Annotated in this window: 57 protein-coding genes, 4 tRNA genes and 1 other RNA gene (1 of these 62 cut by a window edge); 31 read left to right on the plus strand and 31 right to left on the minus strand. The window is 62.0% G+C overall.

Annotated features, from left to right (window positions below; all coding sequences use genetic code 11):
- Window positions 1-193 precede the first annotated feature (193 nt).
- Together Q6D67_RS16745 and Q6D67_RS16750 are read left to right on the plus strand one after the other, a co-directional pair.
- The gene (locus tag Q6D67_RS16745; RefSeq protein WP_304706821.1) at window positions 194-1,162 is read left to right on the plus strand and encodes a UDP-glucuronic acid decarboxylase family protein; all 969 of its coding nucleotides are present in this window, start codon (window positions 194-196) and stop codon (window positions 1,160-1,162) included.
- Complete coding sequence (locus Q6D67_RS16750) at window positions 1,155-2,126, plus strand: glycosyltransferase family 2 protein (RefSeq protein ID WP_304706822.1); 972 nt, start codon at window positions 1,155-1,157, stop codon at window positions 2,124-2,126. The genes Q6D67_RS16745 and Q6D67_RS16750 overlap by 8 nt, the downstream gene beginning before the upstream one ends.
- 193 nt (window positions 2,127-2,319) lie before the next feature.
- Here Q6D67_RS16750 and Q6D67_RS16755 read toward each other — a convergent pair whose 3' ends face one another.
- Together Q6D67_RS16755 and Q6D67_RS16760 are read right to left on the minus strand one after the other, a co-directional pair.
- Window positions 2,320-3,048, minus strand: a complete 729-nt coding sequence (locus Q6D67_RS16755; protein ID WP_304706823.1) for an FkbM family methyltransferase — start codon at window positions 3,046-3,048, stop codon at window positions 2,320-2,322.
- Window positions 3,049-3,112: 64 nt separating this feature from the next.
- Window positions 3,113-4,222, minus strand: coding sequence for a glycosyltransferase family 1 protein (locus tag Q6D67_RS16760; protein ID WP_304706824.1), 1,110 nt, complete (start codon window positions 4,220-4,222; stop codon window positions 3,113-3,115).
- 146 nt (window positions 4,223-4,368) lie between these two features.
- Between Q6D67_RS16760 and Q6D67_RS16765 the strand changes: the two genes are divergently transcribed.
- From Q6D67_RS16765 to Q6D67_RS16775, 3 genes are all read left to right on the plus strand, one after another.
- On the plus strand, window positions 4,369-5,205 hold the full coding sequence (locus Q6D67_RS16765) for a class I SAM-dependent methyltransferase (RefSeq protein WP_304706825.1): 837 nt from the start codon (window positions 4,369-4,371) through the stop codon (window positions 5,203-5,205).
- Between the two features lie 88 nt (window positions 5,206-5,293).
- Complete coding sequence (locus Q6D67_RS16770; RefSeq protein WP_304706826.1) at window positions 5,294-6,175, plus strand: glycosyltransferase family 2 protein; 882 nt, start codon at window positions 5,294-5,296, stop codon at window positions 6,173-6,175.
- Between the two features lie 40 nt (window positions 6,176-6,215).
- Window positions 6,216-6,617 carry an adenylyltransferase/cytidyltransferase family protein gene (locus Q6D67_RS16775; protein ID WP_304706827.1) on the plus strand — a complete coding sequence of 134 codons (402 nt, stop codon included), beginning with the start codon at window positions 6,216-6,218 and terminating at the stop codon, window positions 6,615-6,617.
- Between the two features lie 3 nt (window positions 6,618-6,620).
- Here Q6D67_RS16775 and Q6D67_RS16780 read toward each other — a convergent pair whose 3' ends face one another.
- Genes Q6D67_RS16780 through dxs form a run of 4 tightly spaced genes read right to left on the minus strand, consistent with a single transcriptional unit; the run spans window position 6,621 to window position 11,673 of the window.
- Window positions 6,621-7,793 carry a CDP-glycerol glycerophosphotransferase family protein gene (locus Q6D67_RS16780; RefSeq protein WP_304706828.1) on the minus strand — a complete coding sequence of 391 codons (1,173 nt, stop codon included), beginning with the start codon at window positions 7,791-7,793 and terminating at the stop codon, window positions 6,621-6,623.
- 2 nt (window positions 7,794-7,795) lie between these two features.
- Window positions 7,796-8,911, minus strand: coding sequence for a glycosyltransferase family 4 protein (locus tag Q6D67_RS16785; protein ID WP_304706829.1), 1,116 nt, complete (start codon window positions 8,909-8,911; stop codon window positions 7,796-7,798).
- Window positions 8,908-9,672 carry a class I SAM-dependent methyltransferase gene (locus Q6D67_RS16790; protein WP_304706830.1) on the minus strand — a complete coding sequence of 255 codons (765 nt, stop codon included), beginning with the start codon at window positions 9,670-9,672 and terminating at the stop codon, window positions 8,908-8,910. The genes Q6D67_RS16785 and Q6D67_RS16790 overlap by 4 nt, the downstream gene beginning before the upstream one ends.
- 54 nt (window positions 9,673-9,726) lie before the next feature.
- Entirely contained in the window at window positions 9,727-11,673 is a 1,947-nt protein-coding gene (gene dxs / locus Q6D67_RS16795; protein WP_304706831.1) for a 1-deoxy-D-xylulose-5-phosphate synthase, read from the minus strand.
- Between dxs and Q6D67_RS21845 the strand changes: the two genes are divergently transcribed.
- Window positions 11,649-11,972 (plus strand): DUF4351 domain-containing protein, encoded by a 324-nt coding sequence (locus Q6D67_RS21845; protein WP_370551981.1) that lies wholly within the window; start codon window positions 11,649-11,651, stop codon window positions 11,970-11,972. The genes dxs and Q6D67_RS21845 overlap by 25 nt on opposite strands.
- A 128-nt stretch (window positions 11,973-12,100) precedes the next feature.
- Here Q6D67_RS21845 and Q6D67_RS16800 read toward each other — a convergent pair whose 3' ends face one another.
- Entirely contained in the window at window positions 12,101-12,841 is a 741-nt protein-coding gene (locus Q6D67_RS16800; protein ID WP_304706832.1) for a hypothetical protein, read from the minus strand.
- Window positions 12,842-13,023: 182 nt separating this feature from the next.
- Here Q6D67_RS16800 and Q6D67_RS16805 point away from each other — a divergent pair, with 182 nt between their 5' ends.
- Complete coding sequence (locus Q6D67_RS16805) at window positions 13,024-14,223, plus strand: diguanylate cyclase (protein WP_304706833.1); 1,200 nt, start codon at window positions 13,024-13,026, stop codon at window positions 14,221-14,223.
- A 191-nt stretch (window positions 14,224-14,414) separates the two neighbouring features.
- Here the strand turns inward: Q6D67_RS16805 and Q6D67_RS16810 are convergent, their stop codons facing one another.
- Window positions 14,415-14,810: an RNA-binding S4 domain-containing protein gene (locus Q6D67_RS16810; RefSeq protein WP_304706834.1), complete on the minus strand. Its 396-nt coding sequence runs from the start codon at window positions 14,808-14,810 to the stop codon at window positions 14,415-14,417.
- Complete coding sequence (gene yrfG / locus Q6D67_RS16815; RefSeq protein ID WP_304706835.1) at window positions 14,807-15,496, minus strand: GMP/IMP nucleotidase; 690 nt, start codon at window positions 15,494-15,496, stop codon at window positions 14,807-14,809. The genes Q6D67_RS16810 and yrfG overlap by 4 nt, the downstream gene beginning before the upstream one ends.
- 272 nt (window positions 15,497-15,768) lie before the next feature.
- Between yrfG and cysQ the strand changes: the two genes are divergently transcribed.
- From cysQ to Q6D67_RS16830, 3 genes are all read left to right on the plus strand, one after another.
- Window positions 15,769-16,647: a 3'(2'),5'-bisphosphate nucleotidase CysQ gene (gene cysQ, locus Q6D67_RS16820; protein ID WP_304706836.1), complete on the plus strand. Its 879-nt coding sequence runs from the start codon at window positions 15,769-15,771 to the stop codon at window positions 16,645-16,647.
- Window positions 16,648-16,728: 81 nt separating this feature from the next.
- Window positions 16,729-16,977 (plus strand): YdcH family protein, encoded by a 249-nt coding sequence (locus Q6D67_RS16825; RefSeq protein ID WP_304706837.1) that lies wholly within the window; start codon window positions 16,729-16,731, stop codon window positions 16,975-16,977.
- Between the two features lie 207 nt (window positions 16,978-17,184).
- Complete coding sequence (locus Q6D67_RS16830) at window positions 17,185-18,102, plus strand: MBL fold metallo-hydrolase (protein WP_304706838.1); 918 nt, start codon at window positions 17,185-17,187, stop codon at window positions 18,100-18,102.
- A 27-nt stretch (window positions 18,103-18,129) separates the two neighbouring features.
- Here Q6D67_RS16830 and Q6D67_RS16835 read toward each other — a convergent pair whose 3' ends face one another.
- On the minus strand, window positions 18,130-18,600 hold the full coding sequence (locus tag Q6D67_RS16835; protein WP_304706839.1) for a methylated-DNA--[protein]-cysteine S-methyltransferase: 471 nt from the start codon (window positions 18,598-18,600) through the stop codon (window positions 18,130-18,132).
- A gap of 11 nt (window positions 18,601-18,611) precedes the next feature.
- Window positions 18,612-20,042 (minus strand): AlkA N-terminal domain-containing protein, encoded by a 1,431-nt coding sequence (locus Q6D67_RS16840; protein WP_304706840.1) that lies wholly within the window; start codon window positions 20,040-20,042, stop codon window positions 18,612-18,614.
- Window positions 20,043-20,237: 195 nt separating this feature from the next.
- Between Q6D67_RS16840 and Q6D67_RS16845 the strand changes: the two genes are divergently transcribed.
- The gene (locus Q6D67_RS16845; protein ID WP_304706841.1) at window positions 20,238-21,494 is read left to right on the plus strand and encodes a sterol desaturase family protein; all 1,257 of its coding nucleotides are present in this window, start codon (window positions 20,238-20,240) and stop codon (window positions 21,492-21,494) included.
- Here the strand turns inward: Q6D67_RS16845 and Q6D67_RS16850 are convergent.
- The 8 genes from Q6D67_RS16850 to Q6D67_RS16885 form a co-directional block, all read right to left on the minus strand.
- The gene (locus Q6D67_RS16850) at window positions 21,468-21,818 is read right to left on the minus strand and encodes a hypothetical protein (RefSeq protein WP_304706842.1); all 351 of its coding nucleotides are present in this window, start codon (window positions 21,816-21,818) and stop codon (window positions 21,468-21,470) included. The two genes, Q6D67_RS16845 and Q6D67_RS16850, sit on opposite strands and share 27 nt — an antisense overlap.
- 58 nt (window positions 21,819-21,876) lie before the next feature.
- On the minus strand, window positions 21,877-22,788 hold the full coding sequence (locus tag Q6D67_RS16855; RefSeq protein ID WP_304706843.1) for a hydroxymethylglutaryl-CoA lyase: 912 nt from the start codon (window positions 22,786-22,788) through the stop codon (window positions 21,877-21,879).
- On the minus strand, window positions 22,785-24,788 hold the full coding sequence (locus Q6D67_RS16860) for an acetyl/propionyl/methylcrotonyl-CoA carboxylase subunit alpha (protein WP_304706844.1): 2,004 nt from the start codon (window positions 24,786-24,788) through the stop codon (window positions 22,785-22,787). Before Q6D67_RS16860 ends, Q6D67_RS16855 begins: the two co-directional genes overlap by 4 nt.
- Window positions 24,789-24,791: 3 nt before the next feature.
- Window positions 24,792-25,586 carry an enoyl-CoA hydratase/isomerase family protein gene (locus Q6D67_RS16865; RefSeq protein WP_304706845.1) on the minus strand — a complete coding sequence of 265 codons (795 nt, stop codon included), beginning with the start codon at window positions 25,584-25,586 and terminating at the stop codon, window positions 24,792-24,794.
- Window positions 25,587-26,060: 474 nt separating this feature from the next.
- Complete coding sequence (locus tag Q6D67_RS16870; protein ID WP_304706846.1) at window positions 26,061-27,668, minus strand: carboxyl transferase domain-containing protein; 1,608 nt, start codon at window positions 27,666-27,668, stop codon at window positions 26,061-26,063.
- A gap of 13 nt (window positions 27,669-27,681) precedes the next feature.
- On the minus strand, window positions 27,682-28,851 hold the full coding sequence (locus Q6D67_RS16875; RefSeq protein ID WP_304706847.1) for an isovaleryl-CoA dehydrogenase: 1,170 nt from the start codon (window positions 28,849-28,851) through the stop codon (window positions 27,682-27,684).
- A 323-nt stretch (window positions 28,852-29,174) separates the two neighbouring features.
- Window positions 29,175-29,555, minus strand: coding sequence for a MerR family DNA-binding transcriptional regulator (locus Q6D67_RS16880; protein ID WP_304706848.1), 381 nt, complete (start codon window positions 29,553-29,555; stop codon window positions 29,175-29,177).
- 180 nt (window positions 29,556-29,735) lie between these two features.
- Window positions 29,736-30,260 (minus strand): nuclear transport factor 2 family protein, encoded by a 525-nt coding sequence (locus Q6D67_RS16885; protein ID WP_304706849.1) that lies wholly within the window; start codon window positions 30,258-30,260, stop codon window positions 29,736-29,738.
- A gap of 142 nt (window positions 30,261-30,402) precedes the next feature.
- Between Q6D67_RS16885 and birA the strand changes: the two genes are divergently transcribed.
- The 3 genes from birA (at window position 30,403) to Q6D67_RS16900 (ending at window position 32,354) form a co-directional block, all read left to right on the plus strand.
- The gene (gene birA, locus Q6D67_RS16890) at window positions 30,403-31,380 is read left to right on the plus strand and encodes a bifunctional biotin--[acetyl-CoA-carboxylase] ligase/biotin operon repressor BirA (RefSeq protein ID WP_304706850.1); all 978 of its coding nucleotides are present in this window, start codon (window positions 30,403-30,405) and stop codon (window positions 31,378-31,380) included.
- On the plus strand, window positions 31,377-32,135 hold the full coding sequence (locus Q6D67_RS16895) for a type III pantothenate kinase (protein WP_304706851.1): 759 nt from the start codon (window positions 31,377-31,379) through the stop codon (window positions 32,133-32,135). The genes birA and Q6D67_RS16895 overlap by 4 nt, the downstream gene beginning before the upstream one ends.
- A gap of 143 nt (window positions 32,136-32,278) precedes the next feature.
- A tRNA-Thr gene (locus Q6D67_RS16900) sits at window positions 32,279-32,354 on the plus strand.
- 16 nt (window positions 32,355-32,370) lie between these two features.
- Here the strand turns inward: Q6D67_RS16900 and Q6D67_RS16905 are convergent.
- Window positions 32,371-33,171, minus strand: coding sequence for a hypothetical protein (locus tag Q6D67_RS16905; RefSeq protein ID WP_304706852.1), 801 nt, complete (start codon window positions 33,169-33,171; stop codon window positions 32,371-32,373).
- 440 nt (window positions 33,172-33,611) lie between these two features.
- On the opposite strand from Q6D67_RS16905, the gene Q6D67_RS16910 reads away from it, so the two are divergent.
- The gene (locus Q6D67_RS16910; RefSeq protein ID WP_304706853.1) at window positions 33,612-34,424 is read left to right on the plus strand and encodes a universal stress protein; all 813 of its coding nucleotides are present in this window, start codon (window positions 33,612-33,614) and stop codon (window positions 34,422-34,424) included.
- A 175-nt stretch (window positions 34,425-34,599) separates the two neighbouring features.
- On the opposite strand, the gene Q6D67_RS16915 is transcribed toward Q6D67_RS16910, so the two are convergent.
- Together Q6D67_RS16915 and Q6D67_RS16920 are read right to left on the minus strand one after the other, a co-directional pair.
- On the minus strand, window positions 34,600-35,040 hold the full coding sequence (locus tag Q6D67_RS16915; protein WP_304706854.1) for a DUF2784 domain-containing protein: 441 nt from the start codon (window positions 35,038-35,040) through the stop codon (window positions 34,600-34,602).
- A 16-nt stretch (window positions 35,041-35,056) separates the two neighbouring features.
- Window positions 35,057-35,971, minus strand: a complete 915-nt coding sequence (locus tag Q6D67_RS16920; protein WP_304706855.1) for an NAD(P)-dependent oxidoreductase — start codon at window positions 35,969-35,971, stop codon at window positions 35,057-35,059.
- A gap of 58 nt (window positions 35,972-36,029) precedes the next feature.
- Here Q6D67_RS16920 and Q6D67_RS16925 point away from each other — a divergent pair, with 58 nt between their 5' ends.
- Window positions 36,030-37,205: a cytochrome P450 gene (locus tag Q6D67_RS16925; protein ID WP_304706856.1), complete on the plus strand. Its 1,176-nt coding sequence runs from the start codon at window positions 36,030-36,032 to the stop codon at window positions 37,203-37,205.
- 5 nt (window positions 37,206-37,210) lie between these two features.
- On the opposite strand, the gene Q6D67_RS16930 is transcribed toward Q6D67_RS16925, so the two are convergent.
- Together Q6D67_RS16930 and Q6D67_RS16935 are read right to left on the minus strand one after the other, a co-directional pair.
- The gene (locus tag Q6D67_RS16930; protein ID WP_304706857.1) at window positions 37,211-37,924 is read right to left on the minus strand and encodes an SIMPL domain-containing protein; all 714 of its coding nucleotides are present in this window, start codon (window positions 37,922-37,924) and stop codon (window positions 37,211-37,213) included.
- Window positions 37,921-38,478, minus strand: coding sequence for a RimK/LysX family protein (locus tag Q6D67_RS16935; RefSeq protein WP_304706858.1), 558 nt, complete (start codon window positions 38,476-38,478; stop codon window positions 37,921-37,923). The genes Q6D67_RS16930 and Q6D67_RS16935 overlap by 4 nt, the downstream gene beginning before the upstream one ends.
- A gap of 136 nt (window positions 38,479-38,614) precedes the next feature.
- Here Q6D67_RS16935 and Q6D67_RS16940 point away from each other — a divergent pair, with 136 nt between their 5' ends.
- Window positions 38,615-39,541, plus strand: a complete 927-nt coding sequence (locus Q6D67_RS16940) for an aminoglycoside phosphotransferase family protein (RefSeq protein WP_304706859.1) — start codon at window positions 38,615-38,617, stop codon at window positions 39,539-39,541.
- A gap of 20 nt (window positions 39,542-39,561) precedes the next feature.
- Here the strand turns inward: Q6D67_RS16940 and Q6D67_RS16945 are convergent, their stop codons facing one another.
- The 3 genes from Q6D67_RS16945 to Q6D67_RS16955 form a co-directional block, all read right to left on the minus strand.
- Window positions 39,562-40,782, minus strand: a complete 1,221-nt coding sequence (locus Q6D67_RS16945; RefSeq protein ID WP_304706860.1) for a glycosyltransferase — start codon at window positions 40,780-40,782, stop codon at window positions 39,562-39,564.
- A 108-nt stretch (window positions 40,783-40,890) separates the two neighbouring features.
- Window positions 40,891-41,979: a nucleotidyltransferase family protein gene (locus Q6D67_RS16950; RefSeq protein WP_304706861.1), complete on the minus strand. Its 1,089-nt coding sequence runs from the start codon at window positions 41,977-41,979 to the stop codon at window positions 40,891-40,893.
- A 20-nt stretch (window positions 41,980-41,999) separates the two neighbouring features.
- Complete coding sequence (locus Q6D67_RS16955) at window positions 42,000-43,136, minus strand: hypothetical protein (RefSeq protein ID WP_304706862.1); 1,137 nt, start codon at window positions 43,134-43,136, stop codon at window positions 42,000-42,002.
- Window positions 43,137-43,417: 281 nt separating this feature from the next.
- Between Q6D67_RS16955 and modA the strand changes: the two genes are divergently transcribed.
- The 3 genes from modA to Q6D67_RS16970 are packed head-to-tail and all read left to right on the plus strand — an operon-like array spanning window position 43,418 to window position 45,967.
- The gene (gene modA, locus Q6D67_RS16960) at window positions 43,418-44,197 is read left to right on the plus strand and encodes a molybdate ABC transporter substrate-binding protein (RefSeq protein ID WP_304706863.1); all 780 of its coding nucleotides are present in this window, start codon (window positions 43,418-43,420) and stop codon (window positions 44,195-44,197) included.
- Window positions 44,194-44,889: a molybdate ABC transporter permease subunit gene (gene modB, locus Q6D67_RS16965; protein ID WP_304706864.1), complete on the plus strand. Its 696-nt coding sequence runs from the start codon at window positions 44,194-44,196 to the stop codon at window positions 44,887-44,889. The genes modA and modB overlap by 4 nt, the downstream gene beginning before the upstream one ends.
- Window positions 44,870-45,967: an ABC transporter ATP-binding protein gene (locus Q6D67_RS16970; protein ID WP_304706865.1), complete on the plus strand. Its 1,098-nt coding sequence runs from the start codon at window positions 44,870-44,872 to the stop codon at window positions 45,965-45,967. Before modB ends, Q6D67_RS16970 begins: the two co-directional genes overlap by 20 nt.
- 11 nt (window positions 45,968-45,978) lie before the next feature.
- Here Q6D67_RS16970 and Q6D67_RS16975 read toward each other — a convergent pair whose 3' ends face one another.
- Window positions 45,979-46,575 (minus strand): uracil-DNA glycosylase family protein, encoded by a 597-nt coding sequence (locus Q6D67_RS16975; RefSeq protein WP_304706866.1) that lies wholly within the window; start codon window positions 46,573-46,575, stop codon window positions 45,979-45,981.
- A 75-nt stretch (window positions 46,576-46,650) separates the two neighbouring features.
- On the opposite strand from Q6D67_RS16975, the gene Q6D67_RS16980 reads away from it, so the two are divergent.
- From Q6D67_RS16980 to Q6D67_RS16995, 4 genes are read left to right on the plus strand one after another with little or no spacing between them, the layout of a single operon-like run.
- A complete protein-coding gene (locus Q6D67_RS16980; protein WP_304706867.1) occupies window positions 46,651-47,115 on the plus strand; it encodes a gamma-glutamylcyclotransferase family protein in 465 nt (154 codons plus the stop codon).
- Window positions 47,112-48,452 carry an MFS transporter gene (locus Q6D67_RS16985; protein WP_304706868.1) on the plus strand — a complete coding sequence of 447 codons (1,341 nt, stop codon included), beginning with the start codon at window positions 47,112-47,114 and terminating at the stop codon, window positions 48,450-48,452. The genes Q6D67_RS16980 and Q6D67_RS16985 overlap by 4 nt, the downstream gene beginning before the upstream one ends.
- On the plus strand, window positions 48,453-48,668 hold the full coding sequence (locus Q6D67_RS16990) for a hypothetical protein (protein ID WP_370551982.1): 216 nt from the start codon (window positions 48,453-48,455) through the stop codon (window positions 48,666-48,668).
- Complete coding sequence (locus Q6D67_RS16995; RefSeq protein ID WP_304706869.1) at window positions 48,652-49,023, plus strand: hypothetical protein; 372 nt, start codon at window positions 48,652-48,654, stop codon at window positions 49,021-49,023. Before Q6D67_RS16990 ends, Q6D67_RS16995 begins: the two co-directional genes overlap by 17 nt.
- Window positions 49,024-49,045: 22 nt before the next feature.
- Here Q6D67_RS16995 and Q6D67_RS17000 read toward each other — a convergent pair whose 3' ends face one another.
- Window positions 49,046-50,215 (minus strand): lipid-transfer protein, encoded by a 1,170-nt coding sequence (locus Q6D67_RS17000; RefSeq protein WP_304706870.1) that lies wholly within the window; start codon window positions 50,213-50,215, stop codon window positions 49,046-49,048.
- Entirely contained in the window at window positions 50,212-50,628 is a 417-nt protein-coding gene (locus Q6D67_RS17005; protein ID WP_304706871.1) for a Zn-ribbon domain-containing OB-fold protein, read from the minus strand. The genes Q6D67_RS17000 and Q6D67_RS17005 overlap by 4 nt, the downstream gene beginning before the upstream one ends.
- Before the next feature lie 114 nt (window positions 50,629-50,742).
- Between Q6D67_RS17005 and Q6D67_RS17010 the strand changes: the two genes are divergently transcribed.
- Window positions 50,743-51,282 carry a MaoC family dehydratase N-terminal domain-containing protein gene (locus Q6D67_RS17010; RefSeq protein ID WP_304706872.1) on the plus strand — a complete coding sequence of 180 codons (540 nt, stop codon included), beginning with the start codon at window positions 50,743-50,745 and terminating at the stop codon, window positions 51,280-51,282.
- A 15-nt stretch (window positions 51,283-51,297) separates the two neighbouring features.
- Window positions 51,298-51,711 carry a MaoC/PaaZ C-terminal domain-containing protein gene (locus Q6D67_RS17015; RefSeq protein WP_304706873.1) on the plus strand — a complete coding sequence of 138 codons (414 nt, stop codon included), beginning with the start codon at window positions 51,298-51,300 and terminating at the stop codon, window positions 51,709-51,711.
- Between the two features lie 48 nt (window positions 51,712-51,759).
- Here Q6D67_RS17015 and Q6D67_RS17020 read toward each other — a convergent pair whose 3' ends face one another.
- Window positions 51,760-52,533: an EAL domain-containing protein gene (locus tag Q6D67_RS17020; protein WP_304706874.1), complete on the minus strand. Its 774-nt coding sequence runs from the start codon at window positions 52,531-52,533 to the stop codon at window positions 51,760-51,762.
- Window positions 52,534-52,667: 134 nt separating this feature from the next.
- Here Q6D67_RS17020 and Q6D67_RS17025 point away from each other — a divergent pair.
- The 5 genes from Q6D67_RS17025 to tuf all read left to right on the plus strand — a co-directional run.
- Window positions 52,668-52,751 (plus strand) — tRNA-Tyr (locus Q6D67_RS17025).
- A gap of 48 nt (window positions 52,752-52,799) precedes the next feature.
- Window positions 52,800-52,931: non-coding RNA, RtT sRNA (locus Q6D67_RS17030), on the plus strand.
- Between the two features lie 72 nt (window positions 52,932-53,003).
- Window positions 53,004-53,077: transfer RNA gene (locus tag Q6D67_RS17035), tRNA-Gly, on the plus strand.
- Window positions 53,078-53,093: 16 nt separating this feature from the next.
- Window positions 53,094-53,169 (plus strand) — tRNA-Thr (locus Q6D67_RS17040).
- 103 nt (window positions 53,170-53,272) lie between these two features.
- A protein-coding gene (gene tuf / locus Q6D67_RS17045; RefSeq protein ID WP_304706875.1) for an elongation factor Tu crosses the window boundary here: on the plus strand, window positions 53,273-54,460 show its 5' portion. Its footprint extends 156 nt past the window's final position; only the first 1,188 of its 1,344 coding nucleotides appear in the window; its start codon is at window positions 53,273-53,275; its stop codon lies off the right edge, out of view.

Consider the following 54,460-nt stretch of genomic DNA (forward strand, 5'->3'; position numbering starts at 1 on the left):
CGCGCATTGTTTGGCCTCCAACCTGCGATTGCGCTATTTTCCCTCATTCGAGGGAGTTTTTCAGCAACCTGTTAGGAGGTGCGTGTTCGTGAATTTCACAAGTCAATTGATTTAGAGGCGCGAGTCTTTGAGTCTATTTATGCTGTAGCCATCAAGTAGGCCTTTATACTTTTATCTTTGGGGATACGTACCTGTGAAGAACTACAATAATCGCCCCCGTGTGCTCGTCACTGGCGGAGCTGGCTTCCTCGGATCTCATCTCTGCGAGAGGTTGCTGAACGATGGCCACGACGTTTTATGTCTAGACAATTTTTTCACTGGTACCAAGGACAACATAGCGCATTTGTTGAAGGACCCTAACTTTGAGGTGATGCGCCATGATGTGACCTTTCCGCTCTATGTAGAGGTTGATGAAATTTACAATTTTGCTTGTCCGGCCTCACCAATCCATTACCAGCACGACCCTGTCCAGACAACTAAAACTAGCGTTCACGGCGCGATCAATGTGCTGGGCTTAGCGAAGCGCACCAAAGCCAAAATATTTCAGGCTTCCACTAGCGAGGTATATGGCGATCCTCAGGTCCATCCGCAGCCGGAATCCTATGTCGGCTATGTGAATCCGATCGGCCCACGCTCTTGTTATGATGAGGGCAAGCGCTGTGCAGAAACGCTGTTTTTTGATTATCATCGACAACATCGATTGAACATAAAGGTCGCCCGCATCTTTAATACGTACGGCCCGCGCATGCATCCCAATGATGGAAGAGTGGTGTCCAACTTCATCATGCAAGCACTTCGCAATGAGCCAATTACTCTTTTTGGAGACGGTACTCAAACGAGGTCGTTCTGCTATGTGGACGATCTAGTCGAAGGCATTGTGCGGCTGATGAATGGCGACGATAATTTGACGGGCCCTATGAACCTGGGTAATCCCGGAGAGTTTACCATGATTGAACTGGCAGAAACGATTCACAGCCTGATTGGCTCACGTTCTGCGTTTATCTACATGCCTCTGCCCGCAGATGACCCCAAGCAGCGACAGCCAGACATCACAATGGCGAAAGAGACTTTAGAATGGGAGCCAGGGATAACTTTGGAAGAGGGATTGAAGAAAACCATTGGATACTTTGACGCATTGCTGAAAGGCAGAGCCAATGGCTGACCTTTCTACACCTTCAAACCCCTTGAGCACGGCAGTGCTTTTTCTGATATTTAATCGTCCAGACACGACAGCTAAAGTTTTTGAAGAAATTCGTCGAGCCAAACCACCACGTCTATATGTGGCCGCTGACGGCGCACGCGATGGAAGGGAAGGCGAGAATGATCGAGTGGAAAGTGCTCGTTCCATTGCGACAGCTATAGACTGGCCATGCGAGATTAAAACACTTTTCCGTGACAAGAATCTCGGATGTAAACGTGCGGTCGGTGAAGCAATTACGTGGTTCTTTGAGCATGAAGAACAAGGAATTATTCTGGAGGATGACTGTTTACCGCATGCGGACTTCTTTCGCTTCACGGAGGTAGTTCTTGATCGGTATAGAGATGACGAACGCGTTTCGGTCGTTACTGGAGATAATTTCCAGGATGGGAAATATCGTGGGAGTGCCTCCTACTACTTCTCTAAGTACAATCATTGCTGGGGTTGGGCGAGCTGGCGCCGTGCCTGGCGGCACTACCAAGGCGATATACCGTTTTGGCCGGAATGGTCACAGTCCGCTGATTGGTGCGAGAAGATGCCAGATCCTGTGGAGCGACGTTATTGGGCCAAAATATTTGAGCGCGTGCATGCCGGAGGAATAGACACATGGGACTATCCCTGGACAGCTAGTCTCTGGTTTCAAGGAGGTCTCACGGCTACACCAAATGTTAATCTGGTTAGCAATATTGGTTTTGGGCCTGACTCGACGCACACCCGTGCGCAGAAGAATCCCCTCGCGGCAATACCGATCGCGCCAATCGGGGAAATTATCCATCCAGCTGGCGTGGAGCGGTGTGCAGATGCTGATAAATATCTATTTGACTATTCTCACGGTGGCAGGTCACTCAGTTTTCCTTATACTATTCTGAGCTTTCCACGAAGAATTATTCGGTTTCTCCGCAGGCTTCTGGGTAAAAAGATCGCTTAGTCCTACCTGCTGCTGCCCCGAATTATATCATTGGCGGTGCTGAATATAAATTTACATGTTGGTAGCTCCGATCTTTGAGTTCCTATGCGCGGAGTGGCAAGATTGCTCAATATCTCCTTTTACAGGAGTGGAGTTTCCATCAGTGGTCCAAAACGTTCAGGTAAATATGTTGTTAGCTCTGTGAAGTGTAGAATTATATCTTTCCGTTGTTCAGGAAAATAAGATCCGTCTGCAAAGTTTGCCCCGTGCGCAAATCTATAAAATTTGGCTGGAGCGCCCACAAAGTGAATCCGGAGAGTTCAATTCTACTGAGTATTTCCATCCAATGGTGGGCGCCAGCATAGAGAGGTGCTAGGGATACCTCACAAATAATTCCGGCCGCATGACGGAGAGTTTCTGAGCCACCTTCCAGCACCTCCCACTCGAACCCCTGAGTGTCAATTTTAAGAAAATAGTCAACGCCGTACGCAAGGTATTGTGGAGCAACACTGTCAAGCCTCGTTATTGCAGTCACTTCACTGTCAGTGTAACTGGAGCCTTTCGACGCATCGCTGTGAAGCTTAAGCATTGGTAAGACTGAAGAACTTTCCGAATTGCCGGCAATATTGATACCAATATTACCCTCACTGTTGCCAATGGCTGTGCGGGGGTGAATAGTCCAGTTGGATACGCCTTGCGCATTCAGCAACAAAGTTCTGTGCGCGGTACTAAGGGGCTCGAAACTCACTACATCGCCTCTATATCCAGCAGAAAATAGTCCTTTCGCAAACTGTCCTGTATTTGCGCCAATATCGAGTACATTCTTAGCTCCAACGCGCTCGATGCTCTTGAGGATTTGGGTATTAGCGTCGGTTTTAGCGGAAATGCGGTTCACTTTCAAACCTAACGTACGTAAAAATCTCGCTATTGTGTTATCCAACAAATTTGTATCCTTTATGCACAAATTATCTCCAACCATGGCGCGGTCTCAATAAATTTCACAGTGTTTAAAGCAACTCTCGATATACCTCTAATGTTTCCTCGGCACATCTTTTCCACGAGTAATTCTTTAGACGTTCTTGACCCAAGCGAACCAGGTCATTGCGGCGACTCGCAGAGAATACTACGATTTCAATTGCTGTAGAGAGCTGATGATAATCGGTTGGATCAAAAAACTCTGCCGCCTCCCCAAGAACCTCCGGCATGGAGCCTGCGCGACTACTAACTACGGGGCAATCGTTGGCCATAGCCTCTAAGGGTGGAATTCCAAATCCTTCGTAAAGGGAAGGGTAAACAAAGGCCGAAGCATGTCGATAAAAGCTCCTGAGGCTTGCGTCGTCACCTGTATGGTGCTGTACTTGATCTAGCTTGAGTCCAAGCGTACCCATGAGTTTTATCTCTTGATGAGTAAACGGATGACTGCCAAACGCCACGATATCCAATTCCTTTCTCAAAATAGTTGATTGGGAAAATGACTCGATAAGGAACTTGAAGTTTTTGTAGCCTTCCCGCTTCCCAACATAAAGGATATATGGACGACTTGGATGTTTATATGGTGAACGCTCATGCGTTAGATGGCAGCTCTCTGGCGAATCGAAACCGAGGTGCACGACAGATGTCTTGCTATAAGGAACTGATGTGAGCTCCAAAAGATCCCTTCGTGAATTTTCCGAGACACAAATGATATGATCAGCTCGATCCAATGCCTTCATTTTAGTATGCGATGTGCGGTCGTTAGCCTTGAAGTGGTGGGGCATTTTCTCATGTATCATGTCATGAAGCGTTACAACACAGGGAACATTCGTAGGAGAAATGGGGCGAGTTGCGTAGTAGGTCTCATGCATTATTTGAGGCTTCCATGCCGCTATTTTCGCTTTTGAAAAATTGAAGTTTATGTAACGAAGGAGTGGAAGCGTTCCTCGTATTTTCAAAGACAAATGGATACCACTCAATGTTTCAGGGTGTATATTGTTAAGGTGCTTGTTCAAATATACTGGTGCAAAAATTCTCACATCTTGTTGTTGTTCATCCAGCTCAGATGCGAGTCGGGTTATGTATCTTGATACTCCGCCATAGATTTGAAGCGTAAATATTTGTGAGTCAAATGCGATGCGCATCAGATGTCGCCAAGGCAGAGAAAGGGCATTTTGTGTTGAGCTTCCTTAGAACGTTAAGCATGACGTTTACGCAGAGGTATTCTAGAAAATGAAAATCTACAGAAAAATGAGTCTATGAGCAAGTTAAGGTGGGAAGGAGAGGGTCAATGCCCGTAGTAGCGAAAAATTCGGAAGAATTTGAGGTGAATCGCTGTCGACTTTGTGGTGGAAAGCTAGTGCTTAAGTTCTCTAGTACAGTTCTAGAGAGGTACTCAGTGAATTACTTTTTATGTCAGACATGTCGTTCACTGCAGACAGAGCATCCTTTTTGGCTAGGAGAGGCTTATCAAACGTCGAGCTTGTCTCTACTGGATACTGGAGCGGCTCAACGAAATCTCCATAATCTTGCTATATGCTATTTTGTTGTGAAGCTGTTCTCCGCACCGAATGTGTTAGATTTCGGTGGCGGGGACGGTTTTCTATGTCGATTGCTTCGAGATTATGAGGTCAATTGCTACCTAATGGACTCGCACGCTAGCCCCGTATACGCTCAAGGATTTACTGACCCAGGCTCAGAAATCCTTAATATGATAACTGCGTTTGAGGTGGTAGAGCATTTTTCTGATCCTGCGCGGGAGATGGATGAAATATTTAGTCAAGGTGCCAAAGTGGTTCTGTTGAGCACCTTATTGTACGAAGGTCAAGGAGAAGACTGGTGGTACCTCGCGCCCGAAACAGGCCAGCATGTTTTCTTCTATGGTGAAAAGGCAATGGAGCTACTGGCTGCTCGTTATCAATACGACTTGGTAGCCGCAAATGGCTATTTTTTGTTCGTACGCGAAGCCTCTTTGATTCGTAAAGGGTTATTTAGGCTGTTCATGGTATCCCTTATTAGACGTGGATTCAGAGCCCTGATGATGCTGCTTCCAGCGAGAGGCGTATGGCGGGACCATTCTGCTCTCCAAGTTAGGTCGTCAAGACTTGGTGTGCGCGACCAGGCTTGAGCGTGTTGGTGAAATATTTAGAAATTGGGTTCTTCTAATTCGCCTTGTTTGTTTGCTATTTCGAAGACATCTCGGGTTTGATTTGACAATGTACTTGATAATTACAGATTTTAATGGCTTCGAGCAGACTAGAATCTGTCTGCAGTCCTTGCGATATAGCCGGTACAAAGAATATTCAGTGGTGCTGGTTGATCATGGAACTTCTGACTTGACTGCTAGATGTGTGGCTACGGAGTTTCCGGAGGTGGAGCGTATCTCCGGATCACCAGATCTTTGGTGGGCCGGAGCCACCAACCTTGGCGTTCGTCAAGCTTTAGCACAAGGCGCTGAGCGCATCATGCTATTGAACAATGATTGCTACGTAGATCCGGACACGCTATCCATCTTGGATGAATTGGCTGCTTCGCTTCCCGATGCAGTTATAGCGCCTGTTCAGAGGTGTTGGCGTACCGGCGAAATAACGAAGTCTGTTGTTCGAAGCTTTTTTTTGCTGGGCTTTCCAACCTTGGTGTTGCCTTGGAAAATCCCGAGAACCCGGAGTGCTGGCTCGTTGGAGCGAGTCAGTCTAATAAGTGGAGGTCGAGGAGCAATTATAGCGGCTTCCGTGTTTGAAAAAGTGGGCTTGTTCGACGAGCAGGCGCTGCCACACTATTACGCTGATCATGATTTTTTCTTGCGAGCGAATGACCTCGGTGTACCGCTGTATTTGGCTTCTGGTGCCTCGGTTTCCATTGATGATACGCGCACGAGTATTGCGTTCCAGATGGAAAAAATGAGTATTCGGGACTTTTTCAAGTCTTTACATAGCATACGGTCTCATAGAAATATCAGCGCTATCCGGGTATTGTTTCGTAAGCACTATCCAATTCCGGGCCTACACTGGGCTGGGATCTTTCTTTATTACCTCCGATATTTGGTAGTTTACTGCTATAAGCGGAGCATCGCTATTCTTGGGCTCAGCCGTAAGTGAACAGTGCAATTTAGCGGAAATATTTGGAGGCGAGAGCGCCTTGACTTCCAGGAACAAAAAAGTAATTACTTTCGGCACATTCGATGTGTTTCATGTTGGTCATCTGAAGATTTTGGAGAGAGCTAGATCCTTGGGTGATCGACTGTTTGTCGGCGTATCCACCGATGCCCTCAACCAATCCAAGAAGGGGCGCCCACCCGTTTACAGACAGGAGGAGCGCGTCGAGATTATAGCTGCTCTCCGTTGCGTAGATGAGGTATTCCTTGAAGAATCCCTCGAACTCAAAGGCGATTACATCAGGCAGTTCCGCGCCGATGTGCTGGTCATGGGCGACGACTGGCGCGGCCGTTTCGATGACTTTAGTTCGCTCTGTGAGGTGGTGTATTTGCCCCGCACCCCGGCCATATCCACTACTGAAGTTATTGAGAGGATCCGGTACTAGTATTCATCGGGCGGTATCTGGAGTTAGCTCTGTAAGCCTTTCCAACTGTTTGCGCGCTGAGCGGACACCCGTGAATTTCCCATAGAGCGCCGTGATCGTCTCGCGCTGCCGTGCAGTATAAACATCCTCGTAAGCCCCCGGTGTTAGCAAGTATTTCCTCAATGCTGTTCTGAGTTCCTCGAGGTTGGGGATGAGACAACCGAAACGGTACTCCGGGCCCAGTGAGAATCCGTGCTTGAAAGGGGCTGGTACATCAAGGAACAGGGTTGGTCTTTCCAGCGCCATGAAGTCAAATGCAATGGAAGACCAGTCGCATATCAGGATGTCCGTAGCTAACAGCAGGTCCTCGGTGTCCGGGTAGTCCTTCTGGGGGCAGTAGAGAATATCATCGCTATCCCCACCGCTGATGCTTGCGTTGAGATGGGCGCGAATCACCAGGCGTGCGCCCACTGAGGCACAGGTTTCGGCCAGGGCTGTGGTGAACTCTTTTTGTGACGCTCCAAAGGGGAACAGTTCCCTGCCGGCATCGTCCTGCCGCCAGGTGGGCGCATACAGCACCAGTTTCTGGTCCTTGGGTATCATTGCCCAGCCCCGGAAGGTCGAGGGTGGAGAGGGCCGCTGGAACAGCTTGTCGGTTCGCGCATAGCCCAGGCTTTTCACTTTTTCTGGAGAGAACCCGAAACGTTCAACGTACAGGTCCTTCAGTAGTGGTGAGGAAACCCACACTTCATCGTGGCGATGTTGGAGCTTGAAATCCTCAGGGGTGAAACCTTTGAAGGGTATACCGTGCCACACATCCACAAAGCGTATGTTGCTGAGATAAGTCAGGGGCAGCATGGCGTGCAATCCATGGTCGGTGATTATCACTGAGCAACGGCTGAGATTGCGCATGTCGCGCCAGCGGAAACACGCGAGAGTGTGAATTCCTTTGGTCCGAAGCTCTTGATACTGTGTTGGGTCTAGTGTGAGACAAGCCAATTCCAGGTGGTCTGGGCCAGTTTGGCGCCACTCCTCATAAAGCGCTTTGAGGTTGCCGTTGAATTGGTGCCCGTAGAGGATGATAAGCGGCTTGGCTGGCCTGACAGTAAATGACCGAAGAGCGATCGCTAGCAGGGTATAAAGGCCCTGGAGGATGAGTAATCGCCAATGGCTTAGCTTCCTGCGGTCTACTTTCATGCCTAAGTGCTGCAAACCAGTGGGCGGATCTCCCGGTTGAATCGGGACCATTCAAAACGCTTCGCATGTTTCCGGTATGCATCGGTAGTAGCGTCAGTGTCCTGCAAAAAGCTGGAAACGGCTTCTCTGAGTTGCTCGTACTGCCCAATCTCAACCAAATTACCGCCGGAAGGTAGTACAGCGTCTTCGACTCCACCCACTTGAAAAGCCACCGTAGGCGTCCCCATCGCAGCCGCCTCAATCGCCACCATCCCGAATCCTTCCACATCCCCCGGCACGTCTATCAGCGGAAATAGATGAACTGTTGCGCAGGCGTAGGCGGTTTCCAGGTCCTGGTCATCCACCTGGCCCAGGAACATCACCTCGTCGGTCAGCCCGGTCTCGTCAATTGCAGCCATCACCTCTGCTTTTTCACCCTGCCGATTCAGGCTGTCGCCTGCGTTGTCTCCCACCACCACGAGCCCCGCATCCGGGCAGACTTGCAGGATAGCGGGCAGGCTATTGCGAATAAACGGGGAGAGGCCCTTGCGGCGGGTGATCCGGCCTGCAAAAAGCATGTAGCGGCTGTAGGGAATGCGGTAGCGCTGCAGGAATTCCCGCTTCCTGTCTTCGTCCGGGAGTTCCGGTATGTGCGTACCAGGATGGATGATGGTGATCCGTTCTTCTGGCACGCCTTTCTCGACGGCCAGGCGCTTGGTGTTGCGGCTGTTGGCCACTACCTGGTCGGCCCGCCGCAGGGTCGGGATGAACAGGCGCTGGTAGAGCCAGTGGTCCACGATGATGTCCAGGCCGTGCACCAAAATCAGGGTGCGGCACCGGAACAGGGTCTTGAGTAACAATAACAACGGAGCAATCAGCCCGCTGCCGCCTATCACCACATCAAACCGTCCCCTGCGGACAATGCGTAGCGCAGTAAGTGTGGACCCAACCAGAAACCCTGCAAGCTTGTTGCTACATTCGTGCGTCGCGACCGTATCCGGCAGGTACTCGCGGCAGCCGGTGGGCCCAATTACGGTGACTTCCGCATACTCTGCCGCCCCCAGCACCAGGTTGTGCAGTAGTCGCTCCATGCCACCGACCAGCGGTGGCAGATTTCGTGTAATTACCAGCACTTTCACGCTGCAGTGTCGCCGGGCTTTTGCAGTAGCCAGATATGCGGCGTTGCCCAGGGGGCACGGCGGGCCACGGTCTTGGCCAGGCGCCACTTGAGGCTGCCGGGGGTCAACATGTAGTCCGCGCCGAAGCGGGCGGGGTCCTGAATGATGGCGCGGGAATAGTCATGTAGTTGGAAGCTACTGCACAAGGCCTTCAGGGCCCGGTAACTCAGGTGCTGTTCGTGGTAGTACTCACCCTTGCCGGCCAGGCGCATATAGCGGTGTGCCAGGGGACGCGGCAGTACTGACAGCAACGGCAGACGATAGTGGGGCTCCATCCACATCACCCGGTTGTTGCCGGAAAAATAGCAGAAGCCGCCGGGTTTCAGCACCCGGTGGATTTCGTCGAACATTGTCCTGGCATCGGGCACGTGTTCGTAAACATGGGAACACACCACCACATCGAACTGCTCACTCGCAAAGGCCAGTTGCATGGCGTCGCCCTGGGCGTAGTGCAGGTTGGGCTTGTCGAAGTTGGCCTGGGCCCAGGCCATGGCGGGTGCGTCGATGTCGATACCGGTAACGCTGCCAAAGTGGTCGGCGAGAAAGTTGTCGATAATGCCGCTGGAGCTGCCCACGTCTAGCACACTAAGGTGGCTCAAGTCCTGCCGTTGCAGGAAGTCCTGGCATACCCGGACCAGGGTAACAGCCTTGCGTTCGCGTTCCGCCAGGTTGAAAACAGACGGTTTGAGTTCGGAGTACTTGAGCTGGTAGCTGCGGGTCACGGCTGCGGGGTCAGTGCCGGCATGGGGTCAGGGCCAAGCTGCTTGAGATGAACGTCAGGAGCTCTTCTGGGTCAGTACCGCGGCTTCCACCGGCGCGATTTTCATCCGCGCGGGCAAGGCTTGCTGCACACTCCGCACAATCCCCTCCCCATCCAACCCCAACACCGCCATCTGCTCCTCCTGACTGGCATGCTCCACAAAGCTGTCCGGCAGCCCCAGGTGCAGGCAGGGCGTATCCACATGGTGCCGCGCCAGCAACTCGTGCACCCCGCTACCGGCGCCGCCGGCCACTGCATTGTCTTCCACCGTTACCAACAGCTCGCAGCTCGCCGCCAGGGCCATGATCAGCTCTTCATCCAGCGGTTTCACCCAGCGCATATCGACCACTGTGGCGTCCAGCGCTTCGCCGGCCTCCACTGATGCGGCCAGTACGGTGCCAAAGGCGAGAATCGCCACCTGCTGGCCTTCGCGCACGGTGACTGCCTTGCCGATCTCCAGCGCTGTCATTTCATGAGCGATCAGGGCGCCGGGGCCGTTGCCGCGGGGGTAGCGGATGGCGGCCGGGCCGGTGTAGTCAAAGGCGGTGTAGAGCATCTGCCGGCACTCGTTTTCGTCCGAGGGCGCGCCGATCACCATGTTGGGGATGCAGCGCATATAGCTCAGGTCAAAGGCGCCGTGGTGGGTGGGGCCGTCCTGGCCGACCAGACCGGCGCGGTCGATGGCGAAGGTGACGTCCAGGTTCTGCAGGGCGACGTCGTGGATAAGCTGGTCGTAGCCGCGCTGCAGGAAGGTGGAGTAGATCGCCACCACCGGCTTCAGGCCGTCGCAGGCCATGCCCGCGGCCAGGGTCACGCAGTGCTGCTCGGCAATGGCAACGTCGTAGAAGCGTTGCGGATACTGCTTGGCGAACTCCACCATGCCGGACCCCTCGCACATGGCCGGGGTAAGGCCGATCAGACGCTGGTCCAGGGCCGCGGTGTCGCAAAGCCAGCGGCCGAACACGTCCTGGTACTTGAGTTTTTTCGGGCTGGGGGAGGGCGCTAGCTGGTTCTGCTGTGGCCCCTTGGGCACGGCTTCGATCTTGTTGATGGCGTGGTAGCCCACCGGGTCCGCTTCCGCCGGGGCAAAGCCCTTGCCCTTCATGGTGCGGATGTGCAGGAACTGCGGGCCTTCCAGGTCTTTCATGTTCTCCAGGGTCTGCAACAGCTGCGGCAGGTCGTGGCCATCCAGGGGGCCGATATAGTGCCAGCCCAGCTCCTCGAACAGGGTGCCGGGGGCGACCATGCCCTTCATGTGCTCTTCGGTGCGCTTGGCCAGCTCCCAGGCGGGCTTGATGCGGCTGAGGAGATTTTTGGTGCCCTTGCGCAGCGCGATGTAGGTCTTGCTGGCCCAGATCTTGGCGAAATAGGTGGCCAGGCCGCCGACGTTGTGGCCGATCGACATCTGGTTGTCGTTGAGAATGCACAGCATGTTCGGGCGCACGTGGCCGGCGTGGGCCAGGGCTTCGATGGCCATGCCGCCGGTAATGGCGCCGTCGCCGATCACCGCCACTACCTTGCGCTCGATTCCCTGCTGCTGCGCCGCCAGTGCCATGCCCATGGCGGCGGAAATGCTGGTGGAGGAGTGGCCGACGCCGAAGCTGTCATACTCGCTCTCGCTGCGCTTGGGAAAGCCTGACAAGCCGCCTGACTGGCGGATGCTGTGCATCTGCTGCATGCGCCCTGTCAGGATTTTGTGCGGGTAGGTTTGGTGGCCGACGTCCCAGACGATGCGGTCGTGGGGCGTGTTGTAGATGGTGTGCAGGGCGATGGTCAGTTCCACCACCCCGAGCCCCGCGCCAAAATGCCCGCCGCTCTGGCCCACGGTATACAGCAGGTAGGCCCGCATCTCCTCGCTCAGACTTAGCAGCTCCTCTTCGTCGAACTCGCGCAGGGGTCTACCCTGGTCGATGGCGCTCAGCAGGGGTGTGTGCGGCAGTGTGGCGGGGATTTTGCTCAGCATTGCTGGATTCTAGCGCATTGTCGTGGGGTTGTGATCACATTTTCGCGTTTCCGCGGAAACGCGTCCGCAGGGCCCGGGGAGGGCAGTTCCATCAAATTTGGCCATGTGCTTGTCGGCTTTGGTCGCGCGAAGAAGGTGAGAGAAAGGTCCTTCGCCGCCAGCTGACTCGGCGCTTTGGTGAACGGCCTGCCTGGGCAGCGGAGCGACTCGACGCCGCCTCCGCCGTGGAACTGGAGGCATGGGCCGAGGAGATTCTCGATGCCGGGAGTCTTGAGGAGCTGTTCGTGCGTTCGGGATAAAAGCGTCTCTGCGGAGGCGCTTTTTGGTTATAAATGGTGCCAGGAGAAGAGCCATAAAGATATAAAGCACTGCTGGACCCGAAGACTGAATGTATCTGCTATAGGCGGCCGGATTAACAGGGGCGATGTCATTTTCGAGAGACGCTTTGCCCTTTTCCACCAACTTCGGCCAGCGTATCCTGCAGCAGTAGCTCCAGCCGCGCATAGCCCTGGCCGTTCAGATGCATGCCATCGGGCCGGAAATACCGTCCGCTGGGCTTGCCGGCCAGATCCTGCAGCAGCGGGTTGGGGTCCAGCACCGTCACCCGCAGCCGCTCGCCGGCCCAGGTCTGCAGGCGCCGCCTGACCTCGTCAATGGTGGCGTAGTCCTCGGGATAAAACGGTGATTTCACCGGCACAAATACCACAAACCGGCCGTTTTCCCGCAATCTGGCATCCTTTGTCTCCAGGTCTGCAATCGCGGCTGCCAGCGCGGTGGCATCCTTGTGGTCGCGCAGGTGGAATTCGCTGCTGCCGGGCAGCAGCACCAGGGTGGCGGGGCGGTAGAAGCCGATCAGACGGTCGTAGTAATAGGCCACGTCCTCGACGATGGCGCCGCCCAGTCCGCGCATCAATACCGGCTGTGGCGCCAGCAGTTCCGGCAGGCCCTGCCACAGCTTGACCCGGCGACCCCCGACCACCAGCACCGGCTGGTTCGGCAGTGCTGCGCGCTGGTCGGCGCGGGTATAGGCCCGCATTTCGCCCTCCCAGGCGGTGGGGGAACTCTGCATGGTCTGCAGGGTGTCCTGGGCGACCAGCCAGGCGAAGTGCCCGATCGGGATCAGCAGCAGGGCCAGGCAGACGTTGCGGATGGCTTTCCAGGAATACACGGCGTGCTCCAGTGATGTTGCGGGGATTCTGTCCCAAACCTGTGCAGGTGGCAATTGCGCTACCCACTGGAGTGTGCGCTGGTTCGCAACCAGGGGCCCAACTGGTGCCGGGCGTGTGACCTGAGTCGCAAGCCGCGCGCGCCGGGTTGGCGCTCCGGCCCGCTTCGGGGCAGGATTCACCCATGATCTATCAACGCCACATACCGAACGAGGAGCTGTTCGCATCGCAGCTGGAAATGGTGATGCAGAACGGCCGCATCGCGAGCATCGTTGCCAACCTGTTCGGGGTGGCGGTGGCGCTGGTATTGTTCTGGCAGTTCGTGCCGCTCACCTGGCTGCTGCTGTGGGCCTCCTGTGTGCTGATTCTGCTGCTGGTGCGCTCGCTGTTCATGAGCAACGCCCTGGTGGAGCGGCATTATCAGCGCAACCCGGCGCGGGTGTACTGGGGCCTGCTGCTGGGCGCCACCCTGACCGGGCTGGTCTGGGCCTCCGCTTTTATCCTGATGGCGCCGCGAGTACCGGACGGGCTGCAGCAGGTGTTCCTGTTGGTGATCTTCATGATCAGCCTGCTCTCCGTGGGTGCGACCCTGGCCCTGCGCGAGTATTTCCTGGCCCAGTTCTACGCCGCGCTCTGGCCGATTGGCTGGTGGTGCCTGGTGCACTATTGGGAGGGGCCCTTCAACCTGTTGATCGGGTTTGTGACCCTGGCAATCTGCGCGCTGATGCTGGTGGTGAGCCACCGGGTGCACTCCTCGATCCGCAACCTGATCGCGGTCAACTGGCAGCGGGAGACCATGTCCCGGGAATTGGCGGACCTCACCAACAGCCTGCGCGACCGCAACCGCCAGTTGCGCGATGCCCGCCGCCAGCTGACGGACCTCGCCAATGTCGATGAGCTGACCGGGCTGGGCAACCGGCGCCTGGTGAACCGGGTGCTGCAGGAGGAAATCAACCGCGCCCGTCGCAACGGTGGCACGCTGGCGGTGATCCTGCTGGATGTGGACTACTTCAAGCCCTACAACGATACCTACGGCCACATCGCCGGCGACAAGGTGCTGCAGCAACTGGCGGATGTGATGCAGCGGGCGGTGACCCGCGCCGGTGAGGTGGTGGCGCGCTACGGCGGCGAGGAATTCATCCTGATCCTGCCCGGCGCCAACGAGGAAGTGGCCCGCCGCACCGCCGAGCGCCTGCGCCAGCTGGTTGTCGAGGAACATATCCCCCACGGCGAGTCACCGGTGGCGCCCTACATCACCGTGAGCCAGGGCCTGGTGGCAGTCGCCCCCGGTGGTGAACTGATCCCCGGCGACCTGGTGCGCCTCGCCGACCAGGCGCTGTACCGGGCCAAGGATGAGGGCCGCAACGCCATCGTGGTGGGGTGATCGATTCCCTGTTGTTTCACTATTGTGGTGGAGTGACCACTCCCCTGTTGTTTCACTATTGTGGTGGGGTGACCACTCCCCTGTTGTAGGAGCGCGGTCCCCGCGCGATGAGGAGTTCGCCCGCGGAGCGGGCTCCTACGGTGCGCGATTGGTCGCCCGCAGGGCGGGCTCCTACAGGGTTGCGGAGCCTGTCAGTCCCCGGGCTGCTCCTTGAACCGGTGAATCTGCCGCCGCTGCTTCTTGGTAGGGCGGTGCGCGGGCCGGTCGATCATGCCGCCAGCGGCCTTGCGCGCCGCTGCCTCGCTCTCCCGTTTGGCGATGCTCGCTTCAGTTTCGCTATACAGTTGCTGCGCCTCGGGGGCACCGCGGCGCTGGTCTGACAGCGCCTCCACCACCACCTCGCGCTGATCAAAGCCCTGGCGGATCTGCAGGCGGTCCCCGACCGCGACTTCCTTCGACACCTTCACCCGCTGCCCGTCCAGATGCACCTTGCCGCCCTCGATGGCGGCCTTGGCCAGGCTGCGGGTCTTGAAGAAGCGCGCCGCCCACAGCCACTTGTCCAGGCGCAGTTTGCCGGGTTCGTTCATGTCGGGCTATTGGCCGCGCCAATGCGGGGCAGCGTGCCGGGCATGATTTCGTCGAAGTGGTGGATGCCGGGGAAGCGGGTGTCGATGCGCTTCTGGTGCTGGCTGTCGGGTTGCAACAGGGTGAGCAGGTGGGCGATGCCGTACTGGCGGGCGGATTCCAGCACGCTTTCGGTATCGTCGATCAGCAGGGTGCGGTCCGGATTGAAGGGGTGCAGCTTCTGTAGCGCGTGCCAGAAGGCCTGGTCCTCCTTTGGCGCCTCCAGGTCGTGGGACACCACCAGGCGGTCGAACCAGGCGGTGATGTCGATCTGCGACATCTTGATGTCCAGGGTCTTGCGGTGGGCGTTGGTGACCAGCACCACCTCGCAGGGCCCGGCGTGCAGCTGTTGCAAAAACTCCAGGGCGAAGGGGCGCAGGGCGACCATGTGCTGGATTTCCCGCTTCAGCGCCGGGATATCCATGTCCAGCTGGGCGCTCCAGTAATCCAGGGAGTACCAATCCAGGGTACCCTGCTGGCCGCCAAAGCGCCCGTGCAGGGAAGCTGTGGCATCGGCCTCGGGAATACCGTATTTGGCGGCATACAGGCGCGGCAGGTGGTCCAGCCAGAAGTAGTTGTCGAAGTGCAGGTCCAGCAGGGTGCCGTCCATGTCCAGCAGAACCGTGTCGATGCTGTCCCAGTCAATCATACGTGCGGGCGACCTTTGCGGGTGGCGGGCCATTATGCCGGGTTTTGGCTGGGGCGCACAGCCCGGGGCGCCCAGCCCGGTGGGAGCCCGGTGGGAGCCCGGGATTGTGGGAGCCCGGGGTTGTGGGAGCCCGCTCCGCGGGCGATCGGTAACCATCGCCCGCAGAGCGGGCTCCCACGGCAAGGGGTGGGGATCAATCGCGCGGGGACCGCGCTCCTACGGTACAGCGGGGCGGTGATATAATCCATGCTTCGCGTCCAAGGTGCCCTGCCGTGCATGACCTGAGAGCCCTCGTCTCCCCCCTGCTGCAGCTCTGTTATGAGGCCGGGGAGTTGATCTGCCAGCACTATCACGCCCCCGGCGACAGTGGCCTGAGCTCGAAGGCGGACGATTCCCCCCTGACCCACGCCGATCTCGACTCCCACGTCCATCTGCGCGACGGGCTTGCGCAACTGACACCGGGCCTGCCCCTGCTGTCCGAGGAGTCCTCCCCTGCAACCAAGGCCCAGCGCCGCACCTGGCCGCGCTTCTGGCTGGTGGATCCGCTGGACGGCACCAAGGAGTTTGTCGCCGGGACCGGCGAATTCACCATCAATATTGCCCTGGTCGAGGATCACCGGCCGGTGCTGGGAGTGCTATATGTTCCCCTGCAGAAGCTGGCCTACGTCGGGATTCCCGGTGACTTCGCCGCCCGCTTCAGCACCAGCGACGGGCTGGCCTGGGAGCGCCAGACGCTGGCAGCTCTGCCGCTGTCAGCCGACGATGACAGCGGCGGTCTGACCGTGCTCGCCAGCCGCCGCCACCGCAACCATCAGCTCGATGCCTGCCTCGCCTGGCTGGAGGCCCGTCGCGGTCCCCTGCAGCGGGAAAACAGCGGCAGCGCGCTCAAGTTCTGCCGCCTCGCAGAGGGCCGCGGCGACGTCTACCCGCGGTTCTCCCCCTGTTGCGAGTGGGACGTTGCTGCCGGCCAGGCACTGCTGGAGGCCGTCGGCGGCAGCGTGCTGGGCCTTGACGGCGAGCCCTTGCGCTATAATTGCCGCGACACTCTGTTGAGCCCGCACTTCCTGGCGGTTGCGGATGCGGGCAGCCCACTGTGGCAGGAACTGTTGGCCAACCAGCGCCAGTTCGCGCCGCCCGCGGGCAGCGCTTGAAGTCGAGCTTGTGCAGGGAAAGCAAGAAGGTATAGAGTTGTCGGTCACCGGGAATCTGCCTGGGCAGGAGGCAGTCCGAGAATGAATGAACCACCACGCAGCCTGTTTGGCAACGGCGAGGAAAATGCCGCCAACGAGGAGATCACGCCCGCCATGCGGTTGATGCAACTCATGGCGCGGCATCGTGCGCTGGATGAAAGAATCGAGGAACTGTACGAATTCCCCTACAAGAACCAGATTCTGCTGCAACGCCTGAAAAAGGAAAAGCTGCGCCTGAAGGACTGCATTGAGCGCCTGAAGGACGAACTGATTCCGGATCTCAACGCCTAGCTGCGGGAACTGTGGGAGCCCGCTCTGCGGGCGATAAAAGAGTCGCGGGCGATGAGGGAATCGCGCACGGAGTGCGCTCCCACAGCCCGGCCGTAGGAGCCCGCTCCGCGGGCGATGAGCCTGACTGTAGGAGCCCGCTCCGCGGGCGAAGGAAAAGGATCGCGCACGGAGTGCGCTCCTACCCAACCAACCATCGGGAGATAGACCATGCTCCAGTCCAGTTTAAGAATTGCCCCCGCTGCCGTGGCCGCCGCACTCTTGGCTGCCTGCGCCCTCGCCACGTCCGCCGCTGCCCAGAATCAGGAAGCATCCCCCACCGTCACCACCAGCGCCCTGACCGGCAACCTGCACCTGCTGCAGGGCCGCGGTGGCAACGTGGTGGCGTCCGTCGGCGAGGACGGCGTCCTGATCATCGACGACGACTACGAGGAAATGGTTCCGGCCTACGAGGCGGCCCTGACTGACCTGGTCGGCGCCGACGCCAACCCGCGCTTCGTAATCAATACCCACTGGCACCTGGACCACGTCGGCGGCAACCTGTTCTGGGCCGATCGCGGCGCGGTCGTGGTGGCGCACACCAATGTCCGCGAGCGTATGTCTACCCGCCAGGAGATGAAGATCTTTGATAGCGTGGTCGAGCCCAGTCCCGCTGGCGCTCTGCCGGTTATCACCTACGGCGACTCACTGGCGCTGCACTTCAACGGCGACGATATCGAGGTCCAGCATCACGCCTCAGCCCACACCGACGGCGACAGCGCGGTCTACTTCACCAATGAAAACGTGGTCCACATGGGCGACCTTTTTTTCAAGGACGGCTTTCCCTTCGTCGACCTGGGGTCGGGTGGTTCAGTCGCCGGTTATGTCGCTGCCGCCGATGCGGTGTTGGCGCGCGTGGATGACTCCACCGTGATCGTGCCCGGCCACGGCAGCCTCGCCGACAAGGCAGATCTGCAGCGCTACCGGGACATGCTCGCCACCACCAGCGCCGCGGTACAGGCGCGTCTCGCGGCGGGAGAATCCGTGGACAGCATCGTCGAAGCGGGTCTGGGCGAGGAATGGGAAAGCTGGGGCGCCGGCTTCATCAATGAAGCCAAATGGATCGGCTTTATCGCCAACAGCCCCTGATCGGGCGCGCAACCCACCCGCGTCTGTTCAGGATGCGGGGTAGCTCCCCTCCAGCGTCAGTAGCTTCACCTTGAGCGGCAGGCCGCCGCCAAATCCGGTCAGCGAGCCGTCGGCGCCGATCACCCGATGGCAGGGCACCACGATCGGCAGCGGGTTGCGGCCATTGGCTGCCCCCACCGCGCGCACGGCGCTGGGCTTGCCGATGGCATACGCGATATCCCGATAGCTGCGCACTTCCCCCCAGGGGATGGCTGCCAGTGCCTGCCACACGCTCTCCTGGAACGCTGTGCCCCTGGCGGCCAGGGGCAGCTCGAAGCGCTGGCGTCGGCCGGCAAAATATTCCCCGAGCTGGCTGCGGGCGGAGCGCAGCACGCTGTCGGGGCTGGCGCTGTCCTGTTCGCCACTGTACTGCCCGGGGAAGTTGATCGCGGTCAGGTGGCTACCGTCGCTCACCAGCTGCAGGGGCCCCAATGGGCTGTCGATCGTCAGTCTGTTCACGATTGTCTCCTTCATGTATCGAGGCTGCGCCACAGCAGGTTGGCGGCATAGGCGCGCCAGGGTTGCCAGCGCTCGCTGGCCTGGTGCAGGGGATCTGCCGCCTGCGGCAGCGCCTCCCAGGCTCGCATCAGGCCCAGGTCCCGGGGCGGGAAGGCGTCTGGCTGGCCGTGCCCGCGCATTGCGACCATCGCGGCGGTCCAGGGCCCGATCCCGGGCAGGGCCAGCAGCTGCGCCACGGTTAGCTCCTCGCCGGCTGCCAGCAGTTGGCAGACTGCGCGCAGGGTGTCGCGGCGTCGGGTGGGCATGGGGAAGTGGCTGTCCTCCAGCGCGGCAATGGCTGCCGGGGCGGGGAATTCGCGGGCGTTGCCGGCCTCGGGGGCCGCGGCGGCGGCCAGCCTTGAGCACACGGTGCGTGCCGCCACAATGCTTACCTGCTGGCCGACAATAGCCCGCACCGTTGCCTCTTCGACACTCCAACAGACCGGGGAACGCAAGCCGGGGAAGCGTTGCAGCAGTGTGGCCAGCGCGGGCTCCTGCCCCAGCGACGCGGCGATCACCCCGGGGTTGGCGTCCAGGTCGAACATGCGCCGCACCCGCTGCACTACCGGCATCATGGCGGCGAGATCCGGCAGCCGCAGCTCCAGTTCCAGGGCCTGGCGGGCGGGCAGGTGGCGCACACAGATCGCACCGGGCTGCTGTTGCCACAGAATGGTGCGCCGGTAGCATTCGTCGTCGGCTGACTCTACCCCCTCCACCGCATGGCGACTGAAGAAATCCAGCACTCCGTCCCAGTCATAGGGCGGCCGGTACTGCAGCTGCAGGCGTATATCGGCGCGGGTGGAACTGGCCTGCGGGGGCCGCCGCATGGCGCTGGGTGGCTTGCTGAAGCTGCTCTGGAAGGCACTGTTGCAGCGCCGTACGCTGCCGAAACCCGCGGCATGGGCGATGTCGATGACCGGCAGGGTGGTCTCCTGCAATAGCTGGCGGGCGAACAGCAGGCGCTGGTTGTGGGCAACCGCGACCGGTGACACACCCAGCTCGCGCTGGAACAGCTTGCGCAGGTGGCGCTCACCGACCCCCAGCCTCGCGCACAGTGCGGCGAGGCTGCCCTCGTTCAGTGCTCCCGCGCGTATCAGCTCCAGGGCGCGCTGCACCGTGACTGAACTGCCCTGCCAGGCCGGGCTCCCCGGGGCCGCTTCCGGGCGGCAGCGCAGGCAGGGCCGGAACCCGGCCGCGGCCGCCTGGCTTGCCTCGCGGAAATAGGCGACGTTCTGCTCCGCCGGCGGGCGCGCAGGACACACCGGCCGACAGTAAATGCCCGTGGTGCGTACCGCGAGGAAAAACAGGCCGTCAAAGCGGGCGTCGCGCGCCAGCCGGGCGCGGCGGCAGACCTCGGGGTCGAGGTCGCGGGCGGATACTGTCTGGACAGGGCTTTCATTCATGGCCTCACTATAGTTCCGCCCCCGGTACTCTGGCTAGCCAGAATCGGCCCTGGCAACATGCCCCGTGAGTTCGTAGCAAACTCAGCCACACTTGGCCAAATCCCAGCCGAAGGCTACTATTCTGCCATTGGCATTCGATTTCCCGGAGGGCAGACCGTTGGTTGGACATTCCCCGCAACGACAGACGGTCAGCGCGTGAACCTGGTCGTCTACGCGGTACCGTTTTTTATCCTGGCCATGCTGCTGGAGCTGTTCTATGGCTGGCGCAAGCGGCGCAATACCTACCGCCTCAACGACAGCGTCGGCAGCCTGTTCCTGGGCACCCTGAGCCAGGCCCAGCGTTTCCTCACCCTGGGGGTCGGTGGCTACGTCTACTACCTGATTACCGAATACTTTTCCCTGCCGCTGATGGACCCCGGCCACTGGTGGACCTGGCTGTTGGCAATGGTGCTGTACGACTTCTGCTACTACTGGCTGCACCGGCTCGGCCACGAGCGCACCATTCTCTGGGCCGCGCATGTGGCGCACCATCAGAGCGAGGACTACAACCTGAGCACTGCCCTGCGCCAGACCAGCACCGGGTTTCTGCTTGGCTGGATTTTCTACATTCCCATGTTCGTGTTGGGCATTCCGGCGGAGGTGGTGGTCACCGTGGGCTCCCTGAACCTGATCTACCAGTTCTGGGTCCACACCGAACATGTGCCGAAACTGGGCTGGTACGAGTGGCTCTTCGTCACGCCCTCCAACCACCGGGTGCATCACGCGCAAAACGACCGCTACCTGGACCGCAACTACGGCGGCCTGTTCATCATCTGGGACCGCTTGTTCGGCACCTTTCAGGAAGAGCTGCCGGAAGAGCCCTGCGTCTATGGCATCCGCGGTCCCCTGCGCAGCTTCAATCCACTGCGGGCGCTTACCCACATCTATGTCGACATGGCCCGCGACAGTTGGCACACCCGCCGCTGGCGGGACAAGCTCCGGGTCTGGGTGGCGCGCAATGGCTGGCGCCCGGCGGACGTGGCGGCACGCTTCCCCCGGGCCAAGACGGACCTGGCCAGTTTCGAGAAATATGACCCCAGGGTTCCGCCGGCGGTGGGCTGGTATGCACTGTTCCAGCTGGGGGCGGTGGTCAGCCTGTTGAATGTCATGCAGTTCAGCGCCGTGGACTATGTGGCCGGGGTGGTACTGGTGCTGGCTCTGCTGGCGACCACGGTGACCACCGCCCGGTGGCTGGACGGCGGCGAGCCGGCGGCCATCCTGCGCTGGGAAGGCATGCGCCTGGCTACGCTGGCGGGCCTGCTGGGGATTGCCTGGCTCTCGGGAGTGGCGCCACTGCCGTTGCTGGCGGGCTTGCTGTACCTGGCACTTAACGCGCTGGCATTGCCCTGGCTGGGGCGCAGGGAGCACGCCATACCGGCCCCAAACCTAGATGCTGGGCAGATGTCGCACTGACCACAGCACCCGGCCGCACAGCAGCACTACTGCCAGGTCCGAGGCAAAGCGCAAAACCTGTGCCGCGGGCCACGGCCAGGGCAGGCCGCTGAGCAGGAGGATACCCGCGCAGGCCGCAGAGACGCCAGCGGCGACAAACAGGGTGAAGCGGGAGCGGCCGTAGAGGCCAATGGCGACCAGCAGGTAGACGCTGCCGATCAGGGCGGTGAGCAGGACATCCTCACTGAGCCGGTAGCGCCACAGGCTGGCAATCTGCAGCAGCCCGCTGACGGCGACGATGGTGGCGGCGGCGTAGCGCTGGAGTCTGACGGGCGGTGGCGGCATGCAGGGTCCTGTATTGCTTCCGGCCAGACTTTAGCACGGCGTGAACCACCCCGGTACGTCAGCAGACCTTCTCGCCCCCACCCAGGGCACGGGCGACCCGGGAACCATTGGCGCGGCCCAGCGCGGCGGAAATGCGCTCGCCGGCGGCAACCAGCGCCTGCAGGTCGACGCCGGTTTCGATTTCCAGTCCGTCCAGCATGTACAGCACATCCTCGGTGGCGACGTTGCCGGAGGCGCCTTTGGCATAGGGGCAGCCCCCCAGCCCGGCGACGGAGGCATCTACTGTGGCGATGCCATGCTGCAGGCCCACCAGGATATTGGCCAGCGCCTGGCCGTAGGTGTCGTGGCAGTGCAGGGCCAGTTGCGGCGCCGGAATGTCGGCCAGCAGGCAATCCAGCAGGCGCTGCATGCTGCCGGCACTGCCGGTGCCGATAGTGTCGCCCAGGGAGACCTCGTAGCAGCCCATGTCCAGCAGGCTGCGAGCGACCTGCAACACCGTTGCCGGCGCGATCTCGCCCTCATAGGGGCAGCCCAGGACGCAGGAGATGTAGCCCCGCACTGGTAGCTCCGCCGCCTGCGCCGCGGCCATTACGGGCTCGAAGCGCTGCAGGCTTTCGGCGATGCTGCAGTTGATATTCTTCTGCGAGAATGCCTCGGAGGCCGCGGCAAACACGGCCACTTCATCCGAGCCCGCCGCCAGCGCCCGTTCGAAGCCCTTGAGGTTCGGGGTCAGGGCGGTGTAGCGCACCCCGGGACGGCGCTTGAAACCGGCAAACACCGCCTCGCTGTCAGCCATCTGCGGAATCCACTTCGGGTTCACGAAGCTGCCCGCTTCGATCACCTTCAGGCCAGCAGCGCCGAGGTCATCGATCAGGCGTAGCTTGGCTTCCAGGGGCACGAGGTCGGGTTCGTTCTGCAGCCCGTCCCGGGCGCCGACTTCGACCAGGGTAACGGTCCGTGGTAACGTCATGACCCTTCCTCTTCAGCGCTGAAGGCCAGCAGCTCCGCGCCGCCGTCCACCAGGTCGCCGGCGGCAAAGAAAAATTGCTCGACCACTCCGGCGACGGGCGCGCGAATGGTGTGCTCCATTTTCATCGCCTCCATGACCAGCAGCGGGGTCTTCGCGTCCACCCGGGCGCCGGGCTCCACCAGCAGGGTGACCACGGTGCCGTTCATGGGCGCGGCAAGGCCGCTGCCCGCGCCGCTGCCGTCGGTTTCGCCGGTATCCGGGCGCACCTCGCGGAAGTGGCAGGCGCCATCGGCCAGATACAGGGTAAAGCCGTCCTCGGTGCGGGCCAGGGTGGCGCGCTGGCGGTGGCCGGCGTGCTCTACCTGCAGCAGGTCACCGTCAAGCTGTCCGCGCAGAATGTCGTCGCGGCCGTTGCTGCGAATGTGATAGCTGGCATCCTGATGCTGGATCACTGAAACCGGGAAATCCTGCTGGTGGCAGTGCAGCACGAACTCGTGGGCGTGGGGTTCGTTCAGGCGCCAGGCACTGCCGCTGTTCCAGGGTGACCAGGGGTCGGTGCTGCCCCCGGGCGCGGCCTGCTGTTGCCGGTACAGCAGCAGGGCCAGGGCCGCCAGTGGCAACTCGCGCTCCAGATCCTGTTCCCGCTCGTGGAATATCAGCGCGCTGTGGCGCTCGATAAAGCCCGTGTCCAGCTCGGCGCGCTGGAACGGCGCGGCGGTGGCCAGGTTGTAGAGGAAGTCCAGGTTGGTGACGGTGCCGCCGATGCGGTAGTCCATCAACGCAGTGGCCAGGCGCTGCAGAGCGCGCTCGCGGGATTCGTCCCAGACGATCAGCTTGGCGATCATCGGGTCGTAGTAGACGCTGATCTCATCGCCCTGCTGCACGCCGGTGTCGACCCGCACATGGGGGGATTCCGCCGGTGGGCGCAGGTAGGCGAGGGTGCCGGTAACCGGCAGGAAATCGTTGTCCGGGTCCTCGGCGTAGACCCGCGCCTCGAAGGCGTGGCCGCGCAGGACCAGCTGCGCCTGGGTCAGGGGCAGGGTCTCGCCCGCAGCCACCCGCAACTGCCACTCCACCAGGTCCTGGCCGGTGATCATCTCCGTGACCGGGTGCTCGACCTGCAGGCGGGTGTTCATCTCCATGAAATAGAAGCTGCCGTCCTCGTCCAGCAGGAACTCCACCGTGCCGGCGCCGCGGTAGTCGATGGCCTGGGCGGCCTGCAGGGCGGTGTTGCCCATGGCCTCGCGCAGCTCGGCGGTCATGCCGGGGGCGGGCGCCTCCTCAATCACCTTCTGGTGCCGGCGCTGCACCGAACAGTCCCGCTCCGCCAGATAGATGCCGTTGCCGTGGTTGTCGCAGAACACCTGCACTTCCACGTGGCGCGGTTTGGTCAGGTACTTCTCCACCAGCATGGTGGCGTCGCCGAAACTGGCGCTGGACTCGCGCTGGGCCGCGGCCAGGGCGGCGTCGAACTCCTCCGCCGACCACACCTGGCGCATCCCCTTGCCGCCGCCGCCGGCGGTCGCCTTGAGCAGCACCGGGTAGCCCATCTTGTCCGCTTCCGCCTGCAGCAGGGCCGGATCCTGGTCCGCGCCGTGGTAACCGGGCACCAGCGGCACCCCCGCCGCGCCCATGATCTCTTTCGCCGCCGACTTCGACCCCATGGCCTCGATGGCGCCGGTGGGCGGCCCCACAAAGCAGATGCCATTGTCCGCGCAGGCCCGGGCGAAGCCGGCGTTCTCCGACAGGAAGCCGTAGCCCGGGTGAATTGCCTCGGCGCCGGTACTGAGCGCGGCTTCGATGATGTGTTCGATCACCAGGTAGCTTTCCCGCGCCGGTGCCGGGCCGATATGCACCGCCTCGTCCGCCAACTGCACATGCAGGGCATTGCGGTCGGCATCGGAATAGACCGCCACCGTGGCAATGCCCAGCCGCCGCGCAGTGTGGATGATGCGACAGGCGATTTCACCGCGGTTGGCGATCAACAATTTGGTGAACATGCTTCAGTCCCCCAGCCAGTTGGGTTGGCGTTTTTCCAGGAATGCGCTCAGGCCTTCCTGGCCCTCCCTGGACACGCGGATGTGGGCAATACGCGCGCAGGTGTCTTCCACCAGCTCTGCGGTGATCTCTTCCCCGGCGACGTTGACGATCAGGTCCTTGGCGGCGCGCACCGCTTCCGGCCCGTTGCCGAGAATGGCGTCCACCAGCTGCGTCACCTCAGTGTCCAGCGCCTCCTCGTCGGCGATCTCGCTGATCAGTCCCAGCTGCAAGGCCCGGTGGGCGTCAAACCGCTCCGCGGTCAGGAAGTAACGCCGCGCCGCGCGCTCGCCGATCGAGCGGATCACATAGGGGCTGATCGTCGCCGGCACCAGCCCGATCTTCACTTCCGACAACGCAAACGTCGCCCCCCGCGTTGCCACCGCCATGTCGCAGCAGCTCACCAGCCCCACCGCGCCGCCAAAGGCAGCACCCTGGACCCGCGCAATCGTCGGCTGCGGCAGACCGAACAGCGCCTTCAGCATCCCCGCCAGCGCCTCCGCATCGCGCAGGTTGTGGCCGTAGTCATAACCCGCCATGCGTTGCATGTACTCAAGGTCGGCGCCTGCGGAGAAGTGCTTGCCGCTGGAAGCCAGCACCACCACCCGCACGTCCTCGCGCTCGGCGAGGGTGTCAATGGCAAGCCGCAGCTGGGCGACGATCACATCGTCGAAGGCGTTGTGCTTGGCCGGGTTGTTGATCGTCACCGTGGCGACGCCGCGGGCATCAATTGCTGTGATTACGGGTTCAGTGTTCATCATGTTCGATTCCAATTCGTTGCATTCAGTGCTGTCCACCATTGTTCTTGCCGGTGATCAGTGCTCCTCAGTACACGTTACCGGCACTCCGTACCCGGGCGTAGCGACGGGGATGGCCGGTCCGGACACGCTACAAGCACATCCATGTGCGCTCGGTGGCGGCCGTCCATGGCCGCCAACGGTCCGGCCCAGCCATCCCCGCCACTACGCCCTCGGCTGAGGAGCGAGTGTCGAGACATCCACCCATTTGTCTTAGCTTTGCCGCCATCCTTGCTGCAACGGAGTGCGAAAGTGGAGGCGTTGGGAGGGCGGAGAGGGGTAGGCGGGACCGTCGACGGCCATGGATGGCCGTCGCCGAGCCTACATGGACGTACTTGCGGCGTGTCCCGACTGCCCCTCTGCGTCCTCCCGGCGCCAGTGCCTGCGCTTGCATCAATACCGGCACCAGAGCTGGGTACGAAGTGCGGTTCAACGCGCTCACATCCGGAACACGCCGAAGCGTGTCTCCTCCACCGGTGCATTCAACGCCGCCGAAATTGCCAGTCCCAACACCATGCGGGTATCCGCCGGGTCGATCACCCCGTCGTCCCACAGCCGCGCCGAGGCGTAATAGGGGTGGCCCTGCTTCTCGTACAGCTCCAGCGTCGGCTGCTTGAAAGCCTGCTCTTCCTCGGCGGTCATGCTCTTGCCATCCCGCGCCAACTGGTCCTGCTTGACCGTGGCGAGGACGCCGGCGGCCTGCTCGCCGCCCATCACCGAGATGCGGGCGTTGGGCCACATGAACAGGAAGCGCGGCTCGTAGGCGCGGCCGCACATGGCGTAGTTGCCGGCGCCGAAGGAGCCGCCGATGATGACGGTGAATTTCGGTACATTGGCGCAGGCGACGGCGTGCACCATCTTGGCGCCGTGGCGGGCGATGCCGCCGGCCTCGTACTGCTTGCCGACCATGAAACCGGTGATGTTCTGCAGGAACACCAGCGGTATCTTGCGCTGGGCGCAGAGCTCGACGAAGTGCGCGCCCTTGACCGCGGATTCGCCGAACAGGATGCCGTTGTTGGCGATGATGCCCACCGGGTAGCCGTGAATGCGGGCGAAGCCGCAGACCAGGGTTTCGCCATAGAGGGCTTTGAATTCGTCGAACTCGGAGCCGTCGACCACGCGCATGATGACTTCGCGCACATCGTAGGGCTGGCGCGCATCCTTGGGGATCACCCCGTAGATTTCGCTGCTGTCGTACAGCGGCTCCACCGGCTGGCGCAGATCCATGGCCACGGGCTTGACCCGGTTCAGGCGCCCTATGGCACGGCGTACCAGTTCCAGGGCGTGGTGGTCGTTATTGGCGTAGTGGTCGGTGACCCCGGAAGTGCGGCAGTGGACGTCGGCACCGCCCAGTTCCTCGGCGCTGACCACTTCCCCGGTAGCGGCCTTCACCAGCGGCGGCCCGCCGAGAAAGATGGTGCCCTGGTTCTTGACGATGATGGACTCGTCCGCCATCGCCGGCAGGTAGGCGCCGCCGGCGGTGCAGGAGCCGAGCACGGCGGCGATCTGCGGGATGCCCCGGGCGGACATCCGCGCCTGGTTGTAGAAGGCGTGGCCGAAGTGGTCCTTGTCCGGGAATACCTCGTCCTGCAGGGGCAGGAAAGCGCCGCCGGAATCGACCAGATAGATGCAGGGGAGGTTGTTCTCGTCAGCGATGGTCTGGGCGCGGCCCTGCTTCTTCACGGTCAGCGGGTAGTAGGTGCCGCCTTTCACGGTGGCGTCATTGACGAAGATCATGCACTCCTGGCCAGCCACCCGGCCGATACCGGTGATGATGCCGGCGCCCGGGACGTCGTCGTCATAGACTTTGTACGCCGCCAGCTGGGACAGTTCCAGGAACGGTGACCCCGGGTCCAGCACCGCCTGCAGGCGCTGCCGGGGCAATAATTTGCCACGGGACAGGTGCCGCTCCTGGGCCTTCTGGCCGCCGCCTTCGCGCAGGCTCGCGACCAGTTGGCCCAGATCTTCGACCTGGCGCTGCATGTGGTCGCTGTTGGCCTGGAAGCCCTCGTCCCGGGGATTGAGGCGTGATTGCAGTACGGTCATGGGTGCGCTCCGGTCAGGCGGTTTCGTTGAACAGCTCGCGGCCGATCAGCATGCGGCGGATCTCCGAGGTGCCGGCGCCGATCTCGTAGAGCTTGGCGTCGCGCAGCAGGCGCCCGGCGTTGGCTTCGTTGGTGTAGCCGAAGCCGCCCAGGGCCTGGATCGCCTGCAGGGCCATCTGGGTCGCCTTCTCCGCAGTGTAGAGAATCACTGCCGCACAGTCCTTGCGGCTTTCCCGGCCACGGTCGCAGGCGGCGGCTACCGCATACAGGTAGGCGCGGGAGGCGGAGAGGTCCGTGTACATGTCCGCCAGTTTGCCCTGCATGAGCTGGAACTGGCCGATGCTCTGGCCGAACTGCTCGCGGGTGTGCAGGTAGGGCACCACTTCGTCCAGGCAGGCCTGCATGATGCCCACCGGGCCGCCGGACAGCACGGTGCGCTCGTAGTCGAGGCCGGACATCAGCACTTTCACGCCCTGGCCTTCGCCACGGAGGATGTTCGCCGCCGGCACCGGGGTGTTGTCGAACACCAGTTCGCAGGTGTTGGAGCCCCGCATGCCCAGCTTGTCCAGCTTCGGCGAGCGGGAGAAACCGGGGAAGTCGCGCTCGACAATAAACGCGGTGATGCCCTTCGAGCCCGCTGTGGGATCGGTCTTGGCGTAGATGATGTAGACATCGGCGTCGGGGCCGTTGGTGATCCACATCTTGTTGCCGGTCAGGAAGTAGCTGTCTCCTTCCTTGCGCGCCTGCAGCTTCATGCTGACCACGTCGGAGCCGGCGTTCGGTTCAGACATTGCGAGCGCGCCAACGTGTTCGCCGCTGCACAGTCTGGGCAGGTACTTCTGCTTCTGCTCCTCGCTGCCGTTCTTCTGGATCTGGTTCAGGCACAGGTTGGACATGGCGCCGTAGGACAGCCCCACCGAGGCCGACGCCCGGCTGATCTCCTCCATCACGATGCTGTGGGCCAGGTAGCCCATGCTGGAACCGCCGTAGGCCTCGTCCACGGTAATCCCGAGCAGGCCCATGTCACCGAACTTGCGCCACAGGTCCGCAGGGAATTCATTGTCGCGGTCGATCTGCGCCGCCCGCGGGGCGATTTCCTTCTGGCACATCTGGTAGACCGCATCGCGGAGCATGTCCAGTTCTTCGCCGAGGCCGAAGTCGAGGGTGGGGTAGCCGGTATTCATTGTCTTGTCCTGCCTGCTTCAATATTGTGGGCGCCCGCTCCGCGGGCGCATGGTTGCCGGAGTATCGCCCACAGAGTGGGCTCCAACAGGTTGGGCTCCCACTGGTCGGGGGCTCGCGTAGGAGCCCGCTCCGCGGGCGATTGGGTTGTCGAAGAATCGCCCACAGAGTGGGCTCCCACAGGAATAGAGTGGGCTCCCACAGGAATAGAGTGGGCTCCCACAGGAATAGAGTGGGCTCCTACAGGTTGGGGGTAGCGTAGGAGCCCGCTCCGCGGGCGATGGGTTGTCGGAGTATCGCCCACAGAGTGGGCTCCTACGGGGTGTCATTGTTTGCCCTCCAGCCCGCGCTCGCACAGGGCCTGAACCTCGTCCAAACCGGCGAGCATCTCCTCGATATCCTGCTTCTGGCGCTGCAGGTGGGCGCGCTTGTCCTGCACGGTACCTATCAGGGAGTGTAGCTGGTCGCGGTTGTTGTGCTCGGGGTCATACATGTCGATGAGCTCGACACTTTCCTGCAGGCTCATGCCGATGCGCTTGCCGCGCAGGATGAGCTTGATGCGAACCCGGTCGGCGGGGGAATAGAGGCGCCTCTGGCCCTCCCGGCGGGGGTGGATCAGGCCTTTCTCCTCGTAGAAGCGGATGGTCCGGGTGGTAACTCCGAACTCCTCGGCCAGCTCCGATATGCTGTAAGTGCGTGTAGCCACGTCTGCGGCGCGCCTCTTTCTATTTTCTCGTGGCAAACTATAGACCAAGTTTACGTTAACGTAAACGTTGGGGTGTGAGCGCGAATCCGCGGGCCGGATAGCCGGCCCCGGCAACTGTCAGGACCTGGCTGCAGAGACCGGCGGCGGCGCGCGGAAAGGTAGCGCGCCGCCGTGCCTGGCTCAGTTCGCGCTCAGCTGTTCCAGCAGCCGCGCTTTCATCGGCTTCACCCAGTTCTCCCGCAGCGCCGCAGACAGCAGCCCGGCGTCATCCAACTCATTGCACAGCCGCATCTGGTGGGCCAGGTCAAACATGTCGAACTGGCGCACAATCCGCGCCTCCTCGTTGAGGGTGATGAAAGAGACCCCCGGGGTTTCGTAGTGGCTGCCGTCCGGGCGCTGGCCCGGCCCGCGGTTCATCCAGTGGGTCACCAGGCGGTTGTCGCTGCCGGTGTAGACGCCCATGTAGGGAAAGGTCCAGCCCTCCCAGCCCACCTGCATGTCGCGCCCGTAGTGGGTGGCCTTGATCTCCTCGCTGCCGTTGGCGACGACCTTCATTACCCCGGCATATTCGCAGGTATAGACACAATCGCGGGCGTAGATCTCGTCGACAAAAAAGGTCCACTCGTTGTCGATGGAGGCCTGCTGGTGGGCGCGGATAAGTTTGTCGGCGGCGGCGCGCAGAGTGGCGTCATCGAGGCTAGGCATGGCGGATTCTCCATTTGTTATTAGCGCCCCTACTCTCCACCGATTTGGTGGCCGTGGCCAATAGTGGCGTTTGTTCAATTGAACCGCGCCAGTATTTGCTATCATCCGCGCTTTGTATCCTCAACGGCAGGCAGCGGCACAGATGCCCAAGACAACCCTCATACCCATGCTGGCGGACGGCGAATTCCATTCCGGCCAGGATCTCGCCGCCGCGTTGGGGGTGAGCCGCACCGCGGTCTGGAAGCAGCTCAACCGGCTGGAGGAACTTGGCCTGGCGGTGGAGTCGGTGAAGGGGCGGGGCTACCGCATTCCCGGGGGCGTGGAGCTGCTGGATGAGCTCACTGTTCGCGCCGGGCTGGATAGTCCGGTACTTGGGCTGCTGCGGGAACTGCAGCTGCTGGAAACTGTGGACTCCACCAATGCCGAGGCTCTGCGCCGGGTGGCCGCGGGCAGTGGCGCGGGTCTGGTGTGTAGCGCGGAGCAGCAGACCGCTGGCCGCGGTCGCCGGGGTCGAGCCTGGGTAAGCCCCTATGCGCGCAACATCTACCTGTCTCTGGTCTGGGAATACAACGAAGGTGCCGCCGCCCTCGAGGGCCTGAGCCTGGCGGTGGGGGTGGCCGTGACCCGGGCACTGGCGCACCTGGGCCTGCCGCCACTGCAACTCAAGTGGCCCAACGACCTGCTCTTTGCCGGCGCCAAGGTGGGCGGCGTGTTGCTGGAAATGGCCGGCGACGCTTCCGGGCGCTGCCAGGTAGTCATCGGGGTTGGCATCAACGTCGCCATGCCGCCAGCCGCGGCGCAGGCCATCGACCAGGCCTGGACCGACCTGGCGACGGTAGCGGGTGGCCAGGCGCCGGGCCGCAACGCGGTGGTGGCGAGCCTGCTGAATGAACTGCTGCCCCTGGCGGCGAGCTTTGCCCGCACCGGTTTTGCGCCCTGGCGTGATTCGTGGATGGCTCTGGACGCCTTCGCCGATGCGTCCGTGGTGCTGCACAGCGGCGAGCAGCGCCAGGCCGGCGTTGCCCGCGGTGTCGACGAACGCGGCGCCCTGCAGCTGGAAACCACCCTGGGACTGCGCCCCATCTACGGCGGCGAGATCTCGCTGAGGGCGGCCCCATGAGCGCGACTCTGTGCCTGCAATTCGACGTTGGCAACAGCAGCGCCAAATGGCGCCTGATGGCGGGAGCGGAGGTGCTGGCGCGCGGCGTCTACCGCCGCGAGGACGAAGACTCGCGCACGCAACTGCTGGCCTGCAGCGACGTGGTGGACCGGATCTGGATTGCCAGCGTCGCCAGCGAGGAAGCGGAGTGGCAACTCGGTACCCTGCTGGAGGAGCGCTGGCAGCTGGAACCCTGGTTTGCCCGCAGTGAGGCGCGCACCGGCACCCTGGTCAACAGTTATCAGCAGCCACTGCGTATGGGCGTGGACCGCTGGCTGGCGATGCTCGGCGCCTGGCACCGCCGGCCTGACCGCCTCTGTGTGGTCGATGCCGGCTCCGCACTTACTATCGACCTGGTGGATGCCAGCGGTCAACACGAGGGCGGCTACATCATCCCCGGGCCCTCGCTGATGGAGCGGGCCCTGCTGCTGGATACCGACCGGGTGCGCTTCGCTGAGGAAGCCGTCTATGACCTGGCGCCGGGCACCTCCACCGCCGAAGCGGTGCGCCACGGCATCGCGCTGGCACAGGCCGCTGCGGTGCGCGTGGCCATGGAGCAGTCCGCTGACCCGCAGCGCAGCCTGTACTTGTGTGGGGGCGGTGCCGAAACCCTGCAGCGTCTGCTGGGCGGCGCGGGCGAATGGATTCCTGACCTGGTGTTTGAAGGGTTGGAGGTGATGGCGGCCGAGCACGGGCTGGACAGAGGCTTCGTGTAGGGGCGGCCGGCCAAGTGCTGCCGGCTAGGCCCCGGCTAGGCGCCACAGCTAGGCGCCCCCCCAACGAAGTGCTATTGCATCACCCGGGGCCATTGTCTATCATTGCGCCCCCGCGGGAGGCCTGTCTCCCGCAGTGTCTTTTGGCTGGCGTAGCTCAGTAGGTAGAGCAGCTGATTTGTAATCAGCCGGTCGGGGGTTCGATTCCTCTCGCCAGCTCCAATCACACCGGGGGCCTTCAAAAGTGGTAGTCAGCGGAGAAGACCAGCGAGTTGAACCAGGCAAAATTGTAGACATCGTCAGTATCCGCACCGCCCTCGAGAGTTCGATACCCCATCCCCACCTTCCAGCGCTCATTCACGGTGTAATTCAGACGAATGCCCAGGTCGATCGCGCGGCCAGGTCCCCCCGCCAAACCATCGAGGTCTGCCGACAGGGACCAGTGATCGTCAAAGCGGTATTCCCCGCCCAGATACAGTAACGGCACCAGCCCGATATCATCATCACTGCTGCTGGTGCTGCCCTGTGTCAGCTTGATTTCGGCGTCACGCACTTTCAGCGTAGCGCCCACCCAGAAGTCCCAGTGTTCGCGTGCCAGCCAGTGATAGCGATAGCCCAGGCGCCAGGAGCTGAACCTGTACTCTGCTTTCACCTCCTCATCGGCGCTGTAGGACTGTCCGGCGAAGCGTGTTTCTTGCCCCAACTGGCCGTTTTCACTGTAGGACAGCGGTGCGAGCAAAAAGCGCAATCCGTGTTTTTCATTGATGTCCCAGGTACCTTCGACCCTGACGGCTGCCCACGGGCCGGAACCGGCCACATCTGCCAGGGAAAGCCTTGTGCCCTGCTCATCATTGGGAATCTGCACGTCGTTCTTTTCCTGCCAGCTTGCGCCCAGTTCAAGGTGCAGTGTGAACGGTCGGTCTGCTGCCACGGCGGGAATGGCAGTGGCCAGCGAGGCCGAAATTGCAACGGCTCGGGCAAGGTTTGCAGGGTAATAGGGCATGGTGATTTCCTTGGCTGGCGAGTGGGTTCTCTTCATCGGTCAGGACCTGCAAAGGTCAAGAACATTTACAGATTAGCCGATACGAGGGTACTGGCCGATCGGATTGTCCTGCAACGAGGAGTGTTGTCACGAGGACTCGGTGAACTCAACCATGTCCTTTTGCCATACCATGGTGTGGTAATGTCGCCGAATGGAGAAAAGGCGCCATCCTGAGCGCGCGCATCTGAACACAGCTAATGCGCGACTGAATTGACCTATGTCGCCTAAGCGTCATTCTGCTGACTGATTTTGGTGACACCTCGCCTTTTCTGTGCGACAACACAACAAGTCGCGAGCCAGTCGTTCCTCGCCAGTTTGGCAATTGACGGTTTCAGCGGAGTAACAACGCCGAAAACTGGTCAAATATCGTAGGTTAAACACTCAAAAATTGTTGATAATGACCGAAATATATCAACGTGCAGAAAGTGAGGTATTGCATGAGCACCACCCATTATCTAGTCGTATTTGATCCCACCCAGGAGCAACAGCCAGCGCTATCCCGAATGGTCGCGATTGCTGAGAATACTGATGCCGAACTACGGGTTTATTGTTGTATCCACGGGGATCTGCCGCGCGGTGACGACCAGGCAGCAGAAATTGAGAAGCGCATCGCGGCACAACAGCAGGTAATGGAGGCGGCCGTTGCGCCCCTGCGTGACAAGGGCATACCCGTCGAGATTGAGGTTGAGTGGGACAAGGACTGGTATCGGGCCGTAGTGAACGCCTCCGTGCGGCACAAAGTGGATGGCGTGGTCAAATCCTCTCACAGGCACTCTACGGCTCAGCGCCGACTGAAGAGAACATCAGACTGGACACTTATACGCGAGTGCAGTTGCCCGGTACTGCTGGTCAAGGGCGATGGCAGCAACCAGGCGGACATCATTCTCGCCGCCCTGGATACGCGTGGCGATCAGGATGCCTATCGCACACTCAACCAGAAGATCCTCGATATGTGCCGCGAATTTTTCGAACAGACTGACACCGAGGTGCACTATATTAGTGCCTACAAGGATCTCGTGAACCGGCCGGACAGGGGGTCTTTGATACGCGCCTGCGGCGTGCCGGGTGAGCGCGTGCACATCGTAATGGATGCGCCACACGATGCCATTATCAAAACAGCCAGTGAGATCAACGCGGGCATGGTGGTAATGGGCACCTCAGCGCGCGCGGGCCTCTCGGCAATGTTGAACAACAATGCTGCGGAGAAAGTCCTTGACCAGCTGGAGTGTGACTTGCTTGTCATGCCGTAACCTGTCGTCCGATGAAACCAGAACCCGCATTGGGTGGTAGGGTCTGTACCGGAGACATCCTTTACAGAACATGCCGGTGCGCCGGCCGCTGGACATATAGCTTACAGTTCCGGTACCAACGGTGCTCGCCGCCTGTCGGTTTCAGGACCATGCATTTCCAGAGTTGCGTGCCTTTTTACCGAGAGCTGTTCGACACTTTACGGCGAGCGGGAGGACATGCTCCGGTGCGGGATTTCCACTGGGGCGGAAAGCGCCGCCAGGCCACGACGACCAGCAGTCCGAATCCAGAATAGAGCAGCGCGAAGAACCAGAGCGGAGCGTCGAAATAGATCAGGCTCTGAAGCCAGTGTTCGATAAAGCTGGCCTCGTATCCGGGTCCGCCAGCCTGGCGGCGCAACCAGGATTCAAGCACCGTGAGGGGGCAGATTCGACCGAGCCAAGCCTGGAGGACAACGACACCGATTGCCAATAGATGCGGTACGCGAAACCAGGGCCGGTTAACCCAGTGCCAGTGGCGCAGGTTGCCTGCGACTATCAACAGCAAACCTCCGACAACGAAAACAACGATGGCGAAATGCAGCGCCAGTACCCTGTCGGCCAGGAGTTGGTAGGTCATAAATCCATCGCCAATTTCACGCCAGCGCCGGATAGCGTTCCCGGGCCATGGCCGCAAACCCCTCCCGCCAGCCGATCCGGCAGTTGCCCACCAGCTCGATACGACGCCGGTTGTCGGTTACCCGTGACGGTATCGACAGGCTGTCATCTTCGCGAAATTGCGGTTCACGCCCGGCCAGTTCCCCCAGGTAATGGCACCAGCTGCGTACATCCACCGGCTCGTCGCCACTCCAGTTGACGATGGTGGCGGGCACCGAGGCGGCGGCGAGCAGCCCTTCGACCTGACCGTTGATATCGTCCTGGTGAATGCAGGTGAACCAGGCCTCGCCGCCGGAGGGCAGCACGATCTCCTCGTCGCGCATGATGGCGTCGAGATGATAGGCCGGGAGCCCGCCGTTGGCGGAGTAAGAGACGTTCATGCGGGCAATGGTGGTGGGCAGGGCGTACAGGCGGGCGCAGCTGCGGGCCACGGCTTCCTGGGCGATCTTGGAAATGGCATAGGTGGGCGAGTAGGGCTGCTGGGAGTCCCCCAGGGGGTCACTTTCCTGAAACGCGTGACGCGGGTCGACGTGCAAGGCATACACTGCACAGGTGGACATCACCAGGCAGGCCTTGGCGCTCCGGCAGTGCGCCATCAGCAGTGCGGTACCCTCGGCATTGACCTGCAGGGCGTGGTCGTAGTCCTGGCCCGCCAGTTGAAACACCGCGAGGTGCAGGACGTAGTCGAAGTCCCGCGGCAGGTCCCCAAAATCGCCACTGGCAAGATCGATGCTGCGGGTTACCATGCCCGCCTGTTCACAGCGCTCGCGTGAGCCCGGCGCGCTGAAGCGGGCCACCCCCCAAACCTCGTTGTCGGCGGCGAGAAACTGCCCCAGCGGCAAGGCGATCTGGCCTGCCGCCCCGGTCAGGAGGATCTTCTGGTGCTGCAACATGGCGCTTCCATTTTTGCCTACAATGAAAAGATAATGACAAGTCTGTGAGGTAAACGCCATGATCACCGTCCCCAGCCTGATGCCGGACACTGATTTCGCCTACGACGAACTGCCCGACTTGCACCAGCGGCTGGATGAGTTGCGCGCCGTGGGGCCGGTGGTTCCCGTCACCTATCACGGCCAGACCGTGTGGCTGATCACGCGCTATCAGGAACTGAAGCAGGCCTTCGCCGACGAAGAGCACTTCGCCTCGAAGGCGGCCTACACCGTGCACTCGGAACCGTCGATGGGCAAAACCCTGCAGACCATGTCCGGGCAGCAGCACCGGGTCAATCGCACCCTGGTTTCCAAACCTTTCTTCCCCAGGCAGATCCGCGACGCGGTGGAAGCGGTAATCGCGCCGATTGCCGATGAATTGCTCGATCGTCTCAACGACCACGAAGAAGTCGATCTGGTGGCGGCCTTTACCCGTCCCTATCCCTTTTCCGTGATCGCCCGCATGCTGGGCATCCCGGTGGATGACGAGGGCAAGTTGCTGGAGTGGGCGCTGAAGCTGATCGACTACCCCTGGGATCCTGAGGGCGCACTCCGGGCCCGCAGCGAGTTTGCCGAGTACATGCAGCCGATTCTCGATGAGCGCAGGGAACGCCCGGGGGACGATGTGATCTCCCTGCTGGCCACCGCTGAATTCGAGGGCCAGCGCCTCAGCGACGAGGAAATCTACTCCTTTCTGCGACTGCTGTTTCCGGCGGGCTCGGACACCACCTACAAGGTCGCTGGCAGCCTCTTCTATGCGATTCTCTCCGATCCCGTGGTGCGCGAGCAGGCCATGACCGACAACACGGCGCGGGAAGCGATCGTGCAGGAGGCGCTGCGCTGGCAGCCGCCCACCGCCCTGCTGCCGCGCCGCTGCAGCAAGGATACGGAGCTGGCGGGAGTTGCCATCAAGGAAGGCGACTGGATCCTGTTTGGCATCACCGCGGCCCATCGGGACCCGGAGGTGTTCGACAACCCTGACCGTTTCGACCCCGCGCGCACGGAAAAGAACCTCGCTTTTGGCCATGGCGAGCATTTCTGCCTGGGCTCGCACCTGGCGCGCCGCGAGCTGGAAACCGCCATTGAGCGGGTATTCAGCCGCTTTCCGAACATGCGCCTGTGCCCGGACAAACCTGCCCGCTTCAGTGGCGCAGTGCTGCGGGGAACGCCCGAACTGTGGGTGCGTCCCTACGGCTGACCTGTCTATTCCAGCGCGTACTGGAACGTGCTGACCACCCGCAGGCGCTTCACTCGCGAGCTGCCGTCATCCCAGTCACTGCCGTCGCTGCCGGTGATGCGGATGACACCCTGGTTGGCTGAGCGCAGGGCGCCGACCCGGGCCCCGGCCTCGGCGGCGAATTTTTCCGCCTGTTCGCGGGCATTGCGCGTAGCTTCCGCCAGCAGCGCCGGCTTGACCTCGTTGAACCCGCGCAGCTGGTAGCGTGGCCCGCTGCCGCCCTCGATTTCCACGCCGGCCTCGATCAGCGGGTCAATGCCGAGCGCGGTGGCTTCCACCAGGCCGACCCGGGCGGACTGGACGATGACCATGCCGCTGCCGGTATAGCGCAGGGGCTGGTTGCCCGCGCCGTACTCGCGTGAATAGGCATCCTGCACCTGCAGTGGCCTGATCTCCACCTCATCCGCGGTGAAGCCTGCGTCCGCGAGAAAGCTGGTCACCCGCGCCCGGTCCTCGGCCAGCGCCTGCTGGACCTCGGCGAAGGCGCTGCCGGCGCGGCGGAAGGTCAGGTTCCAGGCCGCGAAATCGCTTTCGACGTCAGCCTCGGCGAGGCCCTTGATAGTGACTGAGCGGTCCTCCAGTTTAAAGCGCTGGAGGCCGTCGCCAACTGTCCAGCCGGCGGCCGCAACACCCAGCGCCAGTACCAGGGCCGCCAGCCAATAACCCGGTTTGCCAGTCATGCGGCGCTGGCTTCGGCGTCATCCCCAGGCTCGCAGGACGGCCGGGTGAGATAGGTCGAATTCACGTCCACCAGGCCCAGGTCCTGCAGGGTGCGGCGCCCGATCAGGACCGGGTAGATCATCTCGCCGCGATCGCGCAGGGAGAACTGCTCGCTATGAATCTGGTCGCCGATGCAAAGGTCCAGCCTCACCACCGGCCGCCGGTCATCGCCGCCGGCGCCGCGTACCAGGATGAATCGCTCTACTGGCAGCGCCATCGGCGTCAGCAATTGTTCGCCGCTGGCGGCGTCTTCCAGTTCCAGTTCGAACTCAACCCAGTCTTCTCCATCCCGGTCACGCAGCTCAATGGCTGTGGCATGCATGGAGGATGTCAGGGCGCCGGAATCGAGCTTGACCTTCACCGTGGCCCCGACGGGCATCACGATGGCTTTCTCGACCCAGCCCAACACCCTGGCTTCTTCAGCGTCGCTGGCGGAAGCCGCGGTCAGGGTTGAGGCCAGCAGCCCCAGCAGGCACAGGGAAAGCCGTGACAGCGACAGGCGTAATTGTTGCATGCGATCTCCAAAGATTCTTGTACAGGCACCGCTAGCGGATCACCTGTCTGGTCAGAATAACTGCGTTGCCCCAGTAGACCGCGGAACAGGTGTTTTTATCCGCGAATCCGTTAGAGTAAGTCCACGACGTACTGGAATGATAACAGGGCGAATGCAGGTGGAGTGGCAGGGGGCATTGGCACGGCACTTCGGAAGTGATCTCAATCTGCTGTTGCAGCAGTTTGGCGCCGAGGTTGTGCATGCCGAGGAGCTGACCCGCCTTGTCTCCCGGCGCCAGCGCAAGGCCGTATTCAAACTGAAGCTCGCGGACGGGCGGCTGCTAAAGGCGCGGCGCTTCAGGACCGGGCAGGAAGTCGTCCTTGCCGCCGCCCTGGCACCTTTGCTGGATGGCAGACACTACTCGCGGGTGCTGGCTAATCTGGGGACCTCGACGCTTGAGGAGTGGAGGTCCGGGACGGTCCTTGCCGCCGAGGCCGTTACGACAGGGCATGCACGCAAGGCCGGCGAACTGCTGGGGCGGTTGCATATGACCACCGGGCTGCCCGGCCCCGAAGCCGCGCCGGTGCTGATGGTAGCAGAACATCTCGGCCTTATGCAGGAGCACCTTGCCGCCCTCCTTGAGCAGGGCGTGCTGGCATCGTCTGACGCTGCGTCCCTGCTGGAGCTTGCCCTCGGCACAATGCCTGCACACTTTGAGGCGGGGCTTATCCACGGTGATTTCTGTATTGAGAACATGGTGGTTAGCAGCTCTGGGGAACTGGTGCTGATCGACAATGAGAGCATGTGCGTCGGTCCCCTGGATTTCGATATCGCACGTGCCTGGTGTCGCTGGCCGATGACCACTGCTGCCCGCGCCGGGTTCGTCACAGGGTATACACAGTTCCGTGGCTTGGAATCCTTCACCCCGCACTGCCAGTTCTGGGCAATAAGGGCACTGTTGATGTCGGTATATGTGCACCTCAAGCATGAGCGGCCCTGTCAGCCTGCAGTAACGGCTCTCAAACGCCTGGCTGCGGGCGCGGAGAGCGGCTACTGGGCCTCGCTTGCCCAGGTCGAGAGGTAGTTCGCCAGGGCTTGCCACATTCAGGCTAACGCGAGAATCCGCTCAATCACTGTCGGTCTGGCGGCCATGACGGCGAGTTCCCAGGTTCTGGCGTCGGCCAGGCGCTGGCTGAGCTCGCCCCTCCCGCACTGGATACGCTGCAGCGCGGCGTGAATATTGCTGGCAGTGACGGTTCCGCGGATTTCCGTCGTCAGCGTCTCTGCCAGGCCCAGCTCTCCGCAGCGGCGAGCCAGCCCCGGTTGGTCAGAAAAGAAAGGGTAAGAAAGCATGGGGACACCGTGAAAGATTGCCTCATGCGTGGAATTCAGCCCCTGGTGGGTAAGAAAAACGCCGGCCTGTGCCAACACCTGCCTCTGGTCGACGTACTCTTCGAGGCGGACACGGGGGCCAGCGATTCCTGCAGGTACGCATTCCCGGGATTGGCCGCCCAGTGCGATCAGCACGGCGAGGTCGCCTCGATCATGTGCGGCCTGGGACAAGGCTTGCAGCAGTGTCCAGGCAGCGTCCGCGTAGTAGCGCCAGATGACCGTGCCCAGCGATGCGTAAATCTTGCTGGTGCCTTCTTCCGCAGAGGGGAATGGGTTGGCATTTCGCGTGCTGCCGGTTGGAGAGGGCTGGTCATCACCCAGTGAGCCAAAAAAAGCGCAGGGTTCAAAAGCGCTTCGCTCAGCAGGGGTGAGGAATTCAGGCGGCTCGCAAATCAGGTTCAGCTGCGTGCTCAGCCCACCCATGTAGCTGAAGGGGGAAGCATCCGCCAGCCCATAGCGATCCCGCAGTGTGGCAACTGCTCGCAGGCAGGCGTCATCAAGCTGGACCCGCGGGTCCAACTGCAGCTCCGACATGGCGGTTCGCGGTGGCATATTATGCCCGGGACAGATATTCACGCGCGGCAGCTGCAAGCACTCTGCTACCGGACGCGCAATCACGGCGAAAGCGTCATGGATGATCAGATGTGGCGCCAGCGTCGCGACCTCCGCGATGACCGACTCGGCAAAGTGGGCGGCAAAGCTGACGTAGCGGCAGGGTATCGGACGGGAACGGTTGTCCGCCGCTGCCAGCGGCCGTTGCCGGAACAGATCGTGGAAGACACCCCCGCTGGCCTTGATTGCGCTGCGGAAGCGCTGGTCGCTGAAGACATGGGGCTCGACGCCGACCTCTGTGAGGTTTGCGATTATTGGCAACAGACGTTTCATATGGCCGAATTCGGGCATGCAGAACAGCGCGATTCTGATACGGGCCATCGTCAGTGCAACTCCTCTCTCGAATCGGCTTTGACGTCCCGGTAAAGCGGTAAAGACATCCTTCCGCCAGTCCATGGTTGAGTTTTTTCAGACATGGAGCACTGGTAGCTAGCCGGGCCTGGGTTTGCCTGGCTTGCGGTAGTGCCAGAGTCGGGCGGGCAGCGTCAGGGACCGGCCCGCCCAGTAGCGAGGCATGGACACGGGCAGCAGGCGGGAAAATAGCAGGCGGTTGCCCAGATGTCGCCGCGGCCGGCCATATATCGCGAGGGCTTGTTGCCTGCTTTCCACCAGCAGCAGCTCCCGTCGGCGGTCTAGTGCCTGCGCCAGCCGCGGGCAGTCGCTACTTGCGTCCAGCAGCAGCAGACAAAAAGCCAGTACATTCAGTACCAGCTTGAGGCTGCCCTCGGAGCTGCGCCCGGCAAGGAAAGCATCCCAGTCGGTGCCCTGGTCCAGAGCCCGCAGAATCATGTAGAGATCCCAGACCTTTTTCAGGTTGTGCTTTCCGGTCTGGATATCGGTGCCCAGGCCGACCGCTACAATCAGCAGTGTGTCCAGGTCGGACAGGGTTTGGTAGTGGACGCCGGCGACAGTAAACGTCTGGGCCTGCTGCCACATCTCTGCGCTGTCAAACTGGATCCCCGGTAGCCTGCGAATGGTGTGGTGAATATCGACCGCCCCGGCGTCGCCCCTGACGTCGATGGCGTGAATGCCCCAGATGCGGTTGCGGGTGTCGAGCTGGGCGTGCGCGGGCGCGTTCAGGCCCGCCCTGGCAAGGGCCTGCACGGTGAGGTCAAGGTCTTGCGGCCTTACCAGGATGTCCACGTCCCACATGAAGCGCTTGTCCATATCGCCGAAGAAACGCTGTGCCAGGTACAGGCCCTTGAGAAGCAGATAGGGGATCCCGGCCGCGGTGAGCTGCTGGTCTATGATTGGCAGCAGGGCGCGGCAGCGGCTGGCCCGCGCCAGTTGTTGCGCGGCTGCGGCCTCGAGGGCCGCAATGCCCGCCGCGGGCAGGTAGTCCTGCAGTGGGAGTTCGCCGGCCAGCATATGGAAGTGGCCGGCCAACTTGCTCTGCACCAGCAGCGTACACATTTCCTCCGTATGAGCTGCCGCTGCAGCCAGCAACGCCGTGGCCCTCGCGGTATCACCCTCAAGTAACAACCGTAGCAGATCGCTGATCAGACGCTGTGTTGGCAAAGTTGCATGCAGTGGAAAGCTCAATTGCCGGGATCCGGGCTGCAATCGTGATTCAGTAACTCCAGCAAGGCGTCGGCCCCGCGGCTGTCCCGATAACTGTCCCTGCCCAGCAGGCACTCCCAGGCAGGAACAGACGCTGCGAGTTGTTGGCACAAGGTGTGGTCATCGGGCGCCCGCCTGCGGGTAAGGCCGGTTGGCAAGACCGTGAATACCTCGGACAACCGGTCGGGGCCGATATGCCCAAACAGCCCCTGTCGGAGCTGCATGCTGGCTGTGCTGGCGTCCAGCCGGCGCAGCTCCAGGCCGCCGGGCTGCCCGCTCTGGCGCGGGAACAGCAGCACGGCTGCCTTTGCCTCGGCCACAGGCTCGCGCCCCAGCAGGGTGCAAAACTGCCGTGGCGTAATGCTCCCGGCCCCTTGTTTCGCCGGTATTAGCGCCAGTTTTTCCGGCTGCTGGGCCTCTGCCAGCGTGGCGCGGCAGCGGTAGCCCCGGGCGCCGATTTGCTCTCTCATCCCGGGAAACAGGTCCATGGTTCCGTCGCGTATCGAGACAATGGTTGGCATGCCACGGACCGTAGTCGCCGCGCCTGCAGTTCTCACCAGGAGGCGGTCGTTGGTGAGGAAGCCACCAGGAGAGCGGGTGAGAGCATAGGTCAGCAGGCTGGTCTTGCCGGCCTCCCGGCGGCCACTGATGATGGCCGCGCGGCCGTTGAGGGAGAAGGCGGATGCGTGCAGAAACCGGTGCCCGCGCAATTGAGCGATGCCCATGGCCAGTTCCCGCACTACCCGCATCAAGTTGATGCGGGAGTCGGTATGCGCCTCAGCAGCAACCAGCTCAATGTGCTGTTCGCGGACCAGATAAAACAGGTGATGATCGGCATCGTAAAGCGCAATGTCATGGCCCGGCACGTTCCAGCAGGGCAGGTCCAGGGTTCGGGTGTCCAGCATGAAGACCCGGCGTTGCCCGCCCAGAGGGCCGCCCGCCCGCAGATCCTGGAACCTGGCACCGTCATAGGTGAGCGTCACAGTTACATCGGGGGTATCCCCGATGGGCGCGAACCAGGGAAGCAGGAACTCCTCCAGCCAAACCGCATCATCGCTTGCATCGGTGCCAACGCATACTTTCAGACCTTCGTAGTTGAGCATTACCCTGGTCATTGCTTGCTGTCCCGCGTCACGCCGCCGCAGTGCCCATGTCGCGGGGTCACAGGCATCCGACGCAGGACAGGCTAGCAGCCCCGGGTTTTTATTCCAAGGCCCGGGCGCTGGGTCGGGTTGCTGGAAGTCGCGCCCTGCCGCTCAAGCCCGGGGCTGGACCTGGGCGCGCAGTGTGGACAGTCTTGGCTTGCCCGCCGCGCGGCAAGCAAAAGCAAGGCTGCCCTCGGTACCCGCTCTGGCGCGTGATAGGATTCCCATAATTGAAGAGTGGAGAGACCGATTTGCTGCTGATCCGGTGTACTGTTGCGCTGGGGCTGGCCATGCTGCTGCCGCTATCGCTGCGCGCAGCCGATCCGGTCATCGCCGCCGCCTCCGATCTCAAATTTGCCCTGGACGAAATTGCCGGCGCCTTCACCGTCGATACCGGACACGAGGTGCGCCTGACCTACGGTTCCTCCGGGCTGATGGCAACCCAGATCCGCAATGGCGCACCGTTTCAGCTTTATTTGTCGGCGGATGAGGACTACGTGCTGCAGCTACACGCGGATGGCTACACCCGCGACCAAGGGACGCTATACGCCGCGGGACGGCTGGCCCTGGTGGTGCCCCACAATTCCCCCTTGCCTGTGGCTGGCAATCTGGACGGCCTCGGGCTGGCGCTGCGGGCTGGGCAGGTCCGGCGTTTCGCGATTGCCAATCCGGAACATGCGCCCTACGGCGCGCGGGCCCGGGAGGCGCTGCAGCATGCCGGGCTCTGGGAGCTTGCGCTGCCGCGGCTGGTGTATGGCGAGAACGTGTCCCAGGCAGCGCAGTTCGCCACTGGCGGCTCCGCCGAGGGCGGCATCATTGCCCTCTCCCTTGCACTGTCGCCGGCACTGGCGGCGGTTGCGGATTACGCGGTCATCCCCGCCAGCTATCACGCGCCGCTGCTGCAGCGAATGGTGTTGCTGCAAACGGCGGGTGCCACCGCGGAGGCATTCTATGCCTACCTGCAGCAGTCTGCCGCGCGCGCGGTGATGCGGCGTTATGGCTTTACCCTGCCGGACGAAGAGCTGCAGTGAACAGCAGCGGCCTGGATTTTACTGCCCTGCGCCTGTCCCTGGAGCTGGCGGGGGTGACGGTGCTGTTGCTGTTGCCGCTGGCGCTGATGACGGCACGTTTTCTCGCCTGGCGGCGTTTTCCCGGCAAGTCCCTGCTGGAGGCGGCACTGGCGGTGCCCCTGGTACTGCCACCGACGGTGGTCGGCTACTACCTGCTGGTCGGGATGGGCAGCGGTTCCTGGCTGGGAGGCTGGGTGGAACGCATTACCGGGCAGTCCCTGGTATTCAGTTTCTCCGGGCTGGTGGTGGCCTCGGTGATCGTCAACATCCCTTTTGCGGTACAGCCCATGCAGCGCGCCTTGGAGGCTATTCCGGGCGAAGTGCGGGATGCTGCCGCCTGCTGCGGCATGGGTTTCTGGCGCACCCTGCTGACGGTGGAGCTGCCGCTGGCGTGGCCGGGGGTGGTCACCGCCTTTGTGCTGACATTCGCCCATACCCTCGGCGAGTTCGGCGTCGTGTTGATGGTGGGCGGTAGCATCCCCGGGGAGACCCAGACCATCGCCATCGCAATTTACGACCGGGTACAGGCTTTTGACTACACCGCCGCCGGGCAGATGTCGCTGCTGCTGCTGGTGTTTTCGCTGCTGGTGCTGGCGCTCGCTGGCGGCTGGGGCCGCCGCATCGGGAGACGGGATGCCCTGCCCAGGATCTGACTTCCGGCTCTCTGTCACCCTGGGGCAGCCGGTGCCGATCTCGGCGGAACTTGCCTGCGGCGGCGGGGAGCTGCTGGCCCTGGTGGGGCCTTCCGGGAGTGGCAAATCCACCTTGCTGCGACTGGTTGCGGGCCTGGTTCGGCCGGTACAGGGGCGCATAGAGTGTGGCTCTGCTTGCTGGTTCGACAGTGCCCGTGGCCTGCACCTGTCGCCGCAGCAACGCCGGGTCGGTTTCGTGCCCCAGCACTACGGCCTGTTTCCGCACATGACAGCCCTCGGCAATGTCATGGCGGGGCTGCACGCGCTGCCGGCCCGGGAGCGCGCAGCCAGGGCGCGGCAGTGGCTGGCCAGGGTCCACCTGGCGGGTCTGGAACAGCGACGGCCGGCGGAGCTTTCCGGGGGTGAGCAGCAGCGGGTGGCGCTGGCGCGGGCGCTGGTTGGCGAGCCGTCCATACTGCTGCTGGACGAGCCCTTTTCGGCGGTGGACCAGGTTACCCGGCAGACGCTTCACCTGGAACTGGCGGAGCTGAAGCAGGAGTTGGGGATTCCGGTGATTCTCGTCACCCACGACCTGGACGAGGCCCTGTTGCTCGCGGATCACATGACCCTGCTGGCGCGTGGCCACACCCTGCAGTCGGGGCGCCCGCAAGCCGTCATGGCGGCGCCAGTCAACGCGGAGGCGGCCCGCCTGCTGGGGATGCGCAACCTGCTGCCCGGTACACTGCTGCGCCACGATAAAACTGCTGCTACCAGCTGGATCCGCGCCGGCAGCGTGGAGCTTGCGGCGGCGCTGGCGCCGGACCTGGACCCGGGAACCTCTGTGGTATGGATGGTGCCGCCCGGTGCCATGCGCCTGACTGCAGGTGCGGCGGCGTCACCTGCGGATTCGCTACGAGTCTGTATCCACAGTTTGCTGCCGCTGGGAGACAGCGTGCGGGTCTCCGCCAGCATCCCGGGGCTGGGCGCGCCTCTGTATCTGCAGATTCAACCGGCAGAGGTGGCCGCGCTGAACCTGCAGGCCGGGAGTGAGGCCCGGGTGGAATTTTCCCGCGCGAAGATACGCTTGTTGCGTGCCTAGGAGGTCGCGCCTCAGGGCGCGTGCTGCAGAATCTCTGCCACCCGCTCGCGCAGTGCCGGCAGCAGCTCTGCCGCGAACCAGGGATTGTTCCGCAGCCAGCGATTGTTGCGCGGGCTGGGGTGGGGCAGGGGAACCAGCATCGGCCAGGACTGCCGCCAGGCGAGCACGCGCTGGGTGACGGATTTCCTGCCGCCGCCCAGATGCCAGGCCTGGGCATACTGGCCCAACAGCAGGGTGAGCTGTAGCCGCTGCAGCTGCGCCAGCAGCGGCGCCCGCCAGGTGGCCGCGCATTCCGGGCGCGGCGGCAGGTCGCCCGCCTTGCCGCTGCCCGGGTAGCAGAATCCCATCGGCAGCAGGGCCAGCAGGCGCTCGTTGTAGAATTGCGCGCGATCCACGCCCAGCCATTCCCGCAAGCGCTCGCCACTGGGATCGTTGAAGGGAATACCGGTTTCGTGGACCTTGCGGCCGGGCGCCTGGCCGACCACCAGGATGCGCGCCGCCGGATGCAGCTGTACCACGGGCCGTGCACCCAGTGGCAGTTCCGGTTCGCACAGGGTGCAGGCGCGGACCTCGGTCAGCAGTTTGTTGCAGGAAGAGCGTGTGGACACGGTCGATTTCAGTCCTCAGGCGCGGGAAAGCTGTTGCAGTATAGACGCTCCCATTACAGCGTATATGATGCAGCCATGAAACCTTATCCCAGGCAGGCAGGGCGCAAACGCTGGCGATGGATTGCCGGCGCGTTGCTGGCACTCACGCTGCTGCCGGTCCTGTACCTCTGGTGGCTGCTGCTGAGCCCCGGCGGCTACAGCCTGCCGGCGGGGTTCGAGCTGGCTCCGGCAACAGGAGAACAGCAAGTGTTCGTGTATGGCACCCTGCGCAATGCACTGGTGCGCCGGCTGGTGCTGGGTCGCCCCGTAGCCACCGAGGAGGCTTTCCTGCCGGACTATCGCAAGCAGGGACTGGACATCGAGCCCCAGCCGGGCGCGGGTGTGCATGGCGAGGTGCTGACCCTGGAGCCCCCCGGGCTGCGTCGGCTGGACCGCTACGAGCGGCTGGGTATCCGCTATGAGCGGGTGCAGGCGACGCTCGGCGATGGCCGGCAGGTCTGGGTCTACCGGCGCCTGCCACAGTGGCAGCCGGCGGCATGACCGTCCCCAGCCCGGCCCGGCCGCTGGCTCCCAAGCGCGAGATCTTTGGCTGGGCCATGTTCGACTTCGCCAACCAGGGTTACACCCTGCTGATCATTACCGTGGTGTTCGGGGACCTGTTCACCCGGGTCGTGGTCGGGGACGCACCTGATTACCGCCTGGGCAATCTGCTCTGGAGTGTCGCCCTGGCCATCAGCTATCTGCTGGTAGTGGTAGCCAATCCGGTCTGCGGTGCGATGATGGATTACTCCCGCAGCCGCAAACGGTTCCTTTTTGCCAGCTATGTGCTGACGGTGGTGACCACTTCGCTGCTGTATTTTGTCGAGCCGGGCTGGATAGTCAGCGCCATGGTCCTGGTAATCCTGTCCAACTTCGCCTATGCCATCGGTGAAGGGTTCATTGCCAGCTTCCTGCCGGACCTGGGGCCGCGCCAGGCACTGGGCTGGATTTCCGGGCTGGGCTGGGCGCTGGGCTATGTCGGCGGCCTGGTGGCGACAGCCTTCACCCTGTTTTTCCTCGGCGATGTCGCGCTGGAGAACTACCAGCGTATTCGCTGGGTAGGGCCGTTTGCCGGCGGTTTTTTCCTGGTGGCTGCAATACCGACCTTTGTCTGGCTGCGGGAACGGGGCCAGCAGCGCCCGGTGCTGTCAGCGCGCAATCTGGTGCGGATGGGCTTTGCCCGCCTGCAGGCTACCCGCCACGCCCTGCATGAGTTCCGCGACCTGCGCACTCTGCTGGTATCGGTATTTTTTGCCATGGCGGGCATCTACATCATTATTGCCTTCTCGTTCATCTACGGCGCCCAGGTGATCGGCTGGGACGAAGAAGTGCGGATCTTCATGTTCGTCACCGTGCAGTTGACCGCGGCGCTCGGCGCTCTGGGCTTCGGTATGCTGCAGAGTCGACTGGGGGCGCGCAACACCTACATTCTGACCCTGTCACTGTGGATGCTGGCGATTCTGGCGATCTGGCAAACCCCGACGCTGACCGGGCTGGCCCGGCAGTGGCTGTCGGTAAATTGGCAGGCGCAATACGTCTTCCTGGTTGCAGGTGTACTGGCCGGCCTCAGCCTGGGTTCGTCGCAGTCGGCGGCGCGGGCTTTGGTGGGGGTACTGACACCCCAGGCCAAGGCGGCCGAATTCTTCGGCTACTGGGGCATGGCCGCCAAGGCGGCGGCGGTGTTTGGTATCCTTGGGCTGGGGCTGCTGCAGTGGCTGCTGGGTCTGGCCGATGCCATTGTGTTCTGCTTGCTGCTATTTCTTCTCGCAGTATTGGCGGTGTTGCCCGTGAATGAGGCCAGAGGCAGTGAGGTGTCAGAGAACTGGCAGGAGGGGTAATTGTCTCGCAACCATGAATTCATTCAGGAGTCCCGGAAACAGTGGAGCTTCGAACCTGCATTTATTTTTTCGATGGCTGCCGCGGCAGTCGGGCTGGGCAACCTCTGGCGCTTTCCCTACATGGTCGGGGAGAACGGTGGGGGTGCATTCGTGGTCGCCTACCTGCTGGCGCTGCTGGTGGTGGTGGTATTCCGGGGATTTGCGTCCATTCGATGACTTCAGCGGCGGCTTCAATTCCCTCTGGTACTTTGTGGCGGTGACCGTCCTTGCCGCGTTGGTGCTGGGTGCCGCCTCGGCACTCAGTTTCACCCCGCTGCAATGGCAGCTCGCCGGGGAGCCGGTGCTGGATGTGGTCGATCGCGTAGCCGGAGGCAATGTCATCATTTTTTCCGGGGTGCTGGGGGCGGCGCTGTTTTGCTGGTTTATCCCGCCCCAGCGAATCCGTACTGTACTGGGTACGACGCATCGCTGGTGGGAGTGGCGGATCTACCTGGTTGGACGCTACCTGCCCCTATTGATGGCTATATTGGTCGTGGTCGGCTACGCGTTGTCCCAGCTGGGGCTGGTGTAGATCGCGCGGCCTGCTGGCAGGTTCAGTCCCGCCCCAGGATCAGCGCCCCGGTGGGTACCCCGACACCGCTGCTGACCAGGACGTGTTCCACCCCCTCGGGCTGGCTGGTGGAGGTGCCGCGGACCAGGCGGGCACCCTCGGCAATACTGTTCATGCCGTGGATGTAGGCTTCCGAGAGCAGTCCCCCGTGGGTGTTGTTGGGCAGGCGGCCGTCGATATCCAGGGCGCCATCCCGGACCATGTCCACACCCTCGCCGCGGCCACAGAAGCCGAAGCTCTCCAGCTGCATGATGATTTCCGAGGTGAAGGCGTCGTAGAGACAGGCGGCATTGATGTCGTCCGGCCCCAGGCCGCTCTGCTCGTACACCAGCCTTGCGGCCAGCTCCATTTCCGGCAGGGAGTCCAGCTCCTCGCGATAGTAGCTGGTCATTTGTTCCTGGCCCCGGGTGGACGCCTGGACCACGCCGCGGATCACCGCCGGCTTCTGCTTCAGGTCCCGGGCTCGCTCGGCGCTGGTAACCAGGATGGCGCAGCCGCCGTCGGTTTCCTGGCAGAAATCGTAGAGCCGCAGCGGCTCGGCAATCATCTTCGATGCCAGGTAGTCTTCCATGGTCAAGGGTTTGCCGTAGAAAAATGAACGCGGGTTGCTCTGGGCATAGTTGCGCTGGGAGATTGCCACCCGGCCCAGGTCCTCGCTGGTCACGCCGTAACGGTGCATGTACTTGTTGGCGATCATGGCGATCCAGGAACCGGGGGTGAGCATGCCGTAGGGCATGTACCAGGACCAGTGGACCAGGTCGGAGCTGACGATCTGCCCGGAGATGCCCTGGCCCATGCGCTGGCCGGAGCGGCCGTTCATGGCCCGGTAGCAGATCACGTTGTCGGCCACGCCGGTGGCCACCGCCATGACCGCGTGCAGTATGGTGCCGACGGCGGCGCCGCCCCCGTAGTTGACCTTGGTGAACAGCTTGAGATCGTTGGCACCGACGGTGCGGGCCAGTTCAATCTCGTCGGTAGAATCCAGGGTGTAGCTGACGAAGCCGTCGATTTCCGAGGGCGGCAGGCCAGCGTCTTCGCAGGCGGCGAGGGTGGCCTGGGCGGCCAGGGACAGTTCGGAAACGCCCGATTTCTTGGAGAATTCGGTCAGGCCGATGCCGGCGATGGCGGCCTTGTCTTTCAGGGCGTGACTCATGCGGCGGCTCCTTTGGCGGGCTGGAACATGGGCAGACGGAAGCCGTCCGGATCCTCGTGCATGACCATTTCCACGGCCATGTCGAAGGCGACGTCTTCGGCGGCGCAGTTGATCAGCTGGGAGGTGAAACGGGTGCCTTCCTCCAGGTCCACCAGGATGATGATCAACGGGTAGTCAAAGCCGGGGAACTGGGGGTGGTGCAGGATGGTGAAGCTGCACAGGGTCCCGCGACCGGAAGCGGTGACGTGATCCCACGCGAAGGAGTGGCATTCGCCGCAGGCCGGGCGCGGCGGGTGGCGCAGGGTCTGGCACTGGGTGCAGCGCTGGATCGCCAGGCGTCCCGCGGCGGCCTCCTGCCACCACCAGCCATTGTCTTCCCCCATGGGGGGCTTCATGCGGAAGGATTGCGCCATGGTCAGCCTCGTTGTGTGGAACTTGCCAGCAACATAATTGAAATTGAATACGAATTCAATTATGTTGCTGAAGATGCCACCCCTGGCCTGAATAACCAACCCGGAGAGCCCGTCATGAGTACCGAGGACATTGCCGCCCTGGAAGAGAAAATCTACGCCTATGTCGGCCGGGAATGCGGCTCTGCCACCGCCAAGGACCCCGTCAACAAGATAATGATCCGCCACTGGTGCGAGGTGATGGGCAATACCTGCCCCGACCATCTCGACGAGGAGGCTGCCGCCGTTGGTAGTCGTGGCACCCTGGTGGCCCCGGCCACCATGATGTTTGTCTGGAACCAGACCGGTTATGCAGTGGCCAGCACCGGCAGGCCCAAGGACCCGCAGGTGGAAATGATCGAAATGCTTGACGCCCACGGCTACAACGGCATCGTCGCTACCGATACCACCCAGGAGTACCTGCGCGAGCTGCGCCTGGGGGATGTGATCTCCCAGCGCACGGTGATCGACAATATCTCCCCGCGCAAGACAACCGGGCTGGGAGAAGGCTACTTCTATGAGACGGTAACCGCGTTCACCGACCAGAACGGTGAGCCGGTGGGGCGGCAGACCTTCAAGGTCCTCAAGTTCCGTCCCGCGCAACAAGACCAGGCCTGAGTGGAGGCATCGATCATGAACCAGAATCTGAAGAGCACTGAAATCCATGTGGGCCAGACCCTGCCGGAGCGCCCCATCCCCGTGACCAGTTCACTGGTGACCTGCGGGGCGCTGGCCACCCGGGACTTCGAGAAGGTGCACCACGACAAGGCCTTCGCCCAGGCCAGCGGCATGCCGGATGTGTACATGAATATCCTGACCAGCCAGGGCCTCACGGAAACCTACCTGCGCGACTGGGTGGGTCGCGACGCCGTATTTCGCAAGCTCAGCGTGCGCCTTGGCGCGCCCAATATCCCCGGCACCACCATGACCATGAGCGGTCAGGTGAAGTCCGTGGAAGGCAATGTCGTGGAAGTGGAAGTGACCGGCCAGAACGACAAGTGGGGCATGCACGTGAAGGCCCTGGCAACCCTGGAACTGGCTGGCTAGGAGCACGGGTTGGGCAGCGCCTGGACACTGCCCGGGTTCTGTCCCGGGTCAGTCGTCGGGCCAGTTGATGGGCGGTAGTGCTTCAAATGCAGGCCTGGCCAGCAGGTAGCCCTGGAACAGGTAGACACCCAGATCCCGCAGGCGCCGGAGTTCCTCGGGGAGTTCAACGCCCTCGGCGATGACCTTGATGTTCAGGGCATCGCAGACACCCAGCACACCTTTCACGATCGCCTCCCGCACCGGATCCTGGTGCAGGTTGCGCACCAGCGCCATGTCCAGCTTGAGGATATCAGGCTGGAACTCCGCCAGCAGGTTCAGCCCCGAATACCCGGCACCGAAATCATCGATCGCGGTCTTGAAACCCCGGCGCTTGTACTCGGTAAAGATGCTTTGCAGATGGCTTTTGTCAGTCAGTTCTTCCGCTTCCGTCACCTCAAATATGATGCGGTCTGCGGGGAAGTTGAAGCGCCGGGCCGCGTCCAGCGTGGCGCGGATGCAGGTGGCGGCCTCGTACACCGCGTTGGGCAGGAAGTTGATGCTGAGCAGGCAGGGAATCTCCAGTCTGGCTGCCAGTTCTACCGCCTTGGACCGGCAATCCTGATCGAAACGGTAGCGGTTGTCGTCGGTGATCTGGTCCAGCACCCACGCGGCCCCTTCGCCGCCGGTGCCCCGGACCAGAGCTTCGTAGGCATATACCTCCCGGGTGCGGATGTCGACAATGGGCTGAAAGGCCATGGTGAAGGTGAAGCCCAGCGGCTCGTCATCGCGGCAGTTCTTGCAGCCAATACCCTGTTTGGAGGAGGTTTTATCGGAATCAGGCATGAAGTAGGGGTTGTTCAAGTATTGGCCAACTATTGTCAGGTATGCCCCGCGAACATGCAATTTTGCCTGTACTAACTATTGTTCGGGAACAGGTTGACAAAGACGGGTGAGGCCGGGAGAATGTGCCGCCTTTCGGAGGGGTTCCCGAGTGGCCAAAGGGATCAGACTGTAAATCTGACGCGAAAGCTTCGGTGGTTCGAATCCACCCCCCTCCACCAGGTTGAAATGGCCACTGCAGTGCGATCGCGGCGGCAGGTGGGAAGGAGATCAGGGGTTGAACGGGGTGGATTGGAACCACTCGGTTCGACAGGGTGGCGTAGCCACCCTGAGCGCCGCCAAAGGCGGCGACCCCGGAGGGTGAGGGCCGTAAGGCCCGAATAATCCACCCCCTCCACCAAGAGTAAAGAAGGCAGGAAAGCGTAGTAGGGATCGCACTCGCGCGACTATTCCGCCAAAGGATAGCGGGTCAAGCGGGTATAGTTCAATGGTAGAACCTCAGCCTTCCAAGCTGATGATGCGGGTTCGATTCCCGCTACCCGCTCCAGTTGGGTAAGAGTAAGGCTCATATAGCTCAGTCGGTAGAGCACTTCCTTGGTAAGGAAGAGGTCACCGGTTCAAATCCGGTTATGAGCTCCACCCAGTCCCGGTTCGGCCCAGCAGGTGCCGGCGGGGGGCAACATAGATACAGGTAGTGTGCGGTATTGCCGCAGGACCAGGCCGGTAATAGGAGACCGTCGAAATGGCAAAGGAAAAGTTCCAACGTAACAAGCCCCACGTGAACGTGGGTACCATTGGTCACGTAGACCATGGCAAGACGACGCTGACGGCGGCGCTGACCAAGGTGTGTGCAGAGGTCTGGGGCAGCGGCTCCGCGGTTGCGTTCGACGGTATCGACAACGCCCCGGAAGAGCGTGAGCGCGGCATCACNAAGACGACGCTGACGGCGGCGCTGACCAAGGTGTGTGCAGAGGTCTGGGGCAGCGGCTCCGCGGTTGCGTTCGACGGTATCGACAACGCCCCGGAAGAGCGTGAGCGCGGCATCACCATCGCCACCTCGCACGTTGAGTACGACTCGCCGAACCGCCACTACGCGCACGTTGACTGCCCCGGACACGCGGACTACGTGAAGAACATGATCACCGGTGCGGCGCAGATGGACGGCGCGATCCTGGTGTGTGGCGCGACCGACGGCCCGATGCCGCAGACCCGCGAGCACATCCTGCTGTCCCGTCAGGTGGGCGTGCCGTTCATCGTGGTGTTCCTGAACAAGGCCGACCTGCTGGCGGAAGATTGCGGCGGTGCGGACTCGGAGGAGTACGGGGAGATGAAGGAGCTGGTGGAAATGGAGCTGCGCGAGCTGCTCGACACCTACGACTTCCCCGGCGACGACACGCCGATCATCTGCGGTTCTGCGCTGATGGCGCTGAACGGCGAAGACGAGAACGAGCTGGGCGTGACTGCGGTCAAGACTCTGGTCGAGACCCTGGACAGCTACATTCCGGAGCCGGAGCGTGCGATCGACCAGGCGTTCCTGATGCCGGTGGAAGACGTGTTCTCGATCTCCGGTCGCGGCACGGTGGTCACCGGTCGTGTGGAGCGCGGGATCATCAAGGTGGGTGAGGAGATCGAGATTGTCGGTATCCGGGACACCACCAAGACCGTCTGCACCGGCGTCGAGATGTTCCGCAAGCTGCTGGACGAAGGCCGTGCGGGCGAGAACGTGGGTGTACTGCTGCGCGGTACCAAGCGTGAGGAAGTTGAGCGTGGGCAGGTACTGGCCAAGCCGGGCAGCGTGAAGCCGCACACCAAGTTCGAGGCAGAGGTGTATGTACTGTCGAAGGACGAGGGTGGTCGTCACACGCCGTTCTTCAAGGGCTACCGTCCGCAGTTCTACTTCCGCACCACGGACGTCACCGGTGCCTGTGAG

It is taken from the genome of Haliea sp. E1-2-M8 (genome assembly GCF_030649675.1).
Classification (GTDB): Bacteria; Pseudomonadota; Gammaproteobacteria; order Pseudomonadales; family Halieaceae; genus Haliea.

What these genes read in the sequence shown, in the direction of transcription:
- Q6D67_RS16750 (WP_304706822.1), top strand. Translation starts at nt 1,155, where the DNA reads ATGGCTGACCTTTCTACACCTTCAAACCCCTTGAGCACGGCAGTGCTT.
- Q6D67_RS16760 (WP_304706824.1), bottom strand. Translation starts at nt 4,222, where the DNA reads ATGCGCATCGCATTTGACTCACAAATATTTACGCTTCAAATCTATGGC.
- Q6D67_RS16765 (WP_304706825.1), top strand. Translation starts at nt 4,369, where the DNA reads ATGCCCGTAGTAGCGAAAAATTCGGAAGAATTTGAGGTGAATCGCTGT.
- Q6D67_RS16770 (WP_304706826.1), top strand. Translation starts at nt 5,294, where the DNA reads ATGTACTTGATAATTACAGATTTTAATGGCTTCGAGCAGACTAGAATC.
- Q6D67_RS16780 (WP_304706828.1), bottom strand. Translation starts at nt 7,793, where the DNA reads ATGAAAGTAGACCGCAGGAAGCTAAGCCATTGGCGATTACTCATCCTC.
- dxs (WP_304706831.1), bottom strand. Translation starts at nt 11,673, where the DNA reads ATGCTGAGCAAAATCCCCGCCACACTGCCGCACACACCCCTGCTGAGC.
- Q6D67_RS16805 (WP_304706833.1), top strand. Translation starts at nt 13,024, where the DNA reads ATGATCTATCAACGCCACATACCGAACGAGGAGCTGTTCGCATCGCAG.
- Q6D67_RS16810 (WP_304706834.1), bottom strand. Translation starts at nt 14,810, where the DNA reads ATGAACGAACCCGGCAAACTGCGCCTGGACAAGTGGCTGTGGGCGGCG.
- yrfG (WP_304706835.1), bottom strand. Translation starts at nt 15,496, where the DNA reads ATGATTGACTGGGACAGCATCGACACGGTTCTGCTGGACATGGACGGC.
- Q6D67_RS16825 (WP_304706837.1), top strand. Translation starts at nt 16,729, where the DNA reads ATGAATGAACCACCACGCAGCCTGTTTGGCAACGGCGAGGAAAATGCC.
- Q6D67_RS16830 (WP_304706838.1), top strand. Translation starts at nt 17,185, where the DNA reads ATGCTCCAGTCCAGTTTAAGAATTGCCCCCGCTGCCGTGGCCGCCGCA.
- Q6D67_RS16840 (WP_304706840.1), bottom strand. Translation starts at nt 20,042, where the DNA reads ATGAATGAAAGCCCTGTCCAGACAGTATCCGCCCGCGACCTCGACCCC.
- Q6D67_RS16850 (WP_304706842.1), bottom strand. Translation starts at nt 21,818, where the DNA reads ATGCCGCCACCGCCCGTCAGACTCCAGCGCTACGCCGCCGCCACCATC.
- Q6D67_RS16855 (WP_304706843.1), bottom strand. Translation starts at nt 22,788, where the DNA reads ATGACGTTACCACGGACCGTTACCCTGGTCGAAGTCGGCGCCCGGGAC.
- Q6D67_RS16860 (WP_304706844.1), bottom strand. Translation starts at nt 24,788, where the DNA reads ATGTTCACCAAATTGTTGATCGCCAACCGCGGTGAAATCGCCTGTCGC.
- Q6D67_RS16865 (WP_304706845.1), bottom strand. Translation starts at nt 25,586, where the DNA reads ATGATGAACACTGAACCCGTAATCACAGCAATTGATGCCCGCGGCGTC.
- Q6D67_RS16870 (WP_304706846.1), bottom strand. Translation starts at nt 27,668, where the DNA reads ATGACCGTACTGCAATCACGCCTCAATCCCCGGGACGAGGGCTTCCAG.
- Q6D67_RS16875 (WP_304706847.1), bottom strand. Translation starts at nt 28,851, where the DNA reads ATGAATACCGGCTACCCCACCCTCGACTTCGGCCTCGGCGAAGAACTG.
- Q6D67_RS16885 (WP_304706849.1), bottom strand. Translation starts at nt 30,260, where the DNA reads ATGCCTAGCCTCGATGACGCCACTCTGCGCGCCGCCGCCGACAAACTT.
- birA (WP_304706850.1), top strand. Translation starts at nt 30,403, where the DNA reads ATGCCCAAGACAACCCTCATACCCATGCTGGCGGACGGCGAATTCCAT.
- Q6D67_RS16895 (WP_304706851.1), top strand. Translation starts at nt 31,377, where the DNA reads ATGAGCGCGACTCTGTGCCTGCAATTCGACGTTGGCAACAGCAGCGCC.
- Q6D67_RS16905 (WP_304706852.1), bottom strand. Translation starts at nt 33,171, where the DNA reads ATGAAGAGAACCCACTCGCCAGCCAAGGAAATCACCATGCCCTATTAC.
- Q6D67_RS16910 (WP_304706853.1), top strand. Translation starts at nt 33,612, where the DNA reads ATGAGCACCACCCATTATCTAGTCGTATTTGATCCCACCCAGGAGCAA.
- Q6D67_RS16915 (WP_304706854.1), bottom strand. Translation starts at nt 35,040, where the DNA reads ATGACCTACCAACTCCTGGCCGACAGGGTACTGGCGCTGCATTTCGCC.
- Q6D67_RS16920 (WP_304706855.1), bottom strand. Translation starts at nt 35,971, where the DNA reads ATGTTGCAGCACCAGAAGATCCTCCTGACCGGGGCGGCAGGCCAGATC.
- Q6D67_RS16925 (WP_304706856.1), top strand. Translation starts at nt 36,030, where the DNA reads ATGATCACCGTCCCCAGCCTGATGCCGGACACTGATTTCGCCTACGAC.
- Q6D67_RS16930 (WP_304706857.1), bottom strand. Translation starts at nt 37,924, where the DNA reads ATGACTGGCAAACCGGGTTATTGGCTGGCGGCCCTGGTACTGGCGCTG.
- Q6D67_RS16935 (WP_304706858.1), bottom strand. Translation starts at nt 38,478, where the DNA reads ATGCAACAATTACGCCTGTCGCTGTCACGGCTTTCCCTGTGCCTGCTG.
- Q6D67_RS16940 (WP_304706859.1), top strand. Translation starts at nt 38,615, where the DNA reads ATGATAACAGGGCGAATGCAGGTGGAGTGGCAGGGGGCATTGGCACGG.
- Q6D67_RS16945 (WP_304706860.1), bottom strand. Translation starts at nt 40,782, where the DNA reads ATGGCCCGTATCAGAATCGCGCTGTTCTGCATGCCCGAATTCGGCCAT.
- Q6D67_RS16955 (WP_304706862.1), bottom strand. Translation starts at nt 43,136, where the DNA reads ATGACCAGGGTAATGCTCAACTACGAAGGTCTGAAAGTATGCGTTGGC.
- Q6D67_RS16970 (WP_304706865.1), top strand. Translation starts at nt 44,870, where the DNA reads ATGCCCTGCCCAGGATCTGACTTCCGGCTCTCTGTCACCCTGGGGCAG.
- Q6D67_RS16980 (WP_304706867.1), top strand. Translation starts at nt 46,651, where the DNA reads ATGAAACCTTATCCCAGGCAGGCAGGGCGCAAACGCTGGCGATGGATT.
- Q6D67_RS16985 (WP_304706868.1), top strand. Translation starts at nt 47,112, where the DNA reads ATGACCGTCCCCAGCCCGGCCCGGCCGCTGGCTCCCAAGCGCGAGATC.
- Q6D67_RS17000 (WP_304706870.1), bottom strand. Translation starts at nt 50,215, where the DNA reads ATGAGTCACGCCCTGAAAGACAAGGCCGCCATCGCCGGCATCGGCCTG.
- Q6D67_RS17005 (WP_304706871.1), bottom strand. Translation starts at nt 50,628, where the DNA reads ATGGCGCAATCCTTCCGCATGAAGCCCCCCATGGGGGAAGACAATGGC.
- Q6D67_RS17010 (WP_304706872.1), top strand. Translation starts at nt 50,743, where the DNA reads ATGAGTACCGAGGACATTGCCGCCCTGGAAGAGAAAATCTACGCCTAT.
- Q6D67_RS17015 (WP_304706873.1), top strand. Translation starts at nt 51,298, where the DNA reads ATGAACCAGAATCTGAAGAGCACTGAAATCCATGTGGGCCAGACCCTG.
- Q6D67_RS17020 (WP_304706874.1), bottom strand. Translation starts at nt 52,533, where the DNA reads ATGCCTGATTCCGATAAAACCTCCTCCAAACAGGGTATTGGCTGCAAG.